This is a genomic window from Xanthomonas sp. LF07-6, assembly GCF_034105445.1.
GTDB lineage: Bacteria > Pseudomonadota > Gammaproteobacteria > Xanthomonadales > Xanthomonadaceae > Xanthomonas_A > Xanthomonas_A sontii.
Genome location: NZ_JAXGGI010000005.1, coordinates 172,197 through 229,867, shown reverse-complemented (window position 1 = coordinate 229,867; position 57,671 = coordinate 172,197). Strand labels below are relative to the sequence as shown.

At 68.3% G+C, this 57,671-nt stretch carries 37 protein-coding genes, 1 tRNA gene and 1 pseudogene (1 of these 39 only partly in view); 24 read left to right on the top strand and 15 right to left on the bottom strand.

All coding sequences use genetic code 11. The annotated features are described in order from the left end of the window. Nucleotides 1-27: 27 nt before the first annotated feature. From SLW56_RS11125 to SLW56_RS11110, 4 genes are read right to left on the bottom strand one after another with little or no spacing between them, the layout of a single operon-like run. Nucleotides 28-927, bottom strand: a complete 900-nt coding sequence (locus tag SLW56_RS11125) for a 2-dehydro-3-deoxygalactonokinase (RefSeq protein ID WP_295942444.1) — start codon at nucleotides 925-927, stop codon at nucleotides 28-30. Continuing rightward, a complete protein-coding gene (locus tag SLW56_RS11120) occupies nucleotides 924-1,847 on the bottom strand; it encodes an SMP-30/gluconolactonase/LRE family protein (protein ID WP_267118066.1) in 924 nt (307 codons plus the stop codon). Before SLW56_RS11120 ends, SLW56_RS11125 begins: the two co-directional genes overlap by 4 nt. A gap of 4 nt (nucleotides 1,848-1,851) precedes the next feature. Continuing rightward, nucleotides 1,852-3,003, bottom strand: a complete 1,152-nt coding sequence (gene dgoD, locus SLW56_RS11115) for a galactonate dehydratase (RefSeq protein ID WP_017909522.1) — start codon at nucleotides 3,001-3,003, stop codon at nucleotides 1,852-1,854. Then, nucleotides 3,000-3,620, bottom strand: coding sequence for a 2-dehydro-3-deoxy-6-phosphogalactonate aldolase (locus SLW56_RS11110; RefSeq protein WP_041500105.1), 621 nt, complete (start codon nucleotides 3,618-3,620; stop codon nucleotides 3,000-3,002). Before SLW56_RS11110 ends, dgoD begins: the two co-directional genes overlap by 4 nt. 280 nt (nucleotides 3,621-3,900) lie before the next feature. Between SLW56_RS11110 and SLW56_RS11105 the strand changes: the two genes are divergently transcribed. The 9 genes from SLW56_RS11105 to folE2 all read left to right on the top strand — a co-directional run bounded on the left by SLW56_RS11105 (nucleotide 3,901) and on the right by folE2 (nucleotide 21,206). Then, nucleotides 3,901-4,863, top strand: coding sequence for a LysR substrate-binding domain-containing protein (locus tag SLW56_RS11105; protein ID WP_017913161.1), 963 nt, complete (start codon nucleotides 3,901-3,903; stop codon nucleotides 4,861-4,863). Nucleotides 4,864-5,134: 271 nt separating this feature from the next. Then, nucleotides 5,135-8,071, top strand: coding sequence for a TonB-dependent receptor (locus tag SLW56_RS11100; protein WP_320694832.1), 2,937 nt, complete (start codon nucleotides 5,135-5,137; stop codon nucleotides 8,069-8,071). A gap of 85 nt (nucleotides 8,072-8,156) precedes the next feature. After that, entirely contained in the window at nucleotides 8,157-10,091 is a 1,935-nt protein-coding gene (locus SLW56_RS11095) for a sialate O-acetylesterase (RefSeq protein WP_320694831.1), read from the top strand. Nucleotides 10,092-10,138: 47 nt separating this feature from the next. Then, nucleotides 10,139-11,794, top strand: a complete 1,656-nt coding sequence (locus SLW56_RS11090; protein ID WP_295911529.1) for a DUF5597 domain-containing protein — start codon at nucleotides 10,139-10,141, stop codon at nucleotides 11,792-11,794. Nucleotides 11,795-11,847: 53 nt separating this feature from the next. Then, nucleotides 11,848-14,730 (top strand): TIM-barrel domain-containing protein, encoded by a 2,883-nt coding sequence (locus tag SLW56_RS11085; RefSeq protein WP_320694830.1) that lies wholly within the window; start codon nucleotides 11,848-11,850, stop codon nucleotides 14,728-14,730. A gap of 741 nt (nucleotides 14,731-15,471) precedes the next feature. Next, nucleotides 15,472-16,965: a xylulokinase gene (gene xylB, locus SLW56_RS11080; RefSeq protein ID WP_320694829.1), complete on the top strand. Its 1,494-nt coding sequence runs from the start codon at nucleotides 15,472-15,474 to the stop codon at nucleotides 16,963-16,965. A gap of 34 nt (nucleotides 16,966-16,999) precedes the next feature. After that, entirely contained in the window at nucleotides 17,000-18,340 is a 1,341-nt protein-coding gene (gene xylA / locus SLW56_RS11075; RefSeq protein ID WP_267084334.1) for a xylose isomerase, read from the top strand. 90 nt (nucleotides 18,341-18,430) lie between these two features. Next, a complete protein-coding gene (locus tag SLW56_RS11070; protein ID WP_152245522.1) occupies nucleotides 18,431-19,858 on the top strand; it encodes a sugar porter family MFS transporter in 1,428 nt (475 codons plus the stop codon). Between the two features lie 397 nt (nucleotides 19,859-20,255). Beyond that, a complete protein-coding gene (gene folE2, locus SLW56_RS11065; RefSeq protein WP_193314158.1) occupies nucleotides 20,256-21,206 on the top strand; it encodes a GTP cyclohydrolase FolE2 in 951 nt (316 codons plus the stop codon). Between the two features lie 244 nt (nucleotides 21,207-21,450). Here folE2 and SLW56_RS11060 read toward each other — a convergent pair. Continuing rightward, nucleotides 21,451-21,525 (bottom strand) — tRNA-Glu (locus SLW56_RS11060). Nucleotides 21,526-21,555: 30 nt separating this feature from the next. On the opposite strand from SLW56_RS11060, the gene pcnB reads away from it, so the two are divergent. The 7 genes from pcnB to SLW56_RS11025 all read left to right on the top strand — a co-directional run bounded on the left by pcnB (nucleotide 21,556) and on the right by SLW56_RS11025 (nucleotide 27,792). Next, a complete protein-coding gene (gene pcnB / locus SLW56_RS11055; RefSeq protein WP_295911571.1) occupies nucleotides 21,556-22,974 on the top strand; it encodes a polynucleotide adenylyltransferase PcnB in 1,419 nt (472 codons plus the stop codon). Further along, the gene (gene folK, locus SLW56_RS11050; RefSeq protein ID WP_320694828.1) at nucleotides 22,971-23,480 is read left to right on the top strand and encodes a 2-amino-4-hydroxy-6-hydroxymethyldihydropteridine diphosphokinase; all 510 of its coding nucleotides are present in this window, start codon (nucleotides 22,971-22,973) and stop codon (nucleotides 23,478-23,480) included. Before pcnB ends, folK begins: the two co-directional genes overlap by 4 nt. A gap of 31 nt (nucleotides 23,481-23,511) precedes the next feature. Further along, nucleotides 23,512-24,330, top strand: a complete 819-nt coding sequence (gene panB / locus SLW56_RS11045) for a 3-methyl-2-oxobutanoate hydroxymethyltransferase (RefSeq protein WP_017916971.1) — start codon at nucleotides 23,512-23,514, stop codon at nucleotides 24,328-24,330. Further along, nucleotides 24,327-25,166, top strand: a complete 840-nt coding sequence (panC, locus tag SLW56_RS11040; RefSeq protein ID WP_295964662.1) for a pantoate--beta-alanine ligase — start codon at nucleotides 24,327-24,329, stop codon at nucleotides 25,164-25,166. The genes panB and panC overlap by 4 nt, the downstream gene beginning before the upstream one ends. 176 nt (nucleotides 25,167-25,342) lie before the next feature. Further along, nucleotides 25,343-25,723 carry an aspartate 1-decarboxylase gene (gene panD, locus SLW56_RS11035; RefSeq protein WP_017916972.1) on the top strand — a complete coding sequence of 127 codons (381 nt, stop codon included), beginning with the start codon at nucleotides 25,343-25,345 and terminating at the stop codon, nucleotides 25,721-25,723. Next, the gene (gene pgi / locus SLW56_RS11030) at nucleotides 25,720-27,234 is read left to right on the top strand and encodes a glucose-6-phosphate isomerase (RefSeq protein WP_267099463.1); all 1,515 of its coding nucleotides are present in this window, start codon (nucleotides 25,720-25,722) and stop codon (nucleotides 27,232-27,234) included. Before panD ends, pgi begins: the two co-directional genes overlap by 4 nt. Before the next feature lie 138 nt (nucleotides 27,235-27,372). Continuing rightward, the gene (locus SLW56_RS11025; RefSeq protein ID WP_267099464.1) at nucleotides 27,373-27,792 is read left to right on the top strand and encodes a hypothetical protein; all 420 of its coding nucleotides are present in this window, start codon (nucleotides 27,373-27,375) and stop codon (nucleotides 27,790-27,792) included. Here SLW56_RS11025 and SLW56_RS11020 read toward each other — a convergent pair. Further along, on the bottom strand, nucleotides 27,789-28,844 hold the full coding sequence (locus SLW56_RS11020; RefSeq protein WP_267099465.1) for a cytochrome c peroxidase: 1,056 nt from the start codon (nucleotides 28,842-28,844) through the stop codon (nucleotides 27,789-27,791). The two genes, SLW56_RS11025 and SLW56_RS11020, sit on opposite strands and share 4 nt — an antisense overlap. A gap of 113 nt (nucleotides 28,845-28,957) precedes the next feature. Here SLW56_RS11020 and SLW56_RS11015 point away from each other — a divergent pair, with 113 nt between their 5' ends. From SLW56_RS11015 to SLW56_RS10990, 6 genes and pseudogenes are all read left to right on the top strand, one after another. Further along, the gene (locus tag SLW56_RS11015; protein WP_320694827.1) at nucleotides 28,958-33,892 is read left to right on the top strand and encodes an IPT/TIG domain-containing protein; all 4,935 of its coding nucleotides are present in this window, start codon (nucleotides 28,958-28,960) and stop codon (nucleotides 33,890-33,892) included. Between the two features lie 63 nt (nucleotides 33,893-33,955). After that, on the top strand, nucleotides 33,956-39,394 hold the full coding sequence (locus tag SLW56_RS11010) for an RHS repeat-associated core domain-containing protein (RefSeq protein WP_320694826.1): 5,439 nt from the start codon (nucleotides 33,956-33,958) through the stop codon (nucleotides 39,392-39,394). Between the two features lie 2 nt (nucleotides 39,395-39,396). After that, nucleotides 39,397-39,879: a hypothetical protein gene (locus SLW56_RS11005; RefSeq protein WP_152239258.1), complete on the top strand. Its 483-nt coding sequence runs from the start codon at nucleotides 39,397-39,399 to the stop codon at nucleotides 39,877-39,879. Between the two features lie 137 nt (nucleotides 39,880-40,016). After that, a pseudogene (locus SLW56_RS11000) lies at nucleotides 40,017-40,961 on the top strand (transposase). A gap of 847 nt (nucleotides 40,962-41,808) precedes the next feature. Continuing rightward, on the top strand, nucleotides 41,809-44,397 hold the full coding sequence (locus SLW56_RS10995) for an exo 1,3/1,4-beta-D-glucan glucohydrolase (protein WP_320694825.1): 2,589 nt from the start codon (nucleotides 41,809-41,811) through the stop codon (nucleotides 44,395-44,397). 96 nt (nucleotides 44,398-44,493) lie between these two features. Continuing rightward, on the top strand, nucleotides 44,494-46,056 hold the full coding sequence (locus SLW56_RS10990) for a sodium/sugar symporter (RefSeq protein WP_267099469.1): 1,563 nt from the start codon (nucleotides 44,494-44,496) through the stop codon (nucleotides 46,054-46,056). A 28-nt stretch (nucleotides 46,057-46,084) separates the two neighbouring features. On the opposite strand, the gene SLW56_RS10985 is transcribed toward SLW56_RS10990, so the two are convergent. The 3 genes from SLW56_RS10985 to SLW56_RS10975 form a co-directional block, all read right to left on the bottom strand. Next, the gene (locus tag SLW56_RS10985; protein WP_267099470.1) at nucleotides 46,085-47,878 is read right to left on the bottom strand and encodes a sensor domain-containing phosphodiesterase; all 1,794 of its coding nucleotides are present in this window, start codon (nucleotides 47,876-47,878) and stop codon (nucleotides 46,085-46,087) included. An 82-nt stretch (nucleotides 47,879-47,960) separates the two neighbouring features. After that, nucleotides 47,961-48,524 carry a response regulator transcription factor gene (locus tag SLW56_RS10980; protein ID WP_267099471.1) on the bottom strand — a complete coding sequence of 188 codons (564 nt, stop codon included), beginning with the start codon at nucleotides 48,522-48,524 and terminating at the stop codon, nucleotides 47,961-47,963. Then, nucleotides 48,521-49,744, bottom strand: a complete 1,224-nt coding sequence (locus SLW56_RS10975) for an ATP-binding protein (RefSeq protein WP_043091040.1) — start codon at nucleotides 49,742-49,744, stop codon at nucleotides 48,521-48,523. Before SLW56_RS10975 ends, SLW56_RS10980 begins: the two co-directional genes overlap by 4 nt. A gap of 124 nt (nucleotides 49,745-49,868) precedes the next feature. Here SLW56_RS10975 and ispG point away from each other — a divergent pair, with 124 nt between their 5' ends. Next, the gene (ispG, locus tag SLW56_RS10970; RefSeq protein ID WP_017913396.1) at nucleotides 49,869-51,134 is read left to right on the top strand and encodes a flavodoxin-dependent (E)-4-hydroxy-3-methylbut-2-enyl-diphosphate synthase; all 1,266 of its coding nucleotides are present in this window, start codon (nucleotides 49,869-49,871) and stop codon (nucleotides 51,132-51,134) included. After that, nucleotides 51,115-51,825, top strand: a complete 711-nt coding sequence (locus SLW56_RS10965; RefSeq protein WP_267099472.1) for a phosphatase PAP2 family protein — start codon at nucleotides 51,115-51,117, stop codon at nucleotides 51,823-51,825. The genes ispG and SLW56_RS10965 overlap by 20 nt, the downstream gene beginning before the upstream one ends. 556 nt (nucleotides 51,826-52,381) lie before the next feature. Here the strand turns inward: SLW56_RS10965 and SLW56_RS10960 are convergent. The 6 genes from SLW56_RS10960 to SLW56_RS10935 form a co-directional block, all read right to left on the bottom strand. Beyond that, nucleotides 52,382-53,539, bottom strand: a complete 1,158-nt coding sequence (locus SLW56_RS10960; RefSeq protein ID WP_148828462.1) for a TPM domain-containing protein — start codon at nucleotides 53,537-53,539, stop codon at nucleotides 52,382-52,384. Between the two features lie 2 nt (nucleotides 53,540-53,541). After that, nucleotides 53,542-54,231 carry an aspartate/glutamate racemase family protein gene (locus SLW56_RS10955; RefSeq protein ID WP_320694824.1) on the bottom strand — a complete coding sequence of 230 codons (690 nt, stop codon included), beginning with the start codon at nucleotides 54,229-54,231 and terminating at the stop codon, nucleotides 53,542-53,544. 130 nt (nucleotides 54,232-54,361) lie between these two features. Further along, nucleotides 54,362-55,270: a DMT family transporter gene (locus SLW56_RS10950; RefSeq protein ID WP_267120948.1), complete on the bottom strand. Its 909-nt coding sequence runs from the start codon at nucleotides 55,268-55,270 to the stop codon at nucleotides 54,362-54,364. Beyond that, complete coding sequence (murB, locus tag SLW56_RS10945) at nucleotides 55,264-56,307, bottom strand: UDP-N-acetylmuramate dehydrogenase (protein ID WP_267120947.1); 1,044 nt, start codon at nucleotides 56,305-56,307, stop codon at nucleotides 55,264-55,266. Before murB ends, SLW56_RS10950 begins: the two co-directional genes overlap by 7 nt. Then, nucleotides 56,304-57,359, bottom strand: coding sequence for a quinone-dependent dihydroorotate dehydrogenase (locus SLW56_RS10940; protein WP_043091899.1), 1,056 nt, complete (start codon nucleotides 57,357-57,359; stop codon nucleotides 56,304-56,306). The genes murB and SLW56_RS10940 overlap by 4 nt, the downstream gene beginning before the upstream one ends. A gap of 8 nt (nucleotides 57,360-57,367) precedes the next feature. Then, nucleotides 57,368-57,671: the 3' portion of a class I SAM-dependent methyltransferase gene (locus SLW56_RS10935; RefSeq protein ID WP_152236844.1), read on the bottom strand. It continues 470 nt past the right edge of the window; 304 of the gene's 774 nt are visible here — the last part of the coding sequence; the start codon falls outside the window, past its right edge; its stop codon occupies nucleotides 57,368-57,370.

The window sequence follows — 57,671 nt, the reverse complement described above, 5'->3', positions numbered from 1 at the left end:
GGGCAGGAGGCGGGCGGCGCGCGCGGCTCAGCCGGCGAGGCCGCCGTGCTGCTGCGCCAGCCGATACAGGCCGCGTGCGGCCAGGTCCTCCGGATGGGTGCGCACGCGGCTGCCGAGTGCGGCCAGCGCATGCGCATAGCGCGCCAGCAGGCCGCTGCCGCCGACCAGGTGCACCACCGGCGGCAAGACGGGGTGCGCGAGCAGTTCGTGGCCGATCAGCAGGCCGGACAGGTAGGACGGTGCCGCGGCGGCGCTCAGGCGTTCGAACAGGCCCAGGCTGCGTACGCCGAACAGATGATGCAGCACCCCGCCGGGGTCGCCGCTGCGCTGCACGCCGGCGTCGAACGCGGCCGCATCGAAGACGCCGTCGTCGGCGTCCATCAGCCGCGCCAGCAGGCTGTGCGTGCGCAGCAGTGCGTACAGTTCGCCGGTCATCATCGTCGCCAGCGAGGCGATGCGCCCGTCCTGCAGGGTCACCCACTTGCTGTGGGTGCCGGGCAGGCAGACGTGGTGGATCTCGGCCGTCGGCGGTTCCTGCGCGAGCAACGCGAGCAGGCCGATCAGCTGCGTCTCCTCGCCGCGCATCACGTCCGGCACGGCGTCGGCGTCGCTGGCCACGCCGGGCACGAACCACAGCGTGCGGCCGGGCAGGGCCGGATCCTGTAGCGGCTGCATCGCCGCGGCCAGGGCGGCAGCGTCGGCCGGGCAGGGCGCGTACGGCAGTTCGATCCAGCCGTTGCGGCTACCGATCATCCCGCACAGGACGACGTCGCCGTCCCAGCCGTCGATCAGGGCGGCCAGGGTTGCGGCGAAGCGGCCCTGGCACGCGGCGATGCCCTGGTCGCTGCGGCGCTGGTCGAGAATGCCGCCGTCGGCGTCGAGCCGATAGCCGCGCAGGCTGCTGGTTCCCCAATCGACGACGATCATGCGCTGGCGATGCGTCCTTCGGGCAGGCCGGCGATGCCGACCGCGGCCACGTACACGCCGCCGGCCTGCGGCGTGCGTGCCAGTTCGTCCTCGCTGTGATCCTGCCGCGAGGTGCTCAGGTACAACGTGCCGCCGTCGGTGCCGCCGAGGGCGGGGCAGGTGGGATGCTTGACCGGCAGGGCGACGCGCCGCTCGACGCTGCCGTCGGGGCGGTAGCGCACCACCTGCCAGGCGCGCCATTGCGCGTTCCACAGGTGGCCTTCTGCGTCGACGATGGCGCCGTCCGGCTCGGCGCCGGCATGGTCCAGTTCGGCGAACACGCGGCTGTTGGCGGTGTGCACGCTGTCCGGGTCGTAGTCGCAGCACAGGATGCGCGGTTGCACCGAGTCGCAGTAGTACAGGGTGCGGCCGTCGGCGCTGAAGCAGATCGCGTTGGGAATGGCCACGCCCGGCAGCGGCAGGCGGCGCAGGCCGTGGCGCGCCGACCATTGGTAGAAGCTGCCGACCGGCGCCTGGTCCTCGCGTTCGCTCATGGTGCCGAATACGAAGTTGCCGTGGCGATCGGCGCGGCCGTCGTTGCTGCGGGTGTCGTCGCGCTCCGGTTCCACGTCCGCCAGGTGCTGCAGCGGCAACGCGCCGTCGGTCTCGGCGGCGGCATCCGGATCGGCCGCGTACACGCCCTTGGCCAGCGCCAGCAGCAGGCGGCCGTCGTCGAACAGGCCCAGGCAGCCGGGGCGGTCGGGCAGGTCCCAATGGCGGCTGACGTTGCTGGACGGATCGTGGCGCCACAGGCGGCGGCCGCTGATGTCGACCCAGAACAGCACGCCGCGGCGTTCGCACCACAGCATGCCTTCGCCATGCGCGCAGCGGCTGTCCACCGCCAGCGTGGCGGTGTGGCGGGGCGGAGTGGACACGCTCATCGGCTCACCACTCGGCGATGCTGCCGTCGGCGTGACGCCAGATGGGATTGTGCCAGTCGGGTGGGTTGGCGTTGGCATGGCGCAGGCGCTCCTCGTCGATCTCCACGCCGAGGCCCGGTTTGGGCAATGCGGCGATGCTGCCGCCATTGTCGCAGGCGAAGTCGTCCTTGTTGAGCACGTAGTCGAGCAGGTCGGCGCCTTCGTTGTAGTGGATGCCGATGCTCTGTTCCTGCAGCACCGCGTTGTGCGAGACGAAGTCCACCTGCAGGCAGGCGGCCAGCGCCACCGGGCCGAGCGGGCAGTGCGGCGCCAGGCCGACCTCGTAGGCCTCGGCCATGCTGGCGATCTTCAGGCATTCGGTGATGCCGCCGGCGTGCGAGAGATCCGGCTGCAGCAGCGACAGGCCGCCGGCCTGCAGCACCGGCTTGAAGTCGAAGCGCGAGAACATGCGCTCGCCGGCCGCCAGCGGGATCGGCGTGGACGCGGCCAGCCGCGGGTAGTACTCGGCCTGCTCGGGCAGCACCGGCTCCTCGACGAACAGCGGCCTGAACGGCTCCAGTTCGCGCAGCAGCACGCGCGCCATCGGCGCGGCGACGCGGCCGTGGAAGTCGATGCCGAAGTCGATGGCGGTGCCGAACGCCTCGCGGATCTGCGCCACCTTGGCCACCGCGGCATCCACCGCGCGCGGGCCGTCGATCAGCTTCATTTCCTCGGTGCCGTTGAACTTGAAGGTGTCGAAGCCGAGGTCGCGGTAGCCCTGGATCTGCGCGATGGTCGCCGCCGGGCGGTCGCCGCCGACCCAGCGGTAGGTCTTCATGCGGTCGCGCACGCGCCCGCCGAGCAGTTCGTACACCGGCACGCCCAGTGCCTTGCCCTTGATGTCCCACAGCGCCTGGTCGATGCCGGCGATGGCGCTCATCAGGATCGGGCCGCCGCGGTAGAAGCCGCCGCGGTAGAGCATCTGCCAGATGTCGTTGATCCGTGCCGGGTCCTTGCCGATCAGGCTGTCGCCGAGTTCGCGCACCGCGGCCTCGACGCTGCGCGCGCGGCCTTCGATGACCGGCTCGCCCCAGCCGGTGATGCCCTCGTCGGTCTCGATCTTCAGGAACAGCCAGCGCGGCGCGGCGTGGTAGGTGGTGAGGCGGACGATCTTCATGCGCGGTCCAGATAGGCGTGGCGGAAGGCGGCGGCATGCGCCTGGGTCTGTGCGAGCGACTGGCCGGGGCGGTACAGCTCGCCGCCGATGCCGGCGCCGATCGCGCCGGCGCCGAGGTAGTCGTGCAGGGTCTCGGTGTTGACGCCGCCGACCACGAACAGCGGCACCTGCGCCGGCAGCACCGCGCGCAGGGCGCGCACGTGGCCGGGGCCGTAGGTGGCGGCGGGGAACAGCTTGAGCATCTGCGCGCCGGCATCCAGCGCGTCGAATGCCTCGGTGGCGGTGGCGAAGCCGGCCACCACCTGCAGGCCGCGCGCCACCGCGTGGCGGATCACCGGCGGGCGCGTGTTGGGGGTGACGATGAAGCGTGCGCCCAGATCGGCCAGGGCGTCGACGTCGCCGATCTGCAGCACGGTGCCGCCGCCGATCCAGCAGCGCTGCCCGAACGCCTGCGCGGCCGGGCCGATGCTATCGGCCCAGCGCGGCGAGTTGAGCGGGATCTCGATCGCGTCGTAGCCGGCATCGGCCAGCGCCCCGACGTGCGCCAGCGCGTCCTCGGGGGTGAGACCGCGCAGGATCGCGATCAGCGGGAGTCGGAACGGGGAAGCGGCGGACATCGGGATACCTGGCGGAAACGACGGTGACGGAAGCGCCGGGCCAGCGCGACGCCGCGGCGGGACCGGAGGCGGGAGGCCACGGTCCGCGCCCGTGCGTTGGCGCGCTGGCCAACCCGGCGGCATCCGCCGCGGCAGGCCGGTGCCCGACGAACGGCGACGCCGGCGGGGGCGCGATGGACCGTAGCCTGCGCGCGTGAGCTATGCTCTGCAAATGAAATTTTAGGCATATTCTATTCCGCCGCCGAATAGGCGGTTTCGCCTTCCAGGACGCCTGCCCACGATGAATGCTTCCGCCAATCCCTGGTTCAACGCCGCGCGCCTGAAGACCCGGCATCTGTTGCTGCTGCTGCAGTTGCACGAGCACCGTTCGGTGCTGCGCGCGGCCGAGGCGGCCAGCATGACCCAGCCGGCGGCGTCCAAGCTGCTGGCGGAAATGGAGGACCTGCTGGGGGTGAAGCTGTTCGAGCGCCACGCGCGCGGGGTCGAACCGACCTGGTACGGGCAGGTGCTGATCCGCCGCGCGCGCGCGGCGATGTCGGAGATCGGCCGTGCCCAGGAAGAGATCGCCGCACTGTGCGAAGGGCGCATGGGCCAGGTCTCGATCGGCACCGTGGTCAATCCGGGCACCAACCTGGTGCCGCAGGCCATCGCCGAGGTCAAGCGCGAGTTCCCCGGCATCCTGGTGCGGGTGGAGATGGACTACAGCCGGCCGCTGGTGGCCAAGCTGCTCGATGGTCAGCTCGACATCGTGATCGGGCGCATCCTCGGCCCCTACGGCGCCGAGGCGCTGGAGTTCGAGCCGCTGGCCGACGAGCCGCACTCGGTGATCGCCCGCGCCGGCCACCCGCTGTCCACCCGCGCCGACCTGCGCCATGCCGACCTGGCCCGCTACGGCTGGGTGCTGCCGCCGGCCGACAGCGTGCTGCGCGCGCGCCTGGACGCGATGTTCCTGGAGCATGCGGTGCCGGCGCCGCAGAACGTCATCGAGACCTCGTCGCTGCCGGTGATGACCAGCCTGCTGCGCGGCAGCGACCTGCTGGCCGCGCTGCCGGCCGAGGCGGTGGCGCCGTATGTACAGGCCAAGCTGCTGACGGTGTTGCCGATCACGCTGGGCGTGCGCATGGAATCGTTCGGCATCGTGCGCCGCCGCGACTATCTGCTGCCGCCGGGCGCCGAACGCGTGTTGCTGGCGCTGCGCAATGCGGCCAAGCGGCTGTATCCCGAGCGGGCGGCGAGCGTTTGAATGTCGTCGCAGACGGACGATTTCGTAGACATGCCGTGGTGCGCATCCCGCTAGTCTGGAATCACATAGCTTGACGGGAATTTTTCATTTGTTTCACGCCAAGTGCATTCCTAGTCTCGGCCGATCGCGGTAGCGACCGACCTGCCCCTCTGCGCAGCGGCGCCATCCGATACGGCAGCGGCTGAGACCGACGCCGTCACAACTCGCAGGACGGCGCCCTGGTGCGACCGTCGCCCGTGTCTGTGTGCATGTCTCCTGGGAGGGAAACCGCATGGCATCGCAGCATTCTTGTGGTCCGGCTCTGCCGACCGCAGCGTCACGTCGTCCCCGTGTTTTGCCGCGTTCGCTCATCGCGCTGAGCATCGGCCTGCTGCTCAGCGCACAGGCGCTGGCGCAGGAGGCGGAGTCTGCGAGCGCACCGCCTGCCGCGCGCAAGAAGGGCGACCCGGTGACCCAGCTCGATGCGGTCGAGGTCAAGGGCGTGCGCGGCAGCCTGATCAAGTCGCAGTCGATCAAGCACGATGCCGAGCAGATCGTCGATTCGGTCAGCGCCGAGGACATCGGTGCATTGCCGGACCGCAGCGTCACCGAGACCCTGCAGCGGGTCAGCGGCGTGACCATCGATCACTTCATGGCGCGCAACGACCCGGACCACTTCTCGGCCGAAGGCAGTGGGGTGATGATCCGTGGCATGACCCAGGTGCGCGGCGAACTCAACGGTCGCGACAGCTTCAGTGCCGCCAGCGGACGCGGGCTCAGCTTCGAGGACGTGCCGGCCGAACTGATGGCCGGCGTGGACGTGTACAAGAATCCCTCGGCGGAGATCATCGAAGGCGGCCTCGGCGGCACGGTCAACCTGCGCACGCGCATGCCGTTCGACCAGCCGGGCCGGGTCATCGGCTTCACCGCCGACGTCAACTACGGCGACCTGAGCAAGACCTACAAGCCGTCGGGCTCGTTCCTGTTCAGCGATCGCTGGAACACCGGCCTGGGCGAAATGGGCTTCATGCTCGATGTGGCGCACTCGGAACTGGCCACGCGCAGCGACGGCATCCAGGTGGAACCGTTCGTGCGCCGCACCGATCCCGCGTTGCTGGCTGGCACCAGCTTCGACAAGGTCTACGTGCCCGGTGGCGTCAACTGGCGGCAGCTGGAGTTCGAACGCAAGCGCAAGGGCGTGGCGGCCGCCTTCCAGTGGCGGCCCAGCGACGCCACCGACCTCTACGTGCAATACCTGCGTTCGTCCTACGACATGAATTGGCAGGAGCGCGCGGCGTTCTTCAACGACGACACCAACGCCATCGCGCCGGCGCCGGGCACCACCTTCACCTACGACGATGCAGGCCGTTTCGTCAGCGGGTCGCCGGCGTCCAGTTCCTGGCGCGGCAACGTCACCGGCAACGACGGCGTGCGCTTCTACACCGACAACCGCTACGCCCGGCAGAGCACCACCACCTCCGATCTGTCCGGCGGCTTCACCCATCGTTTGACCGACCGGCTGACCGTGCGCGGCGACATGCAACTGGTGCAGTCGCAGAGCGACACCCTGGATTTCACCCTGTTCAGTTCGATCTATCTGCCGGGCCTGACCTTCGACCTCAGCGGCAAGTATCCCGCCGTGACCCTGGCCGACCCGAGCTACACCGCCGACCCCTCCAATTACTTCTGGAGCGCGGCGATGGATCACCTCGCGAAGAACCGCGGCCGCGAACTGGCCACGCGCTTCGACCTGGAGTACAGCTACGACGACAACCCGTGGCTGCGCACCTTCCGTGCCGGCATCCGCGCCACCGACCGCACCCAGACCAACAAGAATTCCGGCTACAACTGGGGCGTGATCAGCGACAACTGGGCGACCATCCCCGGCACCGCCACCGGCCTGGCCGACCTGGCCAGCTACATGACCGCGTCCTCGTCGCTGTATTCCTTTTCGAACCTGTTGCGCGGCAATGTGCGCGTGCCCAACAACCTGTATTTCCCGCGCAACAGCGCGGTCAAGGACTACGCCGGCACCTCGGCGCTGATCGAGCAGATCGTCGCGCTGCGCGGTTATGGCTGGGCGCCGGATCAGTACCAGTTGCAGGACACCAACCGCCAGTTCGAACGCACCCAGGCCGCGTACATGGTGATGTACTTCGGCAACGACACCGCGCTGGGCGTGCCGGTGGACGGCAATATCGGCGTGCGCGTGGTACAGACCAGGACCGAGGCCTCGGGCTACGGCCAGTATCCGGACCTGTCCGCCACCTCGGCCTCGGATGCGCTCAAGGCCCAGTACTACGGACAGTACTTCCCGAACGACGCGCGCGGCAGCTACACCGACGTGCTGCCGAGCCTGAACCTGCGCTTCAAGTTCTCCGATGCGCTGCAACTGCGCCTTGCCGCGTCCAAGGCGATGGCGCGGCCGGACTACACCCAGTTGCAGCCGTATCTGCTGCTCACCGCCACCGTCAACGACGACGGCTCGCTGAAGGACTGGACCGGCTCCGCCGGCAACCCCAACCTCAAGCCGATGAAGGCCGACCAGTACGACGCCGCGCTGGAGTGGTACTTCGACAGCAGCGACATGATGTACGTGACGCTGTTCTACAAGAGCGTCAAGGACTACTTCTCCAACCAGACCGTCACCGAGAACTATGGCGGCCAGGATTTCCTGGTGACGCGTCCGTACAACATGGACAAGGGCCGCATCCGCGGCTTCGAGTACGGCTACACCCAGTTCTTCGATTCGCTACCGGGCTGGATGAGCGGCTTCGGCGTCAATGCCAACTTCACCTTCGTCGACAGCAGCGGCGGCGTGAATACGGCCACCGATCCCTACACCAAGACCACCGTCACTGGCGTGGCGCTGCCGCTGGAAGGCCTGTCGCGGCGCAGCTACAACTTCGCCGGCATTTACGAGAAGGGTCCGCTGTCGGTGCGCCTGGCCTACAACTGGCGTTCGCGCTATCTGCTGACCGCCAGCGACGTGTCAACCAAGCTGCCGACCTGGTCGGACGACTACGGCCAGCTCGACGGCTCGGTGTTCTATCGGTTCTCGCCGCACCTGCAACTGGGCATCCAGGCCAACAACATCACCAACGCGGAGACCAAGGTGCTGATGGGGCCGACCTCCTACAGCGATGGCGAGGTCGACCGGCACCTGTACACGCGCAGCTGGTTCGTCAACGATCGTCGTTACTCACTGGTGCTGCGCGCCAACTGGTAGGCGCGCAGCCGTCTCCGGCGCGCGGTCCGCCTGCGGCGAGGCGGGTGGCTGCCGCCGGTTTTTCCTCCCGACGCAGGAACCGCTCATGGCAAGACCGCTGCATCCCACCGTTCGCCTGGCGCTGCTGGCGCTGGCGTTCGCGTCATGGCCGGCCGCGGCGGAACTGCAACTGCCGTTGCTGTTCGCCGACGGCGCCGTCCTGCAGCGCGATGCACCGATTCCGGTCTGGGGCTGGGCCACGCCTGGCGCACGCATCCAGGCGCGCCTGGACGGTGCCAGCGCCAGTGCGGTCGCAGGCCGCGATGGCCGCTGGCAACTGCAGTTGCCGGCGCATGCGGCCGGTGGCCCGTACGTGCTGGAGGTGCAGGGCGACGGCAGCCAGCGCCGTATCGGCGACGTGCTGATCGGCGACGTGTGGCTGGCCAGCGGCCAGTCCAACATGGAGTGGCCGCTGGCGCAGGCGCGCGACGGCGCGCGCGAAGTGGCGGCGGCGACGGATCCGCAACTGCGCGACTTCAAGGTGCCCAAGGCCTGGTCGGCGCAGCCGCAGCCGCGGCTGCCCGGCGGCAGTTGGGTTGCGGCCACGCCCGCCACCGCCGGCGCATTCTCGGCGGTGGCGTATTTCTTCGCGCGCGACCTGCGCCAGCACACCGGCGTGCCGATCGGCATCATCGACAGCACCTGGGGTGGCAGCGCGATCGAGGCCTGGATGGACGCGGCCTCGCCGGGCGTGGACGCGGCGCAGGTACGTACGCGCATCGCGCAGATGCAGGCCAAGGACGCACAGGACCTTGGCGAGACCCGGCGGCGCCTGGCGCGCTGGCCACAGCCGACCACCGCGGATGCGGATGCCGGCTGGGCCGCTGCCGATCTGGACGACCGCGACTGGGACCGCCAGCCGCTGCCGGGGCTGTGGGAACAGCATGGCTACGTCGGCATGGACGGCGTCGCCTGGTATCGCAGCACTTTCACCCTCAGTGCAGCCGAAGCCAAGGCCGGCGCCTTCGTGGGCATCGGCCCGGCGGACGATGCCGACACCACCTACGTCAATGGCGTGGAGGTCGGCCATACCGAAGGGCGCTACACCGAACCGCGCCGCTACCGCGTGCCGCCGGCAGCGCTGCGCGCCGGCGTCAACCACATCGCGATCCGCATCCTGGATACCGGCGGCTTCGGCGGCATTCCCGGCGATGCGGCGGCGTTCTTCGTGCAGCCCGACGGCGGCCAGCCGCGCTCGCTGGCCGGCGACTGGCGGTTCCGCCCGGCCAAGGTCACGCTGGCCGCCAACGACGACAAGAACCAGGTGCCGACGCTGCTGTACAACGCGATGATCCATCCCTTGCAGCCGTTCCCGGTCAAGGGCGTGATCTGGTACCAGGGCGAGAGCAACGCCTACCCGTATGGCGCGCTGCGCTACCGCGAGCAGTTCGCCTCGCTGATCGGGCGCTGGCGGCAGGAGCGCGGACAGCCGCAGCTGCCGTTCCTGTGGGTGCAACTGGCCAACTGGAAGGCCGGCAACGACCAGGGCGACCTGAGTCCGTGGGCGCAACTGCGCGAATCGCAGACCAGGACGCTGGCGCTGCCGGCCACCGGGCAGGCGGTGACCATCGACATCGGCACGCCGGACAACATCCATCCCCCCAACAAGCAGGACGTGGGGCATCGCCTGGCGCTGGTCGCACGCCATGTGGCCTACGGCGAAACCCTGGTCTACAGCGCGCCGGTGTTCGCGCGCGCCACGTTCGCCGATGGCCAGGCGCGGGTGATGTTCGACCTGATGGGCAGCACCCTGGCGGTGCGCGGCGGCGGCACTGTGCTGCGTGGCTTCGCCCTGGCCGGTGCCGATCGCCACTTCCATCCGGCGCAGGCGCGGATCGAGGGCGACCAGGTGGTGGTCCACAGCGACGCGGTGCCGCAGCCGCAGGCAGTGCGCTACGCCTGGAGCGAAAACCCCGAGGACGCCGACCTGGTCAACCGCGAGCAGTTGCCGGTGGGCCCGTTCCGCAGCGACGACTGGTGAGGCAGGGCGCCGGCCACGTGCGGAGAATCGGATCGCCGTCGCGCGCGTTGCGCACCGCATGGCGGCTGCCTGTCCTGCTGTCGCTGCTGCTGAGCGGCTGCCAGGCCGCGCCGGATGCACCGTCGGCGGAGACGCACACGCCCGCTGCCGCGACATCGGCGCCGGCCCAGGCACCGATCCCGCGCCTGGTGAGCAGCGACGGTCGGCATGCCTTGTTGGTCGACGGCGCACCGTTCCTGATCCTCGGCGCGCAGGTCAACAACTCCAGCAACTATCCGGCGGCGCTGGCGCAGGTGTGGCCGGCGATCCACGCGCTGGGGCCGAACACCGTGCAGGTGCCGATCGCCTGGGAGCAGGTGGAACCGGAAGAGGGACGGTTCGATTTCTCCTTCGTCGATACCCTGCTGGCGCAGGCGCGCACGCAGCGGGTGCGGCTGGTGCTGCTGTGGTTCGGCACCTGGAAGAACAACGGCCCCAACTACGCGCCGCACTGGGTCAAGACCGACGATGCGCGCTTCCCGCGCGTGGTCGCGCGCGACGGACGGCGCCTGGATTCGCTGTCGCCGCTGGCGCCAGCCACGCTGGAGGCCGATCGCAAAGCGTTCGTCGCCTTCATGCGGCATCTGCGCCAGGCCGATCCGCAGCGCACCGTGATCATGGTGCAGGCCGAGAACGAGCCGGGCACCTACGGCAGTGCGCGCGATTTCTCGCCGATGGCGCAGCGCGTGTTCGACGGCCCGGTGCCGCAGGCGTTGCTGCAGCGGCTCGGCAAGTCGCCGGGCAGCTGGGCGCAGGTGTTCGGCGCCGATGCCGACGAGATCTTCCATGCCTGGCACATCGCGCGCTTCATCGACCGCGTCGCCGAGGCCGGCAAGGCCGCGTATCCCTTGCCGATCTACGTCAATGCGGCGTTGCGCGGCCCGTTCAATCCGGGTCAGCCCGGGCAGTACGCCAGCGGCGGCCCCACCGACAATGTGCTGGACGTGTGGAAGGCGGCGGCCCCGCACATCGACCTGCTGGCGCCGGACATCTACATGCCCGAGTACCCGCTGTACACCACGGTGCTGCAGCGCTACGCACGCCCCGACAACGCGCTGTTCGTCGCCGAGACCGGCAACCGCCCCGAGTACGCCCGCTACCTGTATCCGGCGCTGGGCCACGACGGCATCGGCTGGTCGACCTTCGGCATCGACTACAGCGGCTACTCCAACGATCCGCTCGGTGCCAAGCGCGTGGACGCGCAGGCGCTGGCGCCGTTCGCGCTGGGCTATCGCGCGGTGGGCATGGGCATGCGCGTGTTCGCCCGCGCCGCGGCCGCCGGCAAGCTGCACGGCACCGCCGAGGCGCCGGGCCAGGCGGTGCAGGAGCTGCCGCTCAACGCGCGCTGGAGCGCCACCGTCACCTACGGCGTGCCGCAGTTCTGGTTCCAGGGCGAGCCGCCCGGCAATCCTGCGCCGATCGGCGCGGCGCTGATCGCCGAACTTGGCCCGGACACCTTCCTGATCACCGCCCAGCATGCGCGGGTGACCCTGCATCCGGCCAGCGCCGCGACCGCCAACATGCTCTACGACCGGGTCGAAGAGGGCGTGTACGACGGCGAGCAGTGGCGGTTCCGGCGCAACTGGAACGGCGACCAGACCGATTACGGACTCAACTTCTCCGACGTGCCGCAGTTGCTGCGCGTCACCCTGGCGACTTATTGACCATGCGGCGGCGCCAGACGCGCCATGCCGCGTGACTTTCCAAGGGAGTGACCATGCACCACGCCAACCGTTGCCTGCCGCCTTCGTTGCCACGCCTGTTGGCGCTGGCGTTGCTCGCGGTCGCCGCGTCCGCCGCCGCGCAGCAGGTGACCCGCGATGCCGAGGGCGTCACCGTGCATCCCAGCGCCAGGGGCGCGGCGCCGGTACGCCTGCAGGTGATCGACCGCGGCATCGTCCGGGTCAGCGCCGATCCCACCGGCGCGTTCCAGCGCACACCCAGCCTGATGCGGGTGCCGGTGCAGGGCGACACCGGCTTTACGCTGGAGCAACACGGCGACACGGTGCAGCTCAAGACCGCGCGGATGACCGCGCAGGTGTCCACCGTCGACGGCCATGTCGGCTTCACCGATGCGCAGGGCACGCCGCTGCTGGCTGAAGTGGCGGGCGGGCGCAGCTTCGCGCCGTTGCAGGTCGAGGGCCGCCACTACCTGAGCCTGCGCCAGCGCTTCGTCTCGCCGCCCGACGAGGCCTTCTACGGGTTCGGCCAGCACCAGCAGGGCTGGATGAACCAGAAGGGCCACGACATCGAACTGCTGCAGAGCAATCTCGACATGGCGGTGCCGTACCTCGTGTCCAGCCGCAACTACGGGATCCTCTGGGACAACAACGCGATCACCCGCTTCGGCGATCCGCGCGGGCTGCAGCCGCTGCCGGCGACGCTGCGCCTGTACGACGCGCACGGCAAGCCCGGCGCGCTGACCGCGCACTACGCGATCGACGGCAAGCCGGTGCTGGAGCGTCGCGAAGCCGACATCGGCTATCAGTACATCAAGGACCTGGCGAAATTCCCCGCCGCGGCCAAGCCCGGCGACAAGCGCCGCATGCAGGTGCGCTGGGAAGGCCAGATCGAGGCCGAGCGCGGCGGCACGCATACCTTCTCGCTCTACGCCAGCGAGTACGCCAGGCTGTGGGTCGACGGCAAGCTGCTGGTCGACCGCTGGCGGCAGAACTGGAACCCCTGGCACCACGAGTTCGCGCTGCAGCTGCAACCCGGCCAGCGGCATACCCTCAAGGTCGAATGGGACCTGATCGATCCCAGCTACATCGCGCTGCTGCATCGCGACCCGCTGCCGGCGGCCGAAGTCGGCGACCTGTCGCTGTGGTCGGAAGCGGGGCAGATGATCGACTACTACGTCGTCGCCGGCGACAACGCCGACCAGGTCATCGCCGGCTACCGCACGCTGACCGGCAAGGCCGTGTTGCTGCCGAAGTGGGCCTACGGCTTCTGGCAGAGCCGCGAGCGCTACAAGACCGAGGACGAGCTGCTCGGCGCGCTGGCCGAGTACCGCCGCCGGCAGTTGCCGATCGACAACATCGTGCTCGACTGGTCGTACTGGCCGGAGAACGCCTGGGGCTCGCACAACTTCGACCGCGCGCGCTTTCCCGACCCGGACGGCATGGTCAACACGGTGCACGCCAGCCACGCGCAGCTGATGATCTCGGTCTGGCCGAAGTTCTATCCGAGCACCGCCCACTACAAGGAACTGGACGCGGCCGGGCACATCTACCGGCGCAACGTCGAGGTGGGCGAACTGGACTGGATCGGCAAGGGCTACACCAACGCGTTCTACGACCCATATGCGGCCGATGCGCAGGCGATCTACTGGCGGCAGATCGACGAGACGCTCAACCGCAAGGGCATCGATGCCTGGTGGCTGGATGCGGACGAGCCCGACGTGCATTCCAACCTGGACATCGCCGAGCGCAAGGCGCGCACCACTCCGACCGCGCTGGGGCCGTCCACCGAGTTCTTCAATGCCTATCCGCTGCCGCACACCCACGGCGTCTATGCCGGCGACCGCGCCGCCGACGGCAAGCGCGTGTTCATCCTCTCGCGCAAGGGCTACGCCGGCATCCAGCGCAACGCCGTGGCGGTGTGGAGCGGCGACATCGCCTCGCGCTGGGAGGACATGCGCGAGCAGATCTCCGCCGGCGTCAACCTGTCGATGTCGGGCCTGCCGAACTGGACCTTCGACATCGGCGGCTTCGCCGTGGAGAAGCGCTACGAAAGCCAGGACCCGGCGCACCTGCCCGAGTGGCGCGAACTCAACACGCGCTGGTTCCAGTTCGGCGCCTTCGTGCCGCTGTTCCGCTCGCACGGCCAGTTCCCGTACCGCGAGATCTGGAACATCGCGCCGGAAGGCACGCCGTACTACGCCAGCATGGCCTACTACAGCCGCCTGCGCTACGCGCTGCTGCCCTACATCTACACGCTCGCCGGCGACACCTATCACCACGACGGGGTGATGATGCGCGGCCTGCCGATGGACTTCCCGCACGACCCCAAGGTCGCCGACATCGACGACGAGTACCTGTTCGGCCCGGCGTTCCTGGTGGCGCCGGTGACCCGCTTCGGCGCGACCTCGCGCAAGGTCTACCTGCCGGCGGGCACCGACTGGATCGACTTCAACAGTGGCGCGCGCCACGCCGGCGGCCAGACCATCGACGCCGCCGCGCCGCTGCAGCGCATGCCGCTGTTCGTGCGCGCCGGCGCCATCGTGCCGATGACCCAAGTGCAGCAGTACGTCGACCAGATCCCGGACGCACCGCTGACCGTGGTGGTCTATACCGGCGCCGACGGTCGCTTCTCGCTGTACGAGGACGACGGCACCGGCTACGGCTACGAGCAGGGCGAGTTCAGCCGTATCCCGCTGCAGTGGGACCAGGCCAGGGGCGTGCTGCGCATCGGCGCGCGCGAGGGGCGCTGGCCGGGCATGCAGGACCGGCGCACCATCCATGTGCGCTTTGTCGATGGCCCGCGCGACGATGCCGGCGTGCTCGAACCCGCGGCCGACGCCAGCGTCGAGTATCGCGGCCAGCCCCTGGAGGTACCGCGCAAGCGGACCGGCCATGCCGTCGCGGCGCGGGCCGGATGAGTCTGGCGGGAGGCGAGATACTGCCAACGTCGGTTGCCGCATGCTGGCGGTCGTGGCGTGCTGGCTGGTTTGCGATGCAACGAAACATGCGCGCTACGCCCGTACCCTCATCCGCCCCTGCGGGGCACCTTCCCCCAATCGGAGAAGGGATGCGTGTTCACACGCGTGGGCGTGATCGTGACGGTGACAACGAAGCAGCCGCGGTGCGCTTAAGCCCCTCTCCCCCCGGGAGAGGGGTTGGGGTGAGGGTACGGAGCGCAGCGCTTCATCTGCTCCCTGGGGTACTTCCCCCGAAGCGGGCCATGGTCCATTGGGAGAAGGGATGCATCGAATGCGCAACGGTGCAACATGCGCACACCTTGCGCGCAGGTTTGATGCAGCGCATCAAGATGGTGCCGTGTGTAGACACATCCTGCGCAGAGTCGAGACCGCGTCAGTCGCCATCGTGTCGCGCATGCGACGGGCCGTCACTGCATGCAATGACATCCGTTGGCTTGATCCGTGTCCTGCTTCTGCATGCGTTGACTGTGAGTTGTCTTCATGGCGGCTGGATCCATTGCGTGCGCACGCCATCGCTCGGGCCGCCCTGGCAGAGCGCGACGCGCAGCGTCATCATGCGCCGCTGCGTGATGCATGCAGTGCGCACTACACTCGGCGTCACGGCGGGCGGTCCCCGCACGCCGGCCTTTCTCCTGGAGCGATGATGGAACTGGGTGTGTGCACGATGTGGCGGGTAGGGCAATGAGTCTGTACATCGGTCTGGACGTGGGCACGCAGAGCGTCAAGCTGCTCGCCTACGATGCCGACAGCCGGCAGGTGGTGGCCACCCACGGCCATGCGCTGGACCTGATCAGCCGCGACGACGGTACCCGCGAGCAGCAGGCGCAGTGGTGGATCGACGGCATCGTCGCCTGCTTCGCCGCACTGAGCGCCGAACAGCGGGCGCAGGTGCGGGCCATCGCGGTGTCCGGGCAGCAGCACGGCTTCGTGCCGCTGGATGCGCAAGGCCAGGTCACCGCGCCGGTGAAGCTGTGGTGCGACACCAGCACCCAGCGCGAGTGCGAGGAGATCATGGAGGCGGTCGGCGGCGCGCAGCGCTGCGTGGAGCTGGCCGGCAATCCGATCCTGGCCGGCTACACCGCCTCCAAGCTGCCATGGACGCGCAAGCATCGTCCCGACGCCTACGCGGCGATGACGACAGTGCTGCTGCCGCACGACTACGTCAACTTCTGGCTCACCGGCGAGCGCTACGCCGAAGTCGGCGACGCCTCCGGCAGCGGCTGGCTGGACGTGCGCACCCGGCAATGGTCGGCGCCGCTGCTGCAGGCGATCGATCCGCAGCGCGACCTGGCCGCGGCGCTGCCGCCGCTGGTGCCGACCGAAAGCAGCTTCCCCTTGTCCGCCGCCGCGGCGCAGACGCTGGGCCTGCCGCGCGAGGTGCGCGTGGCCACTGGCGGCGGCGACAACATGATGGCGGCGATCGGCACCGGCAACGTGGTGCCGGGACGCCTGAGCATGAGCCTGGGCACCTCCGGCACGCTGTTCGCCTACGCCGAGCGCCCGGTGGTCGACCCGGACGCACGCTGGGCCGCGTTCTGCTCCTCTAGCGGCGGCTGGTTGCCGCTGATCTGCACCATGAACTGCACGGTCGCCACCGAGACCATCGCGCGTCTGTTCGGCATCAAGACCGGGCAGGGCGAGGCCTTGCTCGCCGCCACCGCGCCCGGTGCGGATGGATTGGTGCTGCTGCCGTTCTTCAACGGCGAACGCACCCCGAACCTGCCGGCGGCGCGCGGTTGCCTGACCGGCATGGACCTGCACAACACGACGCCGGCGCATTTCTATCGCGCGGCGATGGAGGGCGCCAGCTACAGCCTGCGCAACGGTTTCGACGCCTTCGTCGACGCCGGCCTGCAGTTCGATGCGATCTCCCTCACCGGCGGCGGCAGCAACAGCGCCGGCTGGCGCCAGCTCATCGCCGACTTGTTCGGGCTTCCGGTGCACGTGCCGGCGCAGGCCGAGGGCGCGGCATTCGGCGCCGCGCTGCAGGCGCTGTGGGCCGACGGCTGGGCGCAGGGCGACCGCGCCAGCCTGGCCGAGGTGGTGCTGCAGCACCAGCAGGACGATGCGACGCGCTCCGCGCAGCCGGATGCGCAACGCGGCGCGCAGTACCAGGCGCACTACCAGAGCTTCCAGCGGCATCTGCAGGCCATCGGCCCGCTGTACGCCGCGTGATTCCCTTTCCCCCGCAACGCACCAGGACTTCGTGATGAGCACTTCCGTCTACACCGGCGCCAAGGAGTTTTTCCCGGGCATCGGCCGCATCCCGTTCGAAGGCAAGGCCTCGGACAATCCGCTGGCGTTCAAGGTCTACGACGCCGGCAAGCGCATCGGCGACAAGACCATGGCCGAGCACCTGCGCTTCGCCGTGGCCTACTGGCACAGCTTCTGCGGCAACGGCGCCGATCCGTTCGGCCCCGGCACCCGCGCCTATCCCTGGGATGCCGGCAGCGATGCGCTGGGCCGCGCCGAGGCCAAGGCCGATGCGGCGTTCGAGTTCTTCACCAAGCTCGGCGTGCCGTACTACTGCTTCCACGACGTGGACCTGGCGCCGGACGCCGAGGACGTCGGCCAGTACGAAAAGAACCTCAAGCACATGGTCGGCATCGCCAGGCAGCGCCAGGCCGACACCGGGGTCAAGCTGCTGTGGGGCACCGCCAACCTGTTCTCGCATCCGCGCTACATGAACGGCGCGGCGACCAACCCGGACTTCGACGTGGTCGCGCGCGCGGCGGTGCAGGTCAAGGCCGCGCTGGAGGCGACGGTGGAACTGGGCGGCGAGAACTACGTGTTCTGGGGCGGCCGCGAAGGCTACGCCTGCCTGCACAACACACAGATGCGACGCGAGCAGGAGCATCTGGCGCGGTTCCTGACCCTGGCCCGCGACTACGGGCGCAGCATCGGCTTCAAGGGCAATTTCCTGATCGAGCCCAAGCCGATGGAGCCGATGAAGCACCAGTACGACTTCGACAGCGCCACCGTAGTCGGCTTCCTGCGCCAGCACGGCCTGGACCAGGATTTCAAGCTCAACATCGAGGCCAACCACGCCACCCTGTCCGGGCACAGCTTCGAACACGACCTGCAGGTGGCCAGCGACGCCGGCCTGCTCGGCAGCATCGACGCCAACCGCGGCAATCCGCAGAACGGCTGGGACACCGACCAGTTCCCGGTCGACCTGTACGACACCGTGGGCGCGATGCTGGTGGTGCTGCGGCAGGGCGGGCTGGCCCCGGGCGGGCTCAACTTCGACGCCAAGGTGCGCCGCGAGTCGTCCGATCCGCAGGACCTGTTCATCGCCCACATCGGCGGCATGGACGCGTTCGCGCGCGGCCTCGAAGTCGCGCACGCGTTGCTCACCGCCTCGCCGCTGGAGCAGTGGCGCCGCGAGCGCTACGCCAGCTTCGACAGCGGTGCCGGCGCGGCCTTCGCCGCCGGCAAGAGCACGCTGGCCGACCTGGCCGCGCACGCCGCGCAGGCCGGCGAGCCGACCCAACGCAGCGGCCGCCAGGAGGCCTACGAGAACCTGATCAACCAGTACCTGCTGCGCTGAACCGGTGTGCGGCGGCGGCCCGGTGCCGCCGCCGCGCATGCTGCTCCCGCGCGCCGGCCGTCTTCCTCTTGCACGCCACCAGGTGAACCCATGTCCAGTGTTCCGATCGATCGCCACGCCGACGCCGGCGAGAACACCCGCCTCATCATCCTGATCAGCTGCGTCGCCACCATCGGCGGCTTCCTGTTCGGCTTCGACAGCGGCGTCATCAACGGTACGGTCGATGGCCTCAAGCAGACCTTCCAGTCCAGTTCCGCCGGCACTGGCTTCGAGGTCGCCTCGATGCTGCTGGGCTGCGCGATCGGTGCGTTCCTGGCCGGTTCGCTGGCCGATCGCTGGGGCCGGCGCACGGTGCTGATCGTCTCGGCGGCGCTGTTCCTGCTGTCGGCGCTGGGCGCCGGCGCGGCGCACAACTCGGCGGTGTTCGTGCTGGCGCGGATGATGGGCGGTTTCGCGGTGGGCGCGGCCAGCGTGATGTCGCCGGCCTACATCGCCGAGGTCGCCTCGGCGCGCTACCGCGGGCGCCTGGCCACGGTGCAGCAGATTGCGATCATCGGCGGGCTGTTCTGCGCCTTCCTCAGCAATTATCTGCTGGCCAAGGCCGCCGGCGCGTCCACCGAGGCGCTGTGGCTGGGGCAGCCGGCCTGGCGCTGGATGTTCTGGATGCAGGCGCTGCCGTCCACGGCGTTCCTGCTGCTGTTGCTGGCGATTCCGGAGAGTCCGCGCTTCCTGGTGGCGCGGGGCCGCCGCGAGCAGGCGCTGGCGGTGCTGACCCGGCTGTACGGCGCCAACACGGCGCAGACCAAGCTGACCGAAATCTCCGCCTCGCTGTCGGCCGACCAGCACACGCCGCGGCTGTCGGACCTGGTCAGCAAGGTCACCGGCAAGATCCGCCCGATCGTGTGGATCGGCATCGGCCTGGCCACCTTCCAGCAACTGGTCGGCATCAACGTGGTGTTCTACTACGGCGCGGTGCTGTGGCAGGCGGTGGGTTTCTCCGAGAGCGATGCGTTGTTGATCAACGTGCTGTCCGGTGCGTTGAGCATCGGTGCCTGCCTGATCACCGTGGTGTTGATCGACCGGGTCGGGCGCAAGCCGCTGTTGTGGATCGGCTCGGCCGGCATGGCGGTGTCGCTGGCCCTGGTCACCATCGCCTTCGCCAGCGCCTCGCTGGATGCGGCCGGCAAGCTGGCGCTGTCGCCGGGCATGGGCCGGCTGGCGTTGATCGCCGCCAACGTCTACGTGGTCTTCTTCAACATGTCCTGGGGCCCGGTGATGTGGGTGATGCTGGGCGAGATGTTCCCCAACCAGATCCGCGGCTCCGGCCTGGCGGTGGCCGGTGCGGCGCAGTGGATGTCCAACTTCGCCATCACCGTGACCTTCCCGGTCCTGCTCGGCAGCATCGGCTTGGCCGGCGCCTACGGCATCTACACCGTCGCCGCGTTCCTGTCGGTGTTCTTCGTGCTGCGCTACGTGTACGAGACCAAGGGCAAGGAACTGGAGCAGATGCAGGGCTGAGGCTGAGGCGCACGCGCGTGCTGCGCGCGTGCCATCTCTGGATCGGTGTGTCTGCAGCGAGCGGCCGAAGGCATTGCCGGATCGGCGAAGGCGCTGCGCGCGCCGTACCCTCACCCCAACCCCTCTCCCGGTGGGAGAGGGGCTTTGGCCTTTCCCTTCTCCCACCGGGACCATGGCCCCCTTTTCGGGGGAAGGTGCCCCGCAGGGGCGGATGAGGGTCTGGGCGAATCCTTGTGAGCAGATCCGCGCAGCCCATAGGGATTCATTGATTCCTGAGGTGTGCGAAGGGCGGTCCCATCGGTGTGCGCTTGTTGTGTTACTTTATAACAATTGTCACTCCGCCTTGCTTGCCGTCCCTCGCTCCCTTGCCGCTCCCGCCGTTCCGATGAACCTGCAGATCCCCTCGCCATTGCCCGATGTCGCTGCCGACGAACCTTCGCAGATCGCCGCTCCCCTGAACTGGGTGGGCATGGACGGCATCGCGCTGCCGATCAGTCTGGACATGGGCGAGGGCGCGCCTGCGACACCCGTGCCGGCGCAGGCCGCGCTTGCCGTCGATCTGCCGTCTGCGCAGGTCAAGGGCATTCATATGTCGCGGCTGTACCGCCTCCTCGACGAAAGCGCGCAGCAGCCGCTGTCGCCGTCGCGCCTGTCGCAATTGCTGCGGGCGATGGTGCACAGCCATGCCGACTGCGCCTCGACCGCGGCGCGGGTGTCGCTGCGCCTGGAACTGCTGCGTCGCAGCCCGGCACTGCGCAGCCCGGGGCTGGCTGGATGGCGGGCATATCCGCTGCGGATCGACGCCGAGCTGCGTGGCGGCGTGGTCCGGCTCGGACTCGGCGTGGATCTGCTGTATTCCTCGACCTGCCCGTGTTCGGCGGCGTTGGCGCGGCAACTGCTCAGCGAGGCCTTCGTGCAGCAGCACCCGGAACAGGCCTCGCTATCGCGGGAGGCGGTGGCGGACTGGCTGCTCCGGCACGGCAGTCACGCCACCCCGCATAGCCAGCGCAGCGTGGCCTCGGTGCGGGTCGGCGTGTCGGCGCGCGCGGTGCGCTTCGACGCGGAGGGTGTGATCGCGCTCGCCGAGCAGGCCCTGGCCACGCCGGTGCAGGCGGCGGTGCGCCGTGCCGACGAACAGGCGTTCGCGCGCCGCAACGGCGAGAACCTGATGTACGTGGAGGACGCCGCGCGGCGCCTGCAGCAGGCGCTGGGTGCGCGCTACGCCGAGGTGCAGGTACAGGTGCGGCATCTGGAGAGCCTGCATGCGCACGATGCGGTGGCGGAGACCGCATCGGCGCCGGTGGCGGTCATGGCCGGGGAGGCCGCCCCTGACTTGGCGCAGGCCTGACCGCGGCCTGCGGGTGGTCGGTACGTGCGCACTGATGCCGACCGGATCGCGCACGTCGCCCGGGCTGCCCCGGCGTTCCAGGTAGGCTTGGGTCGGCGTGCCGGCGTCTGCAGCCGTCTGGCCGAGGACGATCGACACCCGCGCAACCAGGAATGAGACGCGTCGGGCCGTGGCCGGCGCCGAAACGCAAAAAACCCCGCCAAGGCGGGGTTTTTGCTGTGTCGCGCTGCAGGCGAGGCGAGGATGGCGCTCCCTAGGGGACTCGAACCCCTGTTTTAGCCTTGAGAGGGCCACGTCCTAACCACTAGACGAAGGGAGCGTTTGGTCGCGTCGATTGCAGCGCGCTAGTATATGGGTCTCGCCGCCCTTCGGCAATCCCGCAACCCGATACGGAAGCGCCATCATCAATCCGCCAGTTCCATCGCCATTCACCCTGCGCGCGATCCCGCGCGATCAGCACCCCATCTCGCGCAAGGACATCAGCCCCAACGCCCTGCGCGTGCTGTACCGGCTGCGCGAGGCCGGCTTCGGCGCCTACCTGGTCGGCGGCGCGGTCCGCGACCTGCTGGTCCAGGTCCAGCCCAAGGATTTCGACGTCGCCACCGACGCCACCCCCGAGCAGGTCAAGCAGCTGTTCCGCAACTGCCGCCTGATCGGCCGCCGCTTCCGCCTGGCCCACGTGGTCTACGGCCGCGAGATCATCGAGGTCGCCACCTTCCGCGCCAATGTCGACGACGGCAGCGGCGACCGCGAGGTGGACAACGGCCGCCTGGTCCGCGACAACGTCTACGGCAGCATCGAGGACGATGCGGTGCGCCGCGACTTCACCTGCAACGCCTTGTACTACGCCATCGAGGACTTCTCGGTGCGCGACTACGTCGGCGGCTTCGAGGATGTGCAGGCGCGGTTGATGAAGCTGATCGGCGACCCCGAGCAGCGCTACCGCGAAGACCCGGTGCGCATGCTGCGTGCGGTGCGCCTGGCGGCCAAGCTCGATTTCGAGATCGAGGCCGGCACCGCCGAACCGATTCCGCGCCTGGCCGGGCTGCTGGCCGAGGCCGCGCCGGCGCGGCTGTTCGAGGAAGTGCTCAAGCTGTTCCTGTCCGGCCATGGCGTGGCCAGCTTCGAGGGCCTGGAGCGGCACGGTCTGCTCGCCGCGCTGTTCCCGGAGAGCGCGGCGGCGCTGCGCTCCAACCGCAGCGGCGCGCTGCGGCGGATGCTGATCGAGGGCCTGCGCAACACCGACAACCGCGTCGCCAACGACGAGCCGGTGTCGCCGGCGTTCCTGTTCGCGTTGCTGCTGTGGCCGGCCTACTGCCGCGCGCTGATGACCCTGCAGAAGCAGGGCATGCAGATGGAGGAGGCGCAACGCCGCGCCGCCGACCGGGTGACCCTGCACCAATTGAGCACCGTGGCGTTGCCGCGGCGCTTCTCGCTGCCGATGCAGGAGATTTGGCTGCTGCAGTCGCGCTTCACCTCGCGCCAGCGCAAGCGGGTGATGCGTACCTTGTCGCATCCGCGTTTCCGCGCCGCGTTCGATTTCCTGATCGTGCGCCAGTCGGCCTCGGACGAGCATGCGGCCGACATCGCCTATTGGCGCGAGCTGCAGCAGCAGCCGGGTTATGCGCCGCCGCCGCGCGGCTTCGACCCGGAGGTGGATTACGCCGGCGACGAACTGGCGTTCGCGCCGCCGGCCGACAGCGAAGAGACCCCCAAGCGCCGCCGGCGCCGGCGCCGCCGCCCGGACGCCGCCACGCCCGTCGAGTGAGCGCCGCGACCCCGGCGCCGGTCCAGGCCTGCATCGGCCTGGGCGGCAACCTCGGCGCCGCCGCGGCGACCCTGCGCGCGGCCCTGGCCGCGCTCGACACGCTGCCGCAGACCCGCCTGCTGCGTGCCTCGCAGCTGTACCGCAGCCCGGCCTGGGGCCGCGAGGACCAGCCGGACTTCATCAACGCCGCGGCGCTGGTGAGCACCACGCTGTCGGCGCCGGAGCTGCTGCAGGCGCTGCTCGACCTGGAACACCGCCACGGCCGCCAGCGCCTGCCCGGCGAGCGTTGGGGCCCGCGCACCCTGGACCTGGACCTGCTGCTGTATGCCGAGGCGGTGATCGACCTGCCGGGGCTGCAGGTGCCGCACCCGTTCCTGCACCAGCGTGCGTTCGTGCTGCTGCCGCTGGCCGAGATCGCCGCGGAGGCGGCGATTCCGGGCCATGGAACGGTGCGTGACGCACGCGACCGCATCGAAACCGGCGGGATCGTGCCAATCGGTAGATAATGCTCGGCTCATTACCGCAGCACATGAGCTTATGAGCAGTCACGCCGACAGCAAGCCCTGGACCGTTCCCGCCCTGGCCGAGGCCAAGCGCCGCCAGCAGAAGCTGGTGATGCTGACCGCCTACGACGCCGGCTTCGCGCGGACCTTCGACGCCAACGGCGTGGACCTGATCCTGATCGGCGATTCGCTGGGCATGGTGGTGCAGGGCCACGATTCGACCCTGCCGGTGAGCGTGGACGACATCGCCTACCACACCGCCGCGGTGGCGCGGGTGCTGCAGCGCGCGCTGCTGGTGGCCGACCTGCCGTTCCAGTCCGATGCCACCCCCGAGCGCGCCTTGGACGCGTCGACCCGGCTGCTGCAGGCCGGTGCGGAGATGGTCAAGCTCGAGGGCGCCGGGCACAAGCTGGAGGTGATCCGCTTCCTCAGCGAACGCGACATCCCGGTGTGCTCGCACCTGGGCCTGACCCCGCAGTCGGTGCTGACCTTCGGCGGCTACAAGATTCAGGGCCGCGAAGAGGCCGCCGCGGCCAAACTGCTCGCCGACGCCAAGGCGGTCGCCGCGGCCGGCGCCGCGCTGCTGGTACTGGAATGCGTGCCGTCGCCGCTGGCCGCGCGCATCACCGCCGAGATCGACATCCCCACCATCGGCATCGGCGCCGGTCCGGACTGCGACGGCCAGGTGCTGGTGATGCACGACTTCCTCGGCCTGGACAGCGGCCACCGCCGCCCGCGCTTCGTCAAGGATTTCCTGGCCGAAGGCGGTTCCATCGCCGGTGCCGCCCGCGCCTACGCCGACGCGGTCCGCGCCGGCACCTTCCCCGACGCCGAACACGCCTACGCCAAATGATCGAGACCGTCACCGACCTGGCGCGACTGCGCGCCATCGTTTCCGGCTGGAAGCGGCAGGGCCTGCGCGTGGCCTTCGTGCCGACCATGGGCAACCTGCACGCCGGGCATTTCTCGTTGGTGATGCTGGCGCGGCAGTACGCCGACCGCGTGGTCTCCAGCGTCTTCGTCAACCCGACCCAGTTCGGCCCGAACGAGGACTTCACCCGCTACCCGCGCACGCCCGAGGCCGACACCAGCGGCCTGGAAGGCGCCGGCTGCGACGTGCTGTGGCTGCCGACGGTGGAGAGCATGTATCCGCTGGGCGTGGAGCTGGCGCTGCGCATGCACACCCCGGGTGTCAGCGAAGTGCTGGAAGGCGCTTGCCGGCCTGGCCATTTCGACGGCGTCTGCACCGTGGTCGCGCGCCTGTTCAACCAGGTGCAGCCGGATCTGGCCGCGTTCGGCAAGAAGGATTACCAGCAGTTGGCGGTGATCCGGCAGATGGTCGCCGACCTGGCGTTCCCGATCGAGATCCTGGGCGGCGGCATCGTGCGCGAGGCCGACGGCCTGGCGATGAGCTCGCGCAACCAGTACCTGTCGGCGGAGGAGCGGCCGCGCGCGGCGCAGATCCACCGCACCCTGCGGGCGATGCGCGACGGTCACCTGGCTGGGCGCCCGCGCGCCGAGGTGGAGGCGGCGGCGACCGCGCAGCTGCAGGCGGCCGGTTTCGAGGTCGACTACAGCGTGCTGCGCACGCCCGACCTGAGCGAGCCGCAGGACGGCATCGGCCCGCGCGTGGCGCTGATCGCCGCGCGCCTGGGCCGCACCCGCCTGATCGACAACCTGGAATTCTGAGCGCGGCAGGCCGCGGCACCGTCGTCGTAGCAGCGGCTTCAGCCGCGACCGGGCTTTCCCGCGATCGCCGGTCGCGGCTGAAGCCGCTCCTGCGACGGTTTGAGGCCGCCCCTCACCACCGCCACCTGACCCTCGGCTGCTAAACTGCGCGTCTTTCCTGACCGCAGTCCCGTGCCATGCAACTGAGCCTGTTGAAGACCAAGATCCACCGCGCCACCGTCACCCATTCCGAGCTGAACTACGAAGGCTCGATCGCCATCGACGGGCTGCTGCTGGACGCGACCGGCATCCGCGAATTCGAGCAGGTGCACATCTGGGACGTCACCAACGGCGCGCGCTTCAGCACCTACGCGATCCGCGCCGACGAGGGCAGCGGCATCATCTCGCTCAACGGCGGCGCCGCGCGCCACGTGCAGGTCGGCGACCTGATCATCATCGCCGCCTTCGCCGGCATGAGCGAAGAGGAAGCCGCGCGCTTCCAGCCGACCCTGGTCTATGTGGACGGCGCCAACAAGATCACCCACACCAACCACAGCATCCCAAAGCAGGCCGCATGACACAGTCCACCGGTTTCGACGCACTGCATTCCCACGCCCAGCGCCTGCGCGGGGCGCGCCTTCCCGACCTGCTGGCGGCCGAACCCGGCCGTGCCGAGACGTTGGCGTTGCAGGTCGGACCGCTGTACTTCAATTTCGCCCGGCAGAAATACGACCGCGCCGCGCTCGACGCGCTGCTGGCGCTGGCTGCCGACCACGACCTGGCCGGCGCCTTCCAGCGTCTGTTCCGGGGCGAGACGGTCAACGTCACCGAAGGCCGCGCCGCGCTGCACACCGCGCTGCGCGGCAACCTCACCGACGCGCCGGTGGCCAGCCAGGCCCACGCCAGCGCGCGCGAGGTGCAGCAGCGCATGCGCGCGCTGATCGACGCCCTGGCGCAGACCGAGGTCACCGACATCGTCAGCGTCGGCATCGGCGGCTCCGATCTCGGCCCGCGCCTGGTTGCCGACGCGCTGCGTCCGGTCACCGGCGCGCGCTTCCGCGTGCACTTCGTCTCCAACGTGGACGGCGCAGCGATGCAGCGCACCCTGGCCACGCTGGACCCGGCGCGTACCGCCGGCGTGCTGATCTCCAAGACCTTCGGCACCCAGGAAACCCTGCTCAACGGCCAGATCCTGCGCGACTGGCTGGGCGGCAGCGAGCGCCTGTACGCGGTCAGCGCCAACCCCGAGCGCGCCGCCAAGGCCTTCGACATCGCCGCCGGCCGCGTGCTGCCGATGTGGGACTGGGTGGGTGGCCGCTATTCGCTGTGGTCGGCGGTGGGCTTCCCGATCGCGCTGGCGATCGGCGCCGACGCCTTCGAACAGCTGCTGGAAGGCGCCGCGCAGTTCGACGACCACGCCCTGAACGCGCCGCTGGAGCGCAACGTGGCCGTGCTGCATGGCCTGACCACGCTGTGGAACCGCAACCTGCTCGGCTATGCGACGCAGGCGGTGATGACCTACGACCAGCGCCTGGCGCTGCTGCCGGCCTACCTGCAGCAGCTGGTGATGGAGAGCCTGGGCAAGCGCGTGCGCCTGGACGGCAGCCCGGTCGAGGCCGACACCGTGCCGGTGTGGTGGGGCGGCGCCGGCACCGACGTGCAGCACAGCTTCTTCCAGGCGCTGCACCAGGGCACCAGCATCGTGCCGGCCGACTTCATCGGCTGCATCCGCAACGACGACCCGTACACCGTCAACCACCAGGCGCTGCTGGCCAACCTGCTGGCGCAGACCGAAGCGCTGGCGAACGGGCAGGGCAGCGACGATCCGGCCCGCGACTACCCGGGCGGCCGCCCGAGCACGCTGATCCTGCTCGACGCGCTGACCCCGCAGGCGCTGGGCGCGCTGATCGCGATGTACGAGCACAGCGTGTACGTGCAGTCGGTGGTCTGGGGCATCAACGCCTTCGACCAGTTCGGCGTGGAACTGGGCAAGCAGCTGGCGAGCCAGCTGCTGCCGGCGCTGCAGGGCCAGTCCACCGAGATCGCCGACCCGGTGACGCGCGCGGTGCTGGCGCGGTTGCAGGGCTGACGCGAAGCGAAGCGCACGGGGCCGTTCGCCACCGTGCGTTCGCGAGGAACGATGCGGCCTGCGGGCGTGCATCGCAATGGCAATCTCCGGTCCAGGAAGGAAGCAGGGATGATGAACGCGAAAAGGATGGTGTGTTGGATGTTGCTGCCGGCGGTGCTGAGCCTGGGAGCGTGCCAGCGGCAGGCACCGGAGCAGAATCCGGCCACGGCGGCGCAACCGTTGCACGTCGTCGAGGTCCGGATCGGCGCGATGCGCGACGGAAGGCCTGTGCCGCAGACCAGCGATGCGCCGATCCTGGTCAACGTGGCCCTGCGCGGCGCTGCCCAGGGACAGGTCCTGAAAGCGCGCTTGCTGGATCTGCGCGATGGTCGCCAGGTCGGGCTGGTGGAGCGCGCCATGACTCGCTCCGATCAGCTCCAGTCGCTGCGTTTCGACAACGCGGCCGGCTGGCCGCCGGGGCGTTACATGCTGGAGGTGACGCTCGATGGCAAGCTCGCCTCGCAGCAGGACGTCGACGTGATGGAGCCGGCGAACAGCGCGCCGCGTACGGGCTCCTAGCGCGGCGCGGCGCCCGTACTGGACAGCGCCTGCAGGAACAGCACCAGCTTGTGCTTCTCCTCCGCGGTCAGGCTGATCGGTCGATTGCGGGCGAGGTTGCGATAGTAGACCTCGTGTTCCACCGCCGCCGGCAGATCGGCGATGCTGCCGTCGTGCATATAGGGCGCAGTATCGGCGACCGTCCGTAGCGACGGGGTGCGGAAGGCGCCCAGATCCTGCGGCGCCCGCGTCACCGCAAAGCGGCCCAGTTCCGCCACGCGAACGTCGGAGAGGATGGAATCGCCCAGGCTCCTGCCTTCGCGCTTCTGTCGCTCCAGTACGTCGAGCAGGGCGGCGACGTTGCCGGCGACCTGGTTGAAACCGATGCCGGCGTGATGGAAGCGCTGATCGCTCGTGGTCGCAGGCGTGCCGTCCAGCCGGTGGCAATCGACGCAGCCGGCCTTGCCGGAAAACAGCGCCAATCCCTCGCGTTCGTCCTCGCTCAGCGATGCGCGCGCGCCATGCGTCGTCCGGTACGTCTCGTAGCGCGTGGGCGGCGCAGGCAAGGCGCGGATATAGGTGGCGAGCGCGGCGGCCACGACCTGGATGTCGCCGTCGTCCTCGCCGGCGGCTGCATGCAACAGTGACGCGTAGCGCGGGTCGCGGGCGAGGTGGGCCAGCACGGCCTGCCGATCGGCCAGGCCCATCTCGCGCGGGTTGGTCAATGGTTGCAGGACCGCCTCTTCCAGTGTCGCTGCGCGTCCATCCCAAAAAAAATGGGTCATGAAGCGGCTGTCGAGCAGGCTGGGCGCGTTGCGTGTGCCGTGTTGGCCGCCCGTCCCGGTGGACACCGCGGCACCGTCGGTATAGGCCAACTCGGCGCGATGGCAGCTTGCGCAACTGGTCTTGCCATCCGCGCTGAGCCGCATGTCGTGGAACAGCGCCTGACCAAGCGCGATCCGCGCTGCCGCCGTGTCGTGCTGATCGCCACCACACCCGGTCATCACCAGGACGAGGGCGGCCGAGCACAGGCGCATGCAGATGACGATGTGATGACGCCAGTTCCTTGGCATGACGCTGTTGACTCCTGTCCCCACTGTCGGATATCTATATCCAGGCTGAATGCACGAAGCAAGGTCAGCATACGGACAGCCGGCCATCGTGGCCAGTCTTCAGGGATGAAAGCATGGAACGTCGCGGCGCAGGGATGGGCTCGGTGGTGGGTTTGCTGAAGCGGGCGGCGCATGTGCCCGCGCGCGGTTGGCGGCGCATCGTGGGCAGAACGGTGGCGGCCTTGTTGCTCACCCTTCTGGCCTGCACGTCTGGTGCCACCTCTTACGTCTACGACGCGCAGGGGCGTCTGGTCGCGGTCAGCAACGATGCCGGTGCCAGTGCCCGCTATCGCTACGACACGATGGGCAATATCGTCGCCGTCGAACGCGTCTCCAGCGGAACCCTGGCGGTGCTGGGCTTCAGTCCGGGGCGCGGTGCGGCGGGCGATCGCGTGCTGATCCAGGGGCAGGGATTTTCCACCGCTGCGTCCTCCAACAGCGTGGCTTTCAATGGGCAGGCGGCCACGGTGGTGGCTGCCAGCGCACGCGAGTTGACCGTGCTCGTGCCTGCCAACGCCAGTACCGGCCCGATCTCCGTTACCGTGGCTGGACAGAGCGCGAGCAGTGCGCAACAGTTCGTGGTCGATGCCAACCTCCGTCAGCCGACCATTACCGGCATATCGCCGTTGATCGCCAGCGCCGGTACGGCGATCACCGTCGACGGACAGAACCTGGTCCCGGTCGCCGGGCAGACCACGGCGAAGCTGGATCGCAAGACCGCGGTGCTGTCGAGCGCCACCGGCACGCGCCTGGTCTTTCCGGTGCCGGGCAGGAGCGGCAGCGGGCCGGTGACCGTGACCACGCCCTACGGCAGCGCCACCAGCAGCCAGGATGTGCTGGTGGTGCCAAGCAGTGTGTCGTCCGTCGGCATCGCCAGCGTCACGCGCCTGACCCTGGACGCCGCCGCGGTTGACGTCGCGGTCGCCAACGCGGGTGGGTCCGCCGCGGTCCTGTTCACCGGCATGGCCGGCGATTACCTCAGCGCGCAATTCCAGTCGCTGGGGTCCACGACGTTGAACTACCTGGTGTTCGGCACCGATAACGTGGAGATCGCCAGTGGACTGGTGAATGCGAACCAGCCCACCCTGCATCTGCCGCGGTTGAAGGTGGGCGGCACTTACCTGTTGCTGCTCACCCCCAGTACTTCCTCCGCCAGCTGGAAGATGGGAGTGGAGCATGCCGGGAGGCTTGCGCTGGACGGCGCCGAAACCAGTGTCGCCACGTCGATCGCCGCGCAATCGAAGCGTTACACCTTCCTGGCCCAGGCCGGGAGCAGGCTGGGCCTGGCGCTGACCGAGCAGTCGCCGGTCGGCAGCGGGTGGGGAACAGCTTTGGCGCAGGTCTTCGACGCCGACGGCGTCAATCTTGGCTATCAGTACTGCAATCAGGCCAACAACGGCTGCGCACTCAACATCGCCGCGCCCAGGACCGGCGTGTATCAGGTGCTGCTGACGCCCGGTACGAGCGGCGCACGCACAATGCGCCTGAATCTGTTGCTCTCATCGGATCTGGTGCAGGCGTTGCCGAAGGACCAGGATGTGGTCGTGGAGACACAGCGTAGAGGCCAGAATCTGCGTTTGTCGTTCGAGGCCGCGGCGGGCGAGGCGTTCGCGTTGCAAGTCGCCGGCCAGACCACCGCGCCCGCCGGCCGCGATGTTTACTACCGCGTTTACGCGCCTGATGGCACCAGTGTTGCCTCGATGGCGGTGCGCGCCGCAGGTACCACCTACGTGACGGCGAAGACCAGCGGCACCTATCAGTTGCTGGTGGATCCCGGATTCGGAGAAACCGTGCGGTTGCAGACGCGGCTCAGCACCGGAGACGCAGGTGGTGGCGGTAGTGGGATCGATGGCGCCACCGGCGCATTCGCAACGCAACTGCCGGGCGACAGCGTGTACTTCACCTTTACCGCGACCGCCGGGCAGAGCCTGGGGCTCGGCATCAGCGAGCTGCAGTCCAACGAAAGCGGCCCGCTCAACGTCACGATCTATGGCCCTTCAGGCACGCCGATGGCCGGTGCCGCCTGCGAGGTGGCCAACGACGGCTGTGATGTGAATCTGCCGGAACTGGCGGCGGGACGTTATGGCGTCCTGGTCGCCCCTGCCACGACGACGCAGACGATGCGCTTCAAGGCGACCCTGTCCACCGACCTGGCGCTTTCCTTGACGCGGGATACGGTCAGCCAGGTCGGTATCGGCCGGCGCGGGCAGAACGCAGTGCTGTCGTTCCAGGCGGGTGCCGGCGACGCATTGGCACTGCAGGTGTCGGAGCAGACCACGACGCCGGCGAACGGCGTGGTGTACTACCGCGTGTACCGGCCCGATGGCACGGCGTTGTCGTCGATGGCGGTGTCTGGCTCGGGCACCCTGACGATGAATACGCCTATCGCCGGGACTTACCGACTGTTCGTGGATCCGCGCTATGGCGCCACCGTGGCCGCCAAGGTGCTGGTGACGACCGGGAGTGCGGGTGGGCTGCAACTGGATGGCAGCAGCGGCGAGTACAGCGCCGCCGCCGGTCAAAGCGTGTTCTTTAGCTTCAGCGCAGCGGCCTCGCAGAACCTGGGATTGGGCATCGGCGATCTGAACCTGAGCAGCGGGACCTATGTCAACGTCAAGATCGCCAATCCCAACGGTTCCACGCTCACGACCGCGACCTGCTATGCCGCCAATGGCTGCGCCTTCAATCTGCTCAACCTCGCCGCGGGCAACTATGGCGTGACCGTGAGTCCGCAATCTGGCTCCCAGAGCATGGCGTTCAAGGCGACCCTCTCCACGGAGGTCGCCGGCTTCCTGCAGAGGGATGCATTGAGTTCCGTGAACATCTCGCGCTATGCCCAGAATGCGCGCCTGACGTTCGCCGGGACCGCCGGCGAGAGCCTGGCTTTGCTCGTCGCTGACGCTGCGACCAGGCCGACAGGCCGCGACGTGGTTTATGCGGTGTATCGGCCGAACGGCGCGTTGTGGAAGGACGTGACGGCCAGCGGCAACGTCATTCTGGCCCTGCCCAATCTCCCGGAGACGGGGAGCTATCGGGTGTTCGTCGATCCGGCGGGCGGCGCGTTGTGGTCGGCCCGGTTGAAACTCTCCACGGGACAGGACGGCAATGTCGAACTGGACGGCGCAGGTGGCAGCTACCAGGCGCCCGCAGGGCAGGGCGTGCATTTCTCCATCGACACCCAGGCCGGCCAGAATCTGGGGTTGGGGATTACCGACATCGCGGTGAGTTCGGGCAGTTACTTCAATATCGCCGTCTACAGTCCGAGCGGCACGACCTTGTACAGCGGCAGCTGCTACGCCGAGGACGGATGTTCGTTGCCGCTGAGGAACACCTTGGCGGGACGCTACAGCGTGGTGGCGACACCGACCTCGGCGAGCCAGGCGATCAAGTTTCGCGCCGTGCTGTCGTCCGAGTTGCTGGATCAGCTGACCCGCGATCAGCCCTTGCATCTGGCGCTGGCCCGGTATGGGCAGAATGCGCGGCTCCGCTTCCAGGCGCAGGCAGGCGAGTCGTTGATGCTGCTGGTCGCGGCGCAGACGACACTACCCGCCGGTCGCGATGTGGTGTATCGCGTGCTACGGCCGGATGGTGCTGTCTGGAAGACGGCGACCATCAAGGTGGGCGATGCCATCAATCTGATCAATATTCCAACGTCTGGCGAGTATGCAATCCAGGTCGAGAGCCGGACAGGAAGCCCGCTGGAAGCGGACATCACCCTGTCCTCGGGCGTCGCGCTGCCGATCGACGGCGCTCCTGCGCATGTCGTGACCCGGTTGCCGGCGCAGTACAAGCACTTTTCTTTCGTCGCCAGTCAGGGGCAGAACCTGGGACTGGGCATCAGCGGCATCCAGGTCGTCGGTCCCGGCGCGCAGCGCGTCGTCGCTACTCTCTACAAGGCCGATGGCAGCACATTGGCAAGCAGTTACTGCGATGTCGAACGTGGCGGCTGCGATTTCGATCTCGCCAATCTGGCGGCAGGCAAGTACGCGCTCTTGATCGGCCAGGGCGACGATCAGGCGGCGACCTATGACGTGACGCTGTCCAGCGATCTGCCCCTTGACCTGCAGCGCGACACGCCGCTGGCCGTTTCCGTTCCCCGGCGCGGACAGAATGCGCGGCTGCGTTTCCAGGGGCAGGCGGGCGACAAACTTGCCGTGCTGGTGCAGAACCAGGCGACCACGCCCGCGGATGGCACCAGCTATTACAGCGTCTACCAGCCGAATGGCACCCTGCTCACGTCCGGATCGACGCGTACCGGTACTGCGATCGGCCTGGGTAGCCTGCCGACGACTGGCCAGTACAGCGTGGTGGTCGATCCGCAGTATGGGCAGACGATCGACACCACCGTCGCCTTGTCCACCGGCACGTCGGTGGCTGTAGACAGCAGTCGCACGTTCGCTGCGGGTCCGCCCGGCGCGGGCATTTTCTTCTGGTTCGATGCGCAGGCCGGGCAGAAGCTCGATTTCGGGCTCGATCAGATCGCACTGTCAGGCAACGGCTTCGGTTGGGTCTACGCGACGTTCTATCGTCCGGATGGCAGCAATGTCTTCTCCCGCACGAATTGTTTCCGTACCTACGGCTGCGGATTCTCCATCGACGCCGCGCAAGCTGGACGCTATGGCGTCGTGGTGGTCCCTTCGACGGAAGACCAGAGCTTCTCCCTGACCGCCTCGGTATCCAGCACCGTCGTCGGCACCTTGGCGTGGGATGTCCAGCAGTCGATCGCGCTGGACCGGCACAGCAAGACCGCCACGCTCTCCTTCAGCGGCACGGCAGGGCAGGGCGTGCTGCTGCGGGTGGTCAACCAGACGACCACGCCGGTCGGCCGGCCGGTGACCTACGCGCTGTACCGGCCGGACGGGCAGTTCTACAGATCGTTCAGCGCAAGCACCGGCAGCAGCGACCTGAGTTTCCCGGCGCTGCCGACGAGCGGCACCTATCGATTGCGGATCGTGCCCGAGGACGGTGTCACCGCGGCGATGGACATCACGTTGGACAGTACACCCTAGAACACCGACGCGGTTCCGTCGAACGGACGCAGAACGGAAGCAGGCATGGAGCGGAGCGAGCATATGACGTGGTTCAACAGCGCATGGAAAAGCGTGATCCTGGGTGGGCTGCTGGGCGCGCTGGCGTCGACGGCCGCCTCCCAACAGCTGGTCTGGTCGACGGCGGCCATGCCGGCCGTCGGCATTGGCGCTGTTCCTGCAGTGCTCGGGCAGTGGCATGCGACCACATTGGCCGATGGCAGCGAGCTGGCGCTGGCGCCCGACGGGCGCTTTCTGCGCCATCGCGTGCCCGGTCAGCGTGCGCGCGAGATCGCGCTGCCATCGGTACGCATCGATGCCAGCGTCACCTTGCTGCCGAGCGGGCGCGTGCTGGTCTGGGGCGGCCGCGATGCCAAGGGCCGGCTGCAGGACGGCGGCGCGTGGTTCGATCCGGCAAGCGCCTCCGTGCAGCCGGCCACGGGGCTGAGCCTGCGTGCGCGCTATGGACATACCGCCACGGTCCTTACCGATGGCCGCCTGCTCCTCGCCGGCGGCACCGGCGATGGCGCCGGCGCTGGCGCGCAGCTCTGGGACGAAGCCAGCGATCGGACGATCACCCTGCCTGCGGATCTGCCGGGCGGCGGCAACGCAAGCTCGCGCCTGCTGGCCGATGGCCGTGTGGCGTTGCCGGCGTCGCGGAACGCCCAGCGCATCGCCAGCGATGCCGTGTTCGATCCGCTCGCGGGTGCGTTTCTTCCGTATCCGGCCAGCATCGCCGATACGCCAGGCGCGCCACGACTCGCCGGCAGCGTGCCGGTGCAGGGGGCAGCCGGCGTCGCGCCGACCGCGCGGCTCGCGCTGCGCTTCTCGCGTCCGCTGCACATGCCCACGTTGTCCGCGCGCACCGTCACCCTGGTCGGTCCGGAGGGGCGCGTCGCGCTACGCATCGCGCCTGTAGAGCAGGGGCGTCTGCTGTTCGTGCAGCCGCGTCAGGCCTTGTTCCCGGACTCCCGCTATACCCTGATGGTCGACGGTGCGCGCGGCGCATCGGGCGATGCCGTGCCGCTGATCGCCCTGGATTTCCGCACCGCGGCGTACGACAGCAACGGACAGCCGGTGGCGCGCGCAACGGCCGCGCCGGCAGAAGCGGGCGCCGAACCCAGCGTGCAGATGACCGGTGCAGGCACGCCGGCGTCCTGTGCCAATGACGGTGTGCCGTGCCGTGCGCACGGCCTGTTGGTGGACGGCATCTGGTACCCAGGACAGGACAATACCGACAGCCGCTGGCGCATCTATGGCGCCTCGCAACAGCCGGAACATAACGCGCGCATCGCGCGCATCGCCGCAACCTTCCACGTGACGATGGTGCGCGGGCGTGTGGTGCGGGTGGACCAGCAACCCGTGGCCGGGGTCGAGGTCAGCATCGGCAAGGAGCGCGCGCTTACCGACAAGAACGGCTGGTTCACCCTGTTCGATGTGCCGGCGGGGCACCAGGAGCTCTACGTCGACGGTAGCACCGCCAACACGGCCGGCGCCGAATACGGTCAATTCGTCGTCGGCACCGAAGTCGCCGCCGGCCGATTGAACGAGCTCGGCTATCTGCTGCATCTGCCACGCATCGCCGCGCGCGACAAGATCCGGATCCCGTCGCCGACCGTCCAGGACATGGTCGTTGGCCACCCGGACATTCCCGGCCTGCAATTGCGCATTCCCAAGGGCACCGTCGTGCTGGACCGCAAGGGCCGCCTGGTGACCGAACTGGCGATCGTGCCGACGCCGGTCAATCGCGCGCCGTTCCCGGTCACCGAAAACCATCCGATGGCGTTCACGGTCGAGCCGGGCGGCGCGCAGATCCGCGGACTCGACCCCGGCGCCAACAACGGCATTCAGGTCTACTACCCCAACTACGACGGCTACGCCGCGGGTACCCAGGCCAATTTCTGGATGTACGACCCGCGCGATGGCTGGCGCGTCTACGGCAAGGGCACCGTTTCGGCCGACGGCAAGCATTTCGTTCCCGAGCCTGGCGTCGCCTTGCACCAGACCATGGGCGGCATGTACAGCGTGCCCAGCAACGACCCGCCCAGCGAGGCCGGGTTGCCGCCGGATGGGCATTGCTGCGGAACCCCGGGTAGCGGCGGCGTCGCCAATGCGGCCGATCCCATCGACCTGAAGACCGGCGAATTCGTCCATTCGGAAACCGACCTGCAGATCGCCGACGTGACGGCGCTGAGCCTGTCGCGCAGCTACCGTCCCCATGACATGAAGCAGCGCGAGTTCGGCATCGGCACCGCGTCCAACTGGGGCTACTACCTGCACAACCCCGGGGGCACCTACGATTCGCTCGATCTGGTGCTGCCGACTGGCGCTTATATCCGCTTCGATCGGGCCTCCGGTTCCGGCCCGCGTGGCGAGTGGCGCCAAGCCGGTTCGACCACGCAGTATGCCGGTGCCGTGCTGCAATCGGTCTACGATCCGGACCCGTTGCAACCCTGGGGTCGCGGCTTCCGCATCACCCTGCGCGACGGCAGCCGCATGCAGTTCTCCAGCTACATGGACACCCGCCTGCGCTGGCTGGAAGACCGCTACGGTAACCGCACCACGCTGCTCTACGATGCCGGCCTGGTCGCGCGCATCGTGTCGCCGAGCGGGCGCTATATCGGCCTGGAGTACGACACTCGCAATCGCATCGCGGCCGCCACCGACAACGCCGGCAATCGCTGGACCTATGCCTACGACAGCAATGGCTTGCTCGCCACGGTGGGGTTCCCCGATGGCGGCAGCAAGGCGTATGCCTACCAGACCAGAAGCCAGAACAACGCACTCGCGCAGCATCGGATGCAGTCCATCACCGACGCCCGCGGCAAGCGCGTCCTGCTCAACGAGTTCGAGGTCGTCAACGGTGTTTCCACGGGTAGGGTAATCAAGCAGACCCAGGCCGACGGCGGCGTCTTCGTCATCGACTATGCGCATGTCGACGGCGGCAGCACCGGCGTGCTCGTCACCAGTCCGGACGGCAGCAAGCGCCGCGTCGTGTTCGACGGCAACAGTGCCTACCCGAAGACCGACATCCTGGCCTACGGCACCGACAAGCAACAGACCTACAGCTTCGAGCGCAACGCCTACGGGCAGGTCACCGCCAGTATCGACCCGCTCGGCCGTCGCACCGAGTATCGCTATGACGCGGGAGGGCGACCGCTGCAGGTCACGCTGCTGGCGGGCACCACACAGGCGCGCGTGTCCAGCCTCAGCTACACCAGTGACGGCGACCTGCAATCGGCGACGGATCCGCTAGGGCGGGTCACGCGCCTGGACTACGGCGCCAACCGCTGCCTGACTGCGGTCACCGATCCTGGCGGCCGCACGGCGCGCTTCGCCTGCGATGGCGCGGGCCTGCCGTTGAGCGCGACCAATGCGATCGGCCAGACGATCGCCTTCCAGTACGCTGGCTACGATCTGGCCGGCATGGTCGATCCGTTGGGGCGCAGCACCCGCTTCCAGTACGACAGCCTCGGCAGGGTAACCGGCAGCCGAGACGACCTGGGCAACGCCACGCGCCAGGAATACGACGCGCTGGGCCGTGTCAGCAAGGCCTACGATGCCGCCGGCAATGTGACCGAATTCGGCTACGACAAGAACGGCAACGTCGTGGCGATCCTGCTGCCGCACGGCAACGGCATCACCTATACCTACGACGAGCGCAACCGTCCGTTGACCCGTACCGACGCGCTGGGCCAGTCCGAGACATGGACCTACGACACCATGGACCGGGTCGCCAGCTACACCGATCGCAAGAGCCAGAAAAAGACCTTCACCTACGACGTGCTCGGGCGCCTGTCGGTGGTCACCGAGGCCGACGGGCGTACCCAGACCTTCACCTACGACGCCGGTAACCGCCGTGTGGCGCTGGTCGATTCGGCAGCGGGAACCCTGAGCTGGGAATACGACCTGTTCGACCAGGTCATCAAGGCCATCACCCCGCAAGGCAACATCGTCTACGAATACGACGCCGCGGGCCGCCGTACCAAGATGATCGCGGCCAACCAGGCGGCACTGGAATACCGCTACGACGACGTCGACCGCTTGCGCACCCTGCTGCAGGGGAGCGAGACCGTGGCGTTCGATTACGACGCCGCCGATCGCCTCACCGAGACCACGCTGCCCAACGGCGTCAAGACCGGGTACGCCTACAACACCGCCAACCAGACCACCGGCATCGCCTGGCTCAAACCGGACGGCACGGCCCTTGGCGAGATCGGCTATGGCTACGACCAACTGGGCCGGCTGGTGGCGCAGACCGGCAGCTTCGCCCCGCAGGCGCTGCCGGCGGCCCGCAGCGGCAGCTTCGACGACAACAACCGGCAAACCCAGGCCGACGGCCAGACGCTCAGCTACGACGCCAACGGCAACCTGCTCTCCGATGGCGTAAGGACCTACGTCTGGAACGCGCGCGACCAGTTGGTGGAGATCAAACAGGGAACGGCGAGCATCGCCAGTTTCGGCTACGACCCGCTGGGTCGAAGAGTGAGCAAGACCGAAGGCGGGCAAACCGTCAGCTATCTGTACGACGGGCTGGACGCGGTGCAGGAAACCCAGGGCGGCACCGTCAACGCGATCCTGACCGGGCTTGGCATCGACGAGCGTTATGCGCGGAACGAAGCCAGCGGACGTGCGTACTTCCTGACAGACGCCCTTGGCAGCACCCGCGCACTTACCAACGCCAGCGGTGCCTTGATCCAGCGCTACGACTACACGCCTTACGGACAGACCAGTCAAGCCAGCGCAGGGACCAGCAACCCGTATCAGTACACGGGGCGGGAGCGGGACGCGAGTGGACTTTACTACTACCGTGCGCGATATTATCAGCCGGAATTAGGGCGCTTTATTGGGGAAGATCCGATTAGGCTTTCTGGTGGGATAAATGGTTACGCGTATGTGAATGGTAATCCGGTGGCCTTGGTGGATCCTTACGGTCTATGGGCCGGTATAGATGATGCAGTTTTTATGTTGGGCGGAGCATTGGTGGGTGTTGGCGGGCAAGGAATATCCGATCTCATCTCCGGAGATTTGAGCGGTTGGGAGAAATATACGGGCGCTGCCGCAGGTGGAGCGTTAGGGGGTGAGGCGCTGCTCTATACCGGAAATCCAATTCTTGCAGGCGCAGTTGGTGGAGCTTCCACTAATGCGACTTCGCAGGGGCTTGAAATGCTTACTGGGAAACGTGCATGTTTTAACTGGAGCACTTTCATTGCTGATAGTGGTATCGGTGCGCTGACTGGGTTTATTCCTGGCGCTGGGAAGCTAATGCCTGGATTTGCTGGCCGAAACGGAATATCTGCGGTGGCAAAATCCTCCTTAACTAAATTAAAGAACGGAAGTATTAGTAGTGTCTCTGGTAAAACATTTTCCAAGATGATGGCTGCTAATATCATTGAGAATTTTCCAGGAGGTGGTGCTGGGGGAGTGGCTGCCGTTCCGTCAGGCGCTCTACTTGATAGTCAGACATCCTGTGGGTGTAAATAAGCATGAAGAATAGTAATCTAGTTTTGCGACCGGCACCTTCGGCATGCATTTTCATGGTTCTTCCACTTGTTGTAGTGGAGCTTGTTGTGATTGCTGGGTTCATTAAGGCTGGCAGTTTCGACTTGTTGTTTTTAATTTTTTCCGTAATGGCAATTGTATTTGTCTTTTATTGTGTGGCTTTTAATGCAATATTTCTTGATGGCGGTTACTTGTGCGCATGGGGGCCTTTTTCCAGGCAGCGCTGTAGTGTTAAAGGACGACTGGTTGAAGTTGGCTTTAGAGGGCGTGGCGATAAAGAATTTGGATTAATTCATAGTGTTGGATTTTATATTTCTCTGAGAGATCAATTCTCTAATAAAATATTGCTAGAGAAAAACTTAAAGATTTTCAAAAGGGGCGACATTGCAAATCTTGTAGGTGCTTTGGCTGAGGCTGGAGCGATTGTTGATATTGATAAGATATCGAGATATTTTATGAGGCTTTAATTTGAGCGGTGTTAGACCGATTTCCCATGTATCGGTGAAGCGCTCAGTTACGCCGCCAATGGTGTCGTAAGCTCCCCTACATAGCAGACACCACATAAGTAGATCTTTATGGCATCGTTTCACAGCCAGGAGGTCCTATGCGCACATCGAAGTTAACCGAGACGCAGATCATCGCGACGCTCAAGCAGGCCAACGCCGGCGTACTGGTCAAAGACATCTGTCGCCAAGTCGGCATCAGTACGGCGGCCTACTACCAGTGGAAGAGCAAGTAGGCTGGCTTGGAGGCCTCCGAGCTTCGACGGGTCAAGGAGCTGGAGTCCGAGAACACCAATCTCAAGCGGATTTATGCCGAGCTGGCGCTCGACAACGCGGCGATGTAAGGACCTAATCGCAAAAAACTCTAGGGCCAGCGCGCAAGCGCGAGGCGGTGCGGCTTCTTGTCGAGGTTCGCGCGCTTCCGTTGCGCCGCTCTTGTGCATGCGTCGGGTTGTCGCGGGCGGCGTGGTACGCACCGCCTTTTGACTGGGCGGTGCGCGACGCCAAGCTGATCGCCGAGATCGACCGTTTCGTTGAAGCATACCCCATTCGCGGCTTCTGGAAGTGCAGCGACCACCTCCGCAAGCAGCACCCGGGCTGGAATCCCAAACGGATCTATCGCGTGTACAAGGCCATGAATCTCAACCTGCGCCGCGCCGCCAAGCGGCGCCTGCCCAAGCGTGAGCGTGTGTCGCTCTACGTGCCGAGGCTGCCAGACACGGTCTGGTCAGTCGATTTCATGAGTGACGCGCCGACCTGCACCGCAGATTTCGCACCTTCAACGTCGTGGATGATTTCAACCGCGAGGTGCTGCACATCGAAGTGGATACCTCGATCAACTCGCAACGCCTGGTGCGTGTGTTCGAGCAGATCAAACGCGACCATGGCCTGCCGCGGCTGGCGCGCTCGGACAACGGCCCCGAATTTCTGGGCGAGGTATTCACCGGTACAACGAATAGCGATCCCACGACTCGCTCGGTAGAATGACCCCGTTCCAGTGCCGCAACCCACACGCAGAAAGTTCTACTTTTAAAGCGCCTGCTTGACGTGGGGCTTACGGTTTTTAAGTGCGGTCCTTTTTAAAAATTTTTGGCTTTATCGGGTTCTCCATTTCTGTTTATAGATTTTTGAAGATAATATATGGTGACAGTGGTGTAGATCCTTGCAGTAAAAATTGTGGGTTGGAGTGGGTGGTTAAATATATCTTGGGGGTATTGTTCATTTTTTCTGGGGTGGCTTGGATTATTCTGGGGTTTTTGTTGTGTGTATTGCAAAAATTCGATCTCGCGAATTGAAGAGATAGATTCTATCGCTGGCGTGTCCTCAGCTTGGGGGCGGCGCATTATTCTTGATGCGGCCAGTACTACATGCTGAAAATTTGGATGATTCGTTGGATGGTCCATCGCATCCGATTGAAAGCATCGATCTAGGAGCGTTGCGCCTGTGCCACATGGTCTGTGGCGAACGACTCCAAAAGGACTCAAGCGGACATGGTTCGATGGTGGCAACATGGTTGTCACGAACTTTGCAGCGCCGCAGGCAGGATGTTGGGGGGCGGCACCGCATTCGTGCAGCAGGGAGGCCGATCAGCGATCGATACGTGATTCTTCCAGCTGCGCATTGTGTAAAGTCGACTTTATTGCGATGCAGCAAAATCCCCGGTGCGATCCTGCCGATCTTGGGGATGCAGGGCGGGCCCACGCCCACCAGCACAGGTAAACCCGGTATTCCATCGCTATAGCGTTAGCCGATATCCCGCCGGCATCGGGGCATACCTCGCGGCGCGGTTGACAGGCTTGGGGCGATTCGGGAAGCGTAGGCGCCGGCCGCACCTCGGCGTGTGCGGTCCGGCCGCGACATGGCATGCGTTCGCCGTTCCTGGGAGGGAGTCTCTTGCACACACAGACCGCTGGCGCGCGCGCGCCGCTTCGCACGGCGCTGGCCGCGGCCGCTGCGCTTGGCCTGCTGGCGTTGGCCGCCGCCGTTCCCGGTCGTTCCGTGCCGGTCGCACCGGCGGCCGCGCCGCCGCCGCCGATCCACCCGGACCGGTGGCCGTCGCCGGCCTGGCCGCTGAAGGAGGATCCGGCGCTGGAAGCGCGCATCACCAAGCTGATGGCGCAGATGTCGGTGGAGCAGAAGGTCGGGCAGACCGTGCAGGGCGACATCGGCAGCATGACCCCGGAGGACGCGCGCAAATACCACATCGGCTCGGTGCTGGCTGGCGGCAATTCCGATCCCGGCGGCAAGTACGACGCCAGCCCGGCGCAGTGGCTGGCGCTGGCCGATGCCTATTACACGGCGTCGATGCAGACCGACGGCGCCGGCCCGGCGATCCCGATCATCTTCGGCATCGACGCGGTGCACGGTCAGAGCAACATCGTCGGCGCCACGCTGTTCCCGCACAACATCGGCCTGGGCGCGACCCGCGACCCGGAGCTGATGCGCAAGATCGGCGAGATCACCGCCGCCGAGACCCGTACCACCGGCATGGAGTGGACCTTCGCCCCGACCGTGGCGGTGCCGCAGGACGACCGCTGGGGCCGCACTTACGAAGGCTATTCGGAGTCGCCCGAGGTGGTGGCCAGCTTCGCCGGCAAGGTGGTCGAGGGGCTGCAGGGCGTGCCCGGCATGCCGGGTTTCCTGGACGGGTCGCACGTGATCTCCTCGGTCAAGCACTTCCTCGGCGATGGCGGCACCACCGACGGCAAGGACCAGGGCGATACCCGGATCAGCGAGCAGCAGCTGCGCGACATCCACGGCGCCGGCTATCCGCCGGCGATCGCGGCGGGGGCGCAAACGGTGATGGCCTCGTTCAACAGCGTCAACGGGGTCAAGATGCACGGCAACACGGTCATGCTGACCGACGTGCTGAAGGGGCAGATGCATTTCGGCGGCTTCGTGGTCGGCGACTGGAACGGCCATGCCCAGGTCCCCGGCTGCCGCAAGGACGATTGCCCGGCCGCGTTCAACGCCGGCGTCGACATGCTGATGGCGCCGGACAGCTGGAAGGGCGTCTACGAGAACGCGCTGAAGGCGGTGAAGTCGGGGCAGATCCCGATGGCGCGGCTGGACGATGCGGTGCGGCGCATCCTGCGGGTGAAGCTGCGCCTGGGCCTGTTCGAGGCCGGCAAGCCGTCGCAGCGTCCGCTCGGCGGCAAGTTCGAGCTGCTCGGCGCGCCCGAACACCGCGCGGTGGCGCGGCAGGCGGTGCGCGAATCGCTGGTGCTGCTGAAGAACCAGGGGCAGCTGTTGCCGCTGAAGCCGCAGCTCAAGCTGCTGGTGGCCGGCGACGGCGCCAACGACATGGGCAAGCAGGCCGGCGGCTGGACCCTCAACTGGCAGGGCACCGGCACCAAGCGCGCCGACTACCCCAACGGCACCACCATCTGGGAAGGCCTGCAGCAGCAGGTCGGCGCCGCCGGCGGCAGCGCCGAGCTGGCGGTGGACGGCAAGTTCGCGACCAAGCCGGACGTGGCGGTGGTGGTGTTCGGCGAGCATCCCTACGCCGAGTTCCAGGGCGACATCGCCACGCTGCTGTACAAGCCCGGCGACGACAGCGACCTGGAACTCATCAAGTCGCTCAAGGCCCAGGGCATTCCGGTGGTGGCGGTATTCCTGAGCGGGCGGCCGCTGTGGGTGAACCGCGAGATCAACGCCGCCGACGCCTTCGTCGCGGCCTGGTTGCCGGGTTCGGAAGGCGCCGGCATCGCCGACGTGCTGCTGCGCAAGGCGGACGGCAGCGTGCAGTACGACTTCCACGGCAAGCTGAGCTTTTCCTGGCCGCGCACCGCGGTGCAGTTCGCCAACAACGTCGGGCAGAAGAACTACAGCCCGCAGTTCGCCTTCGGCTATGGCCTCACCTACGAGGACAAGGGCGATCTGAGCCGGCTGTCCGAGGTGTCGGGCGTGTCCGGTGCGCAGGCGGTGGGCGGGGTGTACCTGGACCGCGGCAAGCCGGCGGCGGGCATCAACCTGATCCTGTTCGGCGGCACGCAGGCCAATCTGCCGGCGGCGACCTTCCCGGCGGCACTGGCCGACGGATCGCTGAAGGTCACCGCGATCGACCACAAGGCGCAGGAGGATGCGCGACGCTTCGTCTGGTCCGGCAGCGGCACGTCCGGGTTGGCGCTGGTGTTGCCCAAGCCGCTGGACGTGTCGCGCGAGAGCAATGGCGACGTGCAATTGATCCTGACCGTCAAGGTGGATGCGGCGCCCGGCGCCGCCGCGCGCATCGGCGTGGCCTGCGGCCACGACTGCGGCGCGTGCGTGGACCTGGGCAAGGCCTTGGCCGCGCTGCCCAAGGGCGAGTGGCGCACGCTGGGCGTGCCGTTGAAGTGCTTCGCGGCGGCCGGCGCCGACCTGACCCGGCTGGAGCGTCTGCCGGAGATCGAGAGCGACGGCGCACTGGATCTGTCGCTGTCGCGGATCGCGCTGGGTAGCAGTAATGACGCGCAGAGCGTGGTCGACTGCCCGCTGCATTGAGCGGCGACGAACGGTTTTCTTGAAAGAGCGGCGCCGCCCACGCGGGCGGCGTCATGGACAACGGTGCGACAGGGCTGCGGCCCGTAGGAGAAGGCAGTGGGGTTGGCGACGTTGGATGTGGCGATCGTGGTGGTCTACCTGGCGGGCATCTTCCTGCTCGCGCAATGGGTGTCGCGGGAGAAGGCCGGGCACCGCAAGAGTGCCGAGGACTACTTCCTGGCCAGCAAGACCCTGCCGTGGTGGGCGATCGGCGCCTCGCTGATCGCGGCGAACATTTCCGCCGAGCAGATCATCGGCATGGCCGGTTCCGGCTACGCGATCGGTCTGGCGATCGCCTCCTATGAGTGGATGGCGGCGCTGACCCTGCTGATCGTCGGCAAGTTCTTCCTGCCGATCTTCCTGCGCAACGGCATCTACACCATGCCGCAGTTCCTGGAGCAGCGCTACGGCAAGTGGATCCGCACGCTGATGGCGGTGTTCTGGCTGCTGCTGTACGTGTTCGTCAACCTGACCTCGATCCTGTGGCTGGGCTCGATCGCGGTGAGCCAGGTCACCGGCATGGACCAGACCCTGGCGCTGGCGCTGATCGGCGTGTTCGCGCTGGTGTACCAGCTGTACGGCGGACTGAAGGCGGTGGCGCTGACCGACATCGTCCAGGTCACCCTGCTGGTGCTGGGCGGCCTGCTGGTCGCCGGACTGACCCTGTCGCGGATCGGCGACGGCGCCGGCGTGCTCGCCGGCTTCCGCCACCTGTGGAACGCGCACCCCGAGCACTTCCACATGATCCTGTCCAGGGACAACCCGTTCTACAAGGATCTGCCGGGCCTGAGCGTGCTGATCGGCGGCCTGTGGGTGATGAACATCAGCTACTGGGGCTTCAACCAGTACATCATCCAGCGTGCGCTGGCGGCCAAGAACATCGGCGAGGCGCAGAAGGGCATGGTGTTCGCCGCGTTCCTGAAGCTGCTGATGCCGGTGGTGGTGGTGGTGCCGGGCATCGCCGCGGTGGTGCTGGCGCCGGACCTGGCCAAGCCCGACCAGGCCTATCCGACCATGATGCAGTTGCTGCCCAGCGGCATCCTCGGCCTGGTGTTCGCCGCGCTGGTGGCGGCGATCGTGGCCTCGCTGGCGTCCAAGATCAATTCGGTGGCGACCATCTTCACCCTGGACTTCTACGCCAAGTTCCGCCCGCAGGCCGACCAGCCGCAATTGGTGCGGGTCGGCCGCGTGGCCGCGGTGACCTCGGTGCTGATCGGCATCCTCACCGCGCGGCCGCTGCTGGGCAATTTCGACCAGGGCTTCCAGTTCATCCAGGAATTCACCGGCTTCTTCACCCCGGGCGTGGTGGTGATCTTCATGCTCGGCCTGTTCTGGAAGCGTGCCAACGAGGCCGGCGCGCTGACCGCGGCGATCGGCTCGGTGCTGCTGTCGTTCGCGCTCAAGAAGCTGTGGCCGGAACTGCCGTTCATGGACCGCATCGGCCTGGTGTTCGTGCTGTCGCTGGTGGCGGCGGTGCTGGTGTCGCTGCTGACCCCGCAGGCACCGGCGCGCGACCTGATCCGCACTGACGACGTGCGCTACGGCACCACGCTGGGCTTCAAGCTCGGCGCCGCGGCGGTGATCGCGATCCTGGTGGCGTTGTACGCGGTGTTCTGGTGAGCCACGGGCCGGCCGTGGCGCGGCACGCTCAGGCGTCGTCGCCCTGCCACGGCTCGGCCAGCCAGGCGTCGAGCGCCTCGGCCGGCATCGGCCGCGCGATCCAGTAGCCCTGGCCTTCGTCGCAGCCCCAGTCGCGCAGCATCCGGTACACGGTTGCGCTCTCGATGCCCTCGGCCACCACCTGTTGGCCGAAGTCGTGGCCGAGATGGATCATCGACGGCACCAGCATGCCGTCGCTGCGGCTGCCGGGCAGGGCGCGGATGAACGACTGGTCGATCTTCAGCGCGCTGGCCGGGATGTTCTTGAGATAGCCGAGGTTGCTGTAGCCGGTGCCGAAGTCGTCGATGGCGATCTTCACCCCGAGCGCGCTGATCTGCTGCAGTTGTTCGGCCACCCGCTGCGGATCGCGGATCATCGCGCTCTCGGTGAATTCGATCTCCAGTGCGCCGGGCGCCAGCGCATGCTGCTGCAGCAGCGCCTGCAGCCGGGCGATGAAGTCGGCCTGTTCCAGGTCCACCGCCGACACGTTCAGCGACACGCTGAAGGTATAGCCGCGCTGCTGCCACAGCGCCGCCTGGGCGATGCCGGTGCGCAGCACCCAGGCGGTGATGCGGCTCATCAGTGCGGTCTTTTCCGCCAGCGGGATGAAGTCGTTCGGCGCCACCGTCCCGAGCAAGGGATGCTGCCAGCGCAGCAGCGCTTCCACGCCCACGCATTCGCCGCTGCGCAGGCTCACCCGTGGCTGGTAGTGCAGGCTCAGCTGGTCGCGCGCCTCCAGCGCTTCGGGCAAGGCGGCCAGGATCCGGAAGGCATTGCGCTGGTTGGCGTCGTGGTTGCGCTCGTACAGGCTCCAGCGCTGCCCACGCTGGCGCGCCATGTCCACCGCGGTGGTCAGCGAGCGCACCGTGTGATTGGCGCTCAGCGCCCCGTCCAGACGCACCGCGCCCAGCGAGGGGCTGGCCGCATGCGGAATGCCCTGGTGGTCGATCGCCGCGGCGAAGGCGTCGCAGAGGTGCTCGCACCAGTACTCCAGATGCGCCGTGTCGCTGCCTTCCATGATGAACACGAAGGTGGTGGTGTCGATGCGGTACAGCGGCAGGTTGCCCAGCGCCTTGCGCAGGCGGTCGCGGGTGGCCAGCAGGTAGCCCTCGGCGTACTCCCAGCCCAGCGCCTTGACCATGTCGCGGAAATAGTCGATGCCGCACACGTCGATCGCCACCGCGGTGTCGTGGTGGTCGGCGGTCTGCAGCGACAGCCACATGGTCAGGTCGTCGTTGAAGCGGCTGCGGTTGGGCAGGCCGGTCAGCGCATCGACGAAGCCGCTGTTGCGCAGGGTGTCGATGCGCACCATCAGCAGGTCGCGCAGGTCCTGCAGGGTGCGGCGCGCCACCTCGTCGAACTCGTGGCGCGGCTCGCTGTCGATCACGCACAGCGTACCCAGGCTGGCGCCATCGGCCATCAGCAGCGGCGCGCCGGCGTAGAAGCGGATGAACGGCGGGCCGGTGACCAGCGGGTTGTCGCGGAAACGCGGATCCTGGCGGGCATCGGGCACCACCATCAGTTCCGGGCTGTGGATCGCGTAGGCGCAGAACGCCTGGCTGCGCGGTGTCTGCGGAACCTCCAGGCCGACCCGGGACTTGAACCACTGGCGCTGTTCGTCGATCAGCGAGACCAGCGCGATCGGCACCCGCAGGTAGCGGGACGCCAACTGTGTGACCAGATCGAAGACCTGGTCGGCCGGCGTGTCCAGCAGACACAGCTGGCGCAGGGCGCTGAGCCGTTGCGGCTCGTCCAGCAAGGCGGGTGGGGGAGACTTCAGCATGCCGGGTTATCGGCCCGGTACCAGGGGACTTGAGCGCCGGTCGGAAGGGCGGTTCAGGCTGCCGCGGCGCCCCGACGCACGCTCAGCGCGGCGGGTCGCGCTGCGGGCTGGGCCGCTTGGCCAGCTTGCGTTGCAGCGAGCGGCGGTGCATGCCGAGCAGGCGCGCGGCCGCGGAGACGTTGCCGCCGGTCTCGTGCATGGCCTGCTGGATGTGCTCCCACTGCAGGCGGCTGAGCGGGGTCATCGCGTCCGGCACGTCGCTGCCGTCCTCGTCCTCTTCCTCGGCTTCCAGGCCGATCGCGCGCAGGATCATCGGCACGGTCGCCGGCTTGGGCAGGTAGTCGTCGGCGCCGAGCTTGATCGCCTCCACCGCGGTGGCGATGCTGGCGTAGCCGGTGACCAGCAGGATGCGCATGTCGGCGCGGATTGCGCGCAGCGGCTGGATCAGCGCCAGGCCGGATTCATCGCCGAGCTTGAGGTCGATCAGCGCGTAGTCCGGCGGCGCCTCGGCGGCCAGCGCCAGTGCGGCGGCGGCGCTGTCGGCGGTGCGCGTCTCCAGGCCGCGGCGGGCGAGGGTGCGCTGCAGGGTGCGCAGGTACAGCGGATCGTCGTCGACCAGCAGGCCCAGCGGGGTGTCGGTGTTCATGCGGAGGTCTCCAGGGCGAGCAGCGGCAGGCGGAAGCCGACCCGGGCGCCGTGGTCCGGCGCCGGCTCGGTCCACAACTCACCGCCCAGGCGTTCGATGGTCGCATGCGACAGCGCCAGGCCCACGCCCATGCTCTCGGGCTTGCCGCTGCGGAACAGAGTGGCCGGCAGGCCGACCTGGTTGGCGTCGAAGCCGCCGCCGTAGTCGCGCACCTCGCCGACCAGTTCGCTGCCGGTGACCCGCACGTTCAGGTCCACCTGCGGGTGGCCGGCGCGTTCGCCGGCGTCGGCGGCGTTGTTCAGCAAGACCTGCAGCAGATGGCCGATGGCGCTTTCCATCCGCAACTGCAGCGGCGCGTCGTCGTTGCGGCGCAGCCGCACGGTCGGCCGCACCAGCTGCCACTGGTGCAGTACCTGCGCCAGCGACACCGTCTGCCCGCCGGCGCGCTGCGCCGGTGCGGCCAGCGCCAGCACCCGTTCGCGGCACTGCACCAGCAGTTCGCGCAGGGTGTCCAGGTCCTCGCGCAACTCCGGCTGGGTACTCTGTTCGGCGATGTCGTCGGTGAGCAGGGTCATCGTCGCCAACGGTGTGTTCAGCTCGTGCGCCACCGACGCGGCATGGGTGGCCAGGGCGACGATGCCCTCGTTGCGGGTGAAGCGCTCCCGCAGCAGCGCCAGCTCGCGCTCGCGCTCGCGCATGGCCATCGCCAGGCGGGTGGAGAACACCAGCACCACCACCGTGGACAGCAGGAAGTTGGCGGCCATGCCCCAGCGCTGCAGGTCCAGCGCCTGGTAGGGGCCATGCGGCAGCGGCAGGCCGAACAGCGCGCTGACCGCATAGCCGGCCACGCAGGCCAGCGCCACCGCCAGCGCCCAGCGCAGCGGCAGGGCCAGCACCGCCAGCGCGATCAGCACCAGGAACAGCGAGCCGAAGGCGTTGCCGATGCCACCGCTCCAGCCGACCATCCAGGTCAGCACGGTCACATCGACCAGGATGTGGCCGAAGGCGGTGGCCGGGGCGGCCGAGTCGGCATGGCGCAGGCGCAGCTGCGCGTACAGGTTGAACAGCGCCAGCACCGCCACGCCGGCCCACAGCGGCGCCTGCGGCAGCGGCAACTGCAGCGGCCAGGTCGCCACCAGGATCGTCGCGGCCTGGCCGGCGGTGGCCAGCCAGCGCAGGCTGCACAGGGTGCGCAGGAAGGAGGCATCGGTGGAATCCATGCTGCGCATCGTATGCGCTGGACCCGGGGGCTGCCTGCGACAAACCGTCGCAGCGGTGCCGCCTGGCTGAATCGGCGGTGCCGGCGCGTGCGGCAGGAGCGGCCGCGCAGGCTAAAATGGGCGCATGTACGATGCCGTCAGCCGCCCCACGCCTCCCGCCGATGCCGCGCCCTGGGCGCGCCGTCTCACCCAGCCGGTCCGCATCGGCGGCGTCACCATGGGCGGCGGCAAGCCGGTGGTGGTGCAGTCGATGACCAATACCGACACCGCCGACGTCGCCTCCTCGGTCAAGCAGGTGGCCGAACTGTGGCGCGCCGGCTCGGAACTGGTGCGCCTGACCGTCAACAATCCCGAGTCGGCCGCGGCGATCCCGCGCATCGTCGACAAGCTGCGGATGATGGGCATCGAGGTGCCGCTGATCGGCGACTTCCACTACAACGGCCACCAACTGCTGGCGGCGGAGCCGGCCTGTGCCGAGGCGCTGGCCAAGTACCGGATCAATCCCGGCAACGTCGGTTTCGGCAAGAAGAAGGACACCCAGTTCGCGCAGCTGATCGAGTTCGCGCTGAAGTACGACAAGCCGGTGCGCATCGGCGCCAACTGGGGTTCGCTGGACCAGGCCCTGGCGGCGCAGCTGATGGACGAGAACTCGCGGCGCGAGGTGCCGTGGGATGCCGGCCGGGTGCTGCGCGAGGCGCTGATCCGCTCGGCGCTGGACTCGGCCGAGCGCGCGGTGGAGCTGGGCCTGGGCCGGGACCGCATCGTGCTCAGCTGCAAGGTCAGCGGCGTGCAGGAGCTGATCGCGGTGTACCGCGACCTGGCGCAGCGTTCGGACTTCGCCCTGCACCTGGGCCTGACCGAGGCCGGCATCGGCAGCAAGGGCATCGTCGCCTCCAGCGCGGCGCTGGCGGTGCTGCTGCAGGAAGGCATCGGCGACACCATCCGCATCTCGCTGACCCCGGAGCCGGGGCAGTCGCGCACGCAGGAAGTGATCGTCGCCCAGGAACTGCTGCAGACCACCGGCCAGCGCGCCTTCACTCCGCTGGTCACCGCCTGCCCGGGCTGTGGCCGCACCACCTCCGAGTTCTTCCAGGAGCTGGCCAAGGTGGTGCAGAACCACGTCCGCGCGAAGATGCCGGAGTGGAAGGTGACCCATCCCGGCGCCGAGAGCATGACCCTGGCGGTGATGGGCTGCGTGGTCAACGGGCCGGGCGAGTCGCGCCACGCCAACATCGGCATCTCGCTGCCGGGCACCGGCGAAGCGCCGGCCGCGCCGGTGTTCATCGATGGCGAGAAGAAGGTGACCCTGCGTGGCGAGAACATCGCCCATGAGTTCGTGGCGTTGATCGACGATTACGTCGAACGCACCTATGTCCGCCGCACCGGGTGAGTCCGCCGCCGAGGCAGCCGGCCTGCGCCGCTGGCTGCGGCTCAATGCCTGGCGCGTGTTGCTGCTGTTCGCCGGAGTCCTGCTGCCATTGGGCGTGTTCGTGGCCCTGGCCGACGAAGTGCATGCGCTGGAAGACCTGTATTTCGACGAGCCGCTGCTGTGGAGCATGCGCGGCCTGACCAGCCCGGGCTGGGATCGTTTCTTCACCGTGGTCACCGAGGCCGGCTACCAGTACGGTGTGATCCCACTGGATACCTTGATCGTGCTGGTGCTGCTGGGCCTGCGCCGCTGGCGCGAGGCGTTGTTCGCGGCGTTGTCCTTCATTGGCTCGGCGCTGCTGAACATGGGCGCCAAGCAGTTCTTCCAGCGCGACCGGCCCAGCCTGTGGGAGTCGATCGCGCCGGAACACCACACCTTCAGTTTCCCCAGCGGGCACGCGATGGGCTCGATGACGCTGGCGGCGGTGCTGATCGCGCTGAGCTGGCGTACCCGCTGGCGCTGGCCGGTACTGTGGCTGGCCGGCAGCTTCACCCTGCTGGTCGGGGTGTCGCGGGTGTACCTGGGCGTGCATTACCCCTCGGATATCCTCGGCGGCTGGAGCGCGGCGCTGGTGTGGGTGGTGGGGCTGTACCTGCTGCTGTTCCGCGGCGAGCGCCGGCCGCGCTGGCGCGCGCGGCGCGCATTGGCATAATTTCCAGTACGCGCCAATCCACACTGCTGGCGCTCGCTGTGCCGTCGCCTCCAAAACCTGCGAAGGATGAACACATGACCAGATCCGAGCGAGCGTGTCAGATTTGGGCAGTGCTGGCGTGGGCGGCACGCCATCGCCAGTCTTTAACCTACTCCCAGTTGGCCGCACTCACGGGCGCACATCGCGCGGGTCTCGGTCAGCTACTTGAGCCTATTCAGTCGTATTGCTTGCTAAATCAGCTGCCCCCGCTCACAGCGATAGTCGTACAGCAGGAGTCGGGTTTGCCGGGAAGCGGCTTTATTGGGGCCACTGCAGAAGAGTTGGGTAGGGCGCAAATGGCGGTTTTCGGATGTGACTGGCTCGCGCATGGCAATCCTCAGCCTGAAAGGTTCGAAGCTGCTGTTCGCCAACGTCCGTCCAATGGAGAGAATTGATTTCTTCCGCCTCATGGTGCGGGCAGCGCTTTATGTAACTGCAAAGCGGCCCACTACCTATTTGTAAAACGGGAAAAGTATTTCCTGTGCTGATGTTGTTCGAGCGTTCGTTGCAGTCTCCGCTACCAGCTCGAACTGGCGCCGCCGCCGCCGGAGCTGCCGCCGCCGGAGGAGGAGTCGCTGCTGGAACTGGAGGACGACGAGGATGAGGACGATGCCGCAGACTCGGCCGCGGCGCGTTCCCTGGCGGCTTGAGCGGCATGGTAGCTGGCGGTGTAGGCGAACACGCCGGGCGCGGTCTCGGCGATATGGCCCTTGCGGATCAGCGCATTGCGCCGCCGTGTGAGCGCCTGCAGGAAGCGGCTGTAGCGCTGCGGCGAGCGGTAGCGCTGCGCGGCGATGGCCAGGGTCAACACCAGGATCAGCAGTTCCAGCGCCAGGAAGATCACCGTCATCGTCATCGACCTGGCCGACAGCAGCACCACGAAGATGCCGGGATTGGCGCTCAGGAACAGGCGGATGAACCACGCCCAGAAACCGCCGCGCGCGGTGTCCTGGACCAGTTCCTCGGGCTTGTCCGACAGGCGCGGATGCCGCCGAAGCAGACGCCTGCGCAGATAGCCGGTCCAGGCCTGGCGCAGCGGCAGCAGCAGCCACACCAGCGCCAGCAGGCCCGCCCAGGCGACGGCGCCGCGCTGCCAGTGCATGCCGTCGTCGGCCGCTTGCGCCAGTTCGGCGACGGCGGCGGGATCCTGCGCGGCGGCGCGGCCCATGAAGTCGAACGCGGCGACGATCGCGTCGGCGGTATCGCCCTGGCGCAGGCGCGGCGCCAGGTAATCGTCCAGCGCGTGCCGGGCGACCACGTCGGGCAGCGCGCCCTCCAGGCCGTAGCCGACTTCGAAGCGCGAACGTCGGTCCTGCATCGCCAGCACCAGCAGCAGGCCGTTGTCGCTGCCTTGCCGGCCGAGCCGCCAAGTGCGGAAGGCGCGCTCGGCCAGAGCCTCGATCGGTTCGTCCTGCAGCGACGGCACGATGTAGACCGCGCCCCAGATGTGCTGGCGTTCGCGCAGGCGCTGCAGTGCCGCGTTGATCCGCTGGGTGTCGTCCGCACTGAGCGTGCCGGCGGGGTCGACCACGTTCGGCGTGTAGGGCGGAATGGCGACGGCGCAGCGGCCGAGCGCCGGCCACAGCAGCAACGCCAGCACCAGCAGGGCGCTCAGCCGGAACGGCGTCCAGCCGCGCGGAACGCTGGCGGCGGCATGTGCGGCCTGGCTGCGCATCGCTAGGCCAGGCTGTACAGGGCGGCGGCTCGCGCGTGCAGCGCGGTCGTGTCGAACAGCGGCACCGCCGCGTCGGCAGGGCCGACCAGCAATCCGATCTCGGTGCAGCCCAGGATCACCGCCTCCGCGCCTTGCGCCTGCAGGCCTGCGATCACCTCGCGGTAGCGCAGCCGCGACGGCGCCTGCACCACGCCCTGGCACAGTTCCTCGTAGATGATGCGGTGCAAGTCCTCGCGCGCCGGCGCATCCGGGATCAGCACGTCGAAGCCGCGCCGTTGCAGCCGTTCGCGGTAGAACGCCTGCTCCATGGTGAAGCGCGTGCCGAGCAGGCCGACGCGGACGATGCCGGCGGCCTGCAACGCATCGCCGGTGGCATCGGCGATGTGCAGCAGCGGCAACGGGACCGCGGCGGCGATCGCGTCGGCGACGCAGTGCATGGTGTTGGTGCACAGCACCAGGAAATCGGCGCCGCCGGCCTGCAGCGCGCGCGCCGAGGCCGCCAGCGCGGCACCGGCCGCGTCCCAGTCGCCGTCGCGCTGGTACTGCGCGATCTCGTGGAAGTCCACGCTGTGCAGCAGCAGCTTGGCCGAATGCAGTCCGCCCCGTTGTGCGCGCACCGTCTCGTTGATGTGCCGGTAATAGGGCAGGGTGGATTCCCAGCTCATGCCGCCGATCATGCCGATCGTCTTCATCGTGCGTCGCTTGCCGCCGTGTCGAGTGCGCGAGGATGGTAGCGGCATCGGTCGCGTGCGGCGACCGCGCGCTGTGCCTGTGTCGGCGATCGTCGGGACGCCGCGGCGCGACGCGGCGTCACGCGCACCGCTAGGCGTCCAGGGTCGGCGGCGTGCCGGCCCCGGCGCACGCTGCGCGCCGTGCCAGCACCGCCTCGCGGTGGGCGATGTAGGCGTTGGCGCCGAGGATCACCAGCGCGCCCAGCACGGTACCGCCGTCCGGCGTCTCGTCGAACAGCCACCAGCCGAACAGCGCCACCAGCGGCAGCTGGGTGAAGCTGATCGGAGTCAGTGCGGAGACCTCGCCGAGGCGCAGCGCATGCGTCCACAGCAACTGGCCGAGGGTGCCGAACAGGCCGGTGGCCAGCAGCCACAGCCAGTCGATGCCGTGCGGCCAGCGCCACACGAACAGCGCCGGCAGCAGCGACATCGGCACCCAGAACGCATAGGTGTAGAACACCACCGTGTTGGCGGCGTCGACCCGCGCCAGTTGCTTGATCTGGATCGCGACCAGGGCGCTCATCACCGCGGCCAGTACCGCCACCAGGGTGCCGGGGCTGAACGCGGCGGCGCCGGGACGCACGATCAGCAGTACCCCGACGAAGCCGCACAGCACCGCCAGCCAGCGCCGCAGGCGCACCGTCTCGCCCAGCCACAGGGCTGCGGCCAGGGTCGCGAACAGCGGGGTGGAGTAGGACAGTGCGATCGCCTGCGACAGCGGCAGATGCCCGATCGCCCAGAACCCGGCGAGCATCGACACCAGGCCGATCGCGGTGCGCAGCAGGTAACGCGGCAGTTGCGCGGTGCGTGGCAGTGGCCGGCCCGGCCGCAGCAGCATCGGCAACAGGAACAGCAGGCCGAACAGGTTGCGGAAGAAGGCGATCTGCAGCGTGGACAGCTGCGCCGACGCCAGCCGGATCGCGACGACCATCAGCCCGAAGGCCATCGTACTGGCCAGCATCAGCAGCGCCGCGCGCAGCGGCGTGGGCGCGGCTACCACTGTGCGCCGACGATGCGCGGCTCCGGCTCCAGGATGACGCCGAAGCGCTCGCTCACCGAAGCGGTGATGCGCCGCGCCAGTCCCAGCAGCTCGGCACCGCTGGCCTGGCCGTGGTTGACCAGCACCAGCGCGTGCGCGGCGGACACGCCGGCATCGCCGTCGCGGTAGCCCTTCCAGCCGCAGGCCTCGATCAGCCACGCCGCCGACAGCTTGCGCTGGCTGTCGTCGTCGCCGGGAAACACCGGCAACGCCGGGTGTTCGTGCTGCAGTGCCAGCGCCTGTTCCAGCGGCAGCAGCGGGTTCTTGAAGAAGCTGCCGGCGTTGCCGAGCACGTCCGGGTCGGGCAGCTTGCGCCGGCGGATGTTGATCACCGCCTGGGCCACGTCCGGCGCACTGGGCGTGGCGATGCCCATCGCCTGCAGTTCCTCGCCGATGCCGGCGTAGTCCAGGCGCAGCGCGTGCAGCCGCGGCAGGTTGAACTCCACCGCGGCGATCAGGTAGCGGTCGGGCTGGCGCTTGAACAGGCTGTCGCGGTAGCCGAACTCGCAGGCGGCCGCGTCCAGCCGCACGAAGCGCGCGTCGGCGCGGTCGTAGGCCTCGACCACGTGCACGAACTCGCCCATCTGCGCGCCGTAGGCGCCGATGTTCTGGATCGGCGCGGCGCCGACCGTGCCGGGGATCAGCGCCAGGTTCTCCAGGCCTGACAAACCTTGCGCCAGCGACCACATCACCAGGTCGTGCCAGCCCACGCCGGCGCCAGCGCGGACGATGGCGTAGTCGGCGCGGTGCTCCAGGGTGTCGATGCTGCGGTTGGCGAAGCACAGCACCACGCCCGGCGCATCGCCGGCGAACAGCATGTTGCTGCCGCTGCCCAGCGGCAGCAGCGCGGCGCCGGCCAGCTCCGGCGCCAGCAGCGCCTCGGGCAGCGCCTCGGGCGCGAAGATCTGCAACAGCCACGGCGCCTGCGCGGCGACATGGAAGGTGTTGAGCGCCTGCAGCGGCGCCTGCGCGGTGAGCGACCAGGCCGTCGTGCTCATGGGACGACCACGTCCCCGCGGCTGGGCGCTTCGCGGCGCCGGCGCATCGCCTCCACGCACTCGCCGATCAGCTCCGGCCCGCGGAACACCAGGCCGCTATAGCACTGCACCAGGGCGGCCCCGGCGGCCATCTTCGCCACCGCATCGGCACCGGAGAGGATGCCGCCGACGCCGATCAGCGGGATGCTCTCGGGCAGGCGCGCGCGCAGCCGGCGCAGCACCAGGGTGGACTGGCCCAGCAGCGGCGCGCCGGACAGGCCGCCGCTTTCGCCACCCAGCGGTTCGTGTTCCAGGCCGGGGCGGGCGACGGTGGTGTTGGTGGCGATCACCCCGTCCACCTGCAGGTCCGACAGCACCCGCGCCGCCGCGTCGATGTCGCTGTCGCTCAGGTCCGGCGCCACCTTGACCAGCATCGGCACGCGCTTGCCGTGGCGCGCCGCCAGCGCTTCCTGCGCCTCGCGCAGGCGCGCGATCAGCTGCCGCAGCGCCTGTTCCTCCTGCAGCTCGCGCAGGCCGGCGGTGTTGGGCGAGGAGATGTTGACGGTGACGTAGTCGGACAGCGCATAGACCTTTTCCAGGCAATGCAGGTAGTCGGACGCGGCGTCCTCGTTCGGGGTGTCCTTGTTCTTGCCGATGTTGATGCCGAGCAGGCCGCGCCGGCGCCGCGCGCGCTCGACGTTGCGCACCAGCGCATCCACGCCCAGGTTGTTGAAGCCCATGCGGTTGATCACCGCCTGCTGCCGCGGCAGCCGGAACATGCGCGGCTGCGGATTGCCGGCCTGCGCGCGCGGGGTGACCGTGCCGATCTCGACGAAGCCGAAGCCCAGCGCCAGCAACGCGTCGATGTGCTCGCCGTTCTTGTCCAGGCCCGCGGCCAGCCCGACCGGGTTGGGGAAGTCCAGACCGAAGGCGCGCGTGGGCATCGGTGCGATCGTGCGCGCCAGCAGCGGATTGGTGCCGGTGCGGTAGGCCAGCTCGATCGCGCGCAGGCCCAGGGCATGCGCGCGCTCGGCGTCGAAGGCGAACAGGAACGGTCGGGCGAGGGAGTACATGGCGTGGCTCAGTTCAGCGTCCCGGCGAAGGCGCGGGTGCGGTAGTGGAACGCGACGACGCCGTCGCGCTGGTGCCGGTCGAACAGCGCGCGCAACGCGTCCAGCATCGGCGCATGCTGCGGGTGGCCGGGCAGCGGCGCGTAGGAGGAGGACAGCAGGCGTCCGCGCAGCGCCTCGAAATCCATGCGCTGCGCGTTGGGGAACTGCGCGGTGCCGCGCAGGCCGGCGCCGAACCAGCGCTGCATGGTGGCATCGTCGTGGTAGCGCTCGGCCACCGCGCTGTAGTCGGTGCCGTACTCCAGCAGCAACTGC

Excerpts from the sequence above, each read along its gene's own strand:
- SLW56_RS11070 (WP_152245522.1), top strand. The coding sequence starts at position 18,431 with ATGTCCAGTGTTCCGATCGATCGCCACGCCGACGCCGGCGAGAACACC.
- ispG (WP_017913396.1), top strand. The coding sequence starts at position 49,869 with ATGTACGATGCCGTCAGCCGCCCCACGCCTCCCGCCGATGCCGCGCCC.
- SLW56_RS11010 (WP_320694826.1), top strand. The coding sequence starts at position 33,956 with ATGACGTGGTTCAACAGCGCATGGAAAAGCGTGATCCTGGGTGGGCTG.
- SLW56_RS10965 (WP_267099472.1), top strand. The coding sequence starts at position 51,115 with ATGTCCGCCGCACCGGGTGAGTCCGCCGCCGAGGCAGCCGGCCTGCGC.
- SLW56_RS10940 (WP_043091899.1), bottom strand. The coding sequence starts at position 57,359 with ATGTACTCCCTCGCCCGACCGTTCCTGTTCGCCTTCGACGCCGAGCGC.
- SLW56_RS11095 (WP_320694831.1), top strand. The coding sequence starts at position 8,157 with ATGGCAAGACCGCTGCATCCCACCGTTCGCCTGGCGCTGCTGGCGCTG.
- dgoD (WP_017909522.1), bottom strand. The coding sequence starts at position 3,003 with ATGAAGATCGTCCGCCTCACCACCTACCACGCCGCGCCGCGCTGGCTG.
- SLW56_RS11120 (WP_267118066.1), bottom strand. The coding sequence starts at position 1,847 with ATGAGCGTGTCCACTCCGCCCCGCCACACCGCCACGCTGGCGGTGGAC.
- SLW56_RS11125 (WP_295942444.1), bottom strand. The coding sequence starts at position 927 with ATGATCGTCGTCGATTGGGGAACCAGCAGCCTGCGCGGCTATCGGCTC.
- SLW56_RS11020 (WP_267099465.1), bottom strand. The coding sequence starts at position 28,844 with ATGCCAAGGAACTGGCGTCATCACATCGTCATCTGCATGCGCCTGTGC.
- SLW56_RS10980 (WP_267099471.1), bottom strand. The coding sequence starts at position 48,524 with ATGAACACCGACACCCCGCTGGGCCTGCTGGTCGACGACGATCCGCTG.
- SLW56_RS10985 (WP_267099470.1), bottom strand. The coding sequence starts at position 47,878 with ATGCTGAAGTCTCCCCCACCCGCCTTGCTGGACGAGCCGCAACGGCTC.
- SLW56_RS11105 (WP_017913161.1), top strand. The coding sequence starts at position 3,901 with ATGAATGCTTCCGCCAATCCCTGGTTCAACGCCGCGCGCCTGAAGACC.
- panC (WP_295964662.1), top strand. The coding sequence starts at position 24,327 with ATGATCGAGACCGTCACCGACCTGGCGCGACTGCGCGCCATCGTTTCC.
- SLW56_RS11015 (WP_320694827.1), top strand. The coding sequence starts at position 28,958 with ATGGAACGTCGCGGCGCAGGGATGGGCTCGGTGGTGGGTTTGCTGAAG.
- pgi (WP_267099463.1), top strand. The coding sequence starts at position 25,720 with ATGACACAGTCCACCGGTTTCGACGCACTGCATTCCCACGCCCAGCGC.
- SLW56_RS11005 (WP_152239258.1), top strand. The coding sequence starts at position 39,397 with ATGAAGAATAGTAATCTAGTTTTGCGACCGGCACCTTCGGCATGCATT.
- xylA (WP_267084334.1), top strand. The coding sequence starts at position 17,000 with ATGAGCACTTCCGTCTACACCGGCGCCAAGGAGTTTTTCCCGGGCATC.
- SLW56_RS10960 (WP_148828462.1), bottom strand. The coding sequence starts at position 53,539 with ATGCGCAGCCAGGCCGCACATGCCGCCGCCAGCGTTCCGCGCGGCTGG.
- SLW56_RS11085 (WP_320694830.1), top strand. The coding sequence starts at position 11,848 with ATGCACCACGCCAACCGTTGCCTGCCGCCTTCGTTGCCACGCCTGTTG.
- SLW56_RS11100 (WP_320694832.1), top strand. The coding sequence starts at position 5,135 with ATGGCATCGCAGCATTCTTGTGGTCCGGCTCTGCCGACCGCAGCGTCA.
- panB (WP_017916971.1), top strand. The coding sequence starts at position 23,512 with ATGAGCAGTCACGCCGACAGCAAGCCCTGGACCGTTCCCGCCCTGGCC.
- murB (WP_267120947.1), bottom strand. The coding sequence starts at position 56,307 with ATGAGCACGACGGCCTGGTCGCTCACCGCGCAGGCGCCGCTGCAGGCG.
- SLW56_RS10975 (WP_043091040.1), bottom strand. The coding sequence starts at position 49,744 with ATGGATTCCACCGATGCCTCCTTCCTGCGCACCCTGTGCAGCCTGCGC.
- panD (WP_017916972.1), top strand. The coding sequence starts at position 25,343 with ATGCAACTGAGCCTGTTGAAGACCAAGATCCACCGCGCCACCGTCACC.
- SLW56_RS11110 (WP_041500105.1), bottom strand. The coding sequence starts at position 3,620 with ATGTCCGCCGCTTCCCCGTTCCGACTCCCGCTGATCGCGATCCTGCGC.
- SLW56_RS11025 (WP_267099464.1), top strand. The coding sequence starts at position 27,373 with ATGTTGCTGCCGGCGGTGCTGAGCCTGGGAGCGTGCCAGCGGCAGGCA.
- SLW56_RS10955 (WP_320694824.1), bottom strand. The coding sequence starts at position 54,231 with ATGAAGACGATCGGCATGATCGGCGGCATGAGCTGGGAATCCACCCTG.
- xylB (WP_320694829.1), top strand. The coding sequence starts at position 15,472 with ATGAGTCTGTACATCGGTCTGGACGTGGGCACGCAGAGCGTCAAGCTG.